Raw genomic sequence first — 57,316 nt, forward strand, 5'->3', positions numbered from 1 at the left:
GCCGTGGCGTGTGCGGCTGACGGCGGAGTACGCGGAGCAGCTCGAGGGCCGCCGCCCCGAGGCCCTCGACGAGCTGGCGGCCGACGTCGCGGCGATCGCGCTCGAGCGACTCCTGGCGCAGGAGCACGAGGCTGCGAGTGCCCAGCGCCGCGTCGCGGTGGTCCGCCTCGACACCCTGGCGGTGGAGCACCACGCCTTCCTCCCCGAGCCCCTCTGCGAGCTCTGCGGCGACCTCCCGGAGGACACCGCCGCGGCTGCCCAGCACGTCCTCGCGCCGCAGCCCAAGACCGCTCCGTTCGGCGCGCGGATCCGCGACGTCGTCGGCGAGGCCGACGTCCTCCGCTCCCTCTACATCGACCCCTTCTGCGGCACGATCGCCGCCACACGGCGCGGGGACGAGGGCGGGCTGGTCATGGCGGCCGCGCCGATGCCGATGCGCCTCGACGGTCTCGTCGAGCCGGGCTACGGACGCGGCCGCGACTACCGGTCCGCCGAGGTCACCGCGGTGCTGGAGGCGCTCGAGCGCTACGGGGGAGTCGCGCCGGGCGGACGCCGGTCGACGGTGCGCGGAAGCTACCGGGAGCTCGCCGCCGAGGCCGCGCACCCCGACGTCTTCGGCCGCCATCCGGACGAGTCCTACGACGATCCGGCGTTCCGATACCGGCAGTTCGACGAGGACGTGCCGATCCAGTGGGTCTGGGCGCACTCCTTCGCCGAGGGCCGCGCGCGCCTGGTCCCCGAGGCCCTCGCCTACTACTTCTCGCAGCGACTGCGCGGGGACGACCCCGTCTCGTACTACGAGGTCTCGAACGGCTGCGCGCTCGGCTCCTCCTGGGAGGAGGCCGCCCTGCACGGTCTGCTGGAGACGGTCGAGCGCGACGCGTTCCTCTGCACCTGGTACACCCGTAGCACGCCCGCCGGCATCGACCTGAGCAGCTGCCGCGACCCGCTCGTCGCGGAGCAGGCGGCGGCGATCACCGCGGCGACCGGCTACGACGTCGCCGCCTTCGACGTCACGACGGACTGGGGCATCCCGGCGGTGTGGCTGCTGGCGACGCGGCAGGGCGGCTCCGGGCCGGCCGCGCTGTGCACCGCCGGGGCGGGCCTGGACCCCGAGCGCGCCCTGCTCGGCGCGATGAACGAGCTCGGCCCGATCCTGGCGGACCTCCTCCGGCGCTACCCGGGCGAGGAGGCGCACGCCGCGGAGATGGTGCGCGACCCCTCCGCCGTGCGCGCGATGCTCGATCACTCGGCCCTGTATGCGCACCCGGACGCCCGCCACCGCCTCGACTTCCTCCGCGGCGGTCCGACGATCCGCGCCGACGACATCGGTGGCGCGGACCGCGTGCGCCCGGACGCCACGGACCTGGCGGTCGATCTCCGCGCCGCGGTGGACCGGATCGGCGAGGTGCTCGTCGTCGACCAGACCACGCCGGAGCACCGCGCGGGCGGATTCGCCTGCGTGAAGGTGCTCGTGCCGGGTGCCGTGCCGATGGCGTTCGGCCACCGCAACCGCAGGATCGACGGGCTTCCCCGGCTCCTCGAGTTGCCGCGGCGGCTCGGCACGCTCGACCGCGATCTGCGCCCGGACGAGCTGAACCCCGATCCGCACCCGTTCCCGTGACGTCCGCATCAGGGAGCGAAGGCGCGTCGACCGACCCGGGTCTCCGCCGGGGCTCGGAGGTCGCCCATCCGCGCCGACCCGAGACCGCAGACCCGCAGCGGCGGGAGCGCATCCTCGACGCGATGCGCGATCTCGTCCTCCGCTGGGGCTACCGCAAGGTCTGCATGCAGGACGTGGCCGACGCCGCGCACGTCGGCAAGGGCACGCTCTACCTGCACTGGAGCAGCAAGGACGAGCTCCTCGACGCCGTCCTCGTCCGCGAGGCGGGCCGGATCGACGCCGAGCTCGGGGCGGCCCTCCTGCGCCGGCCGGAGCTGGTCGCGTTCGGCCTCACCGCGGCGATGCTCTTCCACGGGACCATGGCGGTGCCGCTGCTCGGCGCCTACAACCGCGGAGACAGCACGGTCCTCGGCTCGCGCGGCGCCCGGCCCGGAGCGCCCGACCGGCTCGGGCTCTCGCTCGTCTCCCGGCTCTCCGACCCGGGCTACCTCGGCGTTCTCAGCCGGCACCACCTCGTGCTCGGCGACGCGCGCTCGGAGTCCGGGCGACTGGCCGTCGGAGCGGTCGTCGGCGGCTTCGTCCTGCGGCCGGCGGGGGCCGGCGACGCGGATCGCAACGGCGACTGCGCCCGGCTCCTCGGCACGGTCCTGCAGCGGTCCTTCGGGCAGCCGACCCACGACCGGCACGCCGAGTACGCCGCGGCGGTCGCCGAGACGGTCTCGCCGGAGGGCCGGTGGACCGCTCCTCCGGCGTCGCCGCGGACAGCAGAAGGCTCCCGTCCTGCGTGAAGCGGGACGGGAGCCCGGTGCGGCACGCGGAGGGACGCGTGCTCGCGAGCCGCGTCGAGCGGGCGACCGGCGCGCACTCGGCGCTCAGGCGGCGGGGCCGCCGCAGCAGATGTAGCAGACGCAGTTGGAGTCGGCGAGCTCCTTCATGCCGTGACCGGCGGTGAGGGACTCGACCACCCCGCCCTGATCCGCCACCTCGAACACGGTCATCGGCAGGTCCCGGACGTCCGTCAGGTGCTTCTCGTTCATGGTCTCTTCTCCTTCACTCGGTGCGCGTCGCGCCCGGGACGATCCCCGAGGCGTCTCCCCGACTCTGCGCCGGTCACCGTCGGGCCCACCCCTCCGATGAACGGGTGACCGGGATCCGCGCTCGGTCACCCGACCGCGCGGCGCATCCGTGGTGGCGCTGCCATCCGCCAGATGGCGGGTGAAAGCGCGTCGCTGTCCGGATGACTCCGGGCCGCTGCGTCGGCAGAGTGGCCGGTGGCGTCGATCCCCTCGCGAGGAGTCGCCCCACCCGCACTGCCTGTCGAAGGAGACACGATGCACGTCCACGGACCCACCACGAGATCCCGCCGCCTGACGTCAGCACTTGCCGCGGCCGCGGTGGTGCTGCTGCCGCTGACCGGCTGTCAGAGCGCGACCCCGTCGCCCCCGGCCGGCGAGCGCCCGGCCGAGTGCGACGGCGTCGGGCTCACCCGCGTCGGCTACTCGCCGTACTCCAACTCGGGCGGCTACTTCCCGCTGGTCGAGAAGGGACTGCAGAGCGTCCTCGGCGACTGCGACATCGACGTCGTCACCTCCGACCCCGACGGCGAGTCCGGCGAGCAGGTCTCCGGCATCGAGAACCTCGTCGCGGCCGGCGCCAAGGCGGTGATCGTGTGCCCGACGGACCCGAAGGCGATCTCGCCGGTGGCGCGCCGCCTGGCGGGGCAGGACGTCCTCGTCATCGGCCTCGCGACCGACATCCCCGAGGCGGATGTCGTCTTCAACCTCGACGACCGCGCCTTCGGCGAGCTCGAGGGCGAGAGCGCCGGCGGCTGGCTCGCGGCGAACCGCGCGGACGAGAAGCCCACCGTCGCGATCCTGCACCAGGACTCGGGCGGTGCACCGCTGATCGCCCGGCACGAGGGCGTGATCGCGGGGCTCGACGCGGCGCTCGGGGAGGGGGAGTGGACGCTCGTCAGCGAGGTCGAGGCGTATCAGGAGGACACCGGCAACGCGCAGACCTCGACCGTCCTGCAGGCGCACCCCGATCTCGACCTGATCGTCGGCCTGAACGACTCGAGCGCGCTCGGGGCGCTCTCCGCGGTCAAGGCCTCGGGACGCACCCCCGGCGAGGACGTGGCGATCGTCACGGGCGGCGAGGACGCGCGGATCCTCCAGGGAGTCCTGTCCGGGGAGGTCGTCTCGACGGTGGGACTCTTCCCGGTCCAGCAGGGCGAGATCATCGCCCGGGCGGTCCTCGAGCTCTCCTCGGGCGGCGACGTGGAGCGCGAGCAGATCGTGCCCGTCGAGCTCGTGACGGCGGAGAACGCCCAGGGGATCCTGGACTCCCTCGGATGACGGCACCGCACGGCAGCGCCCCCGTCCTCACCGTCTGCGGAGTGAGCAAGTCCTTCGGCGGGGTCGCGGCCCTCACCGGCGTCGATCTCACGGTGCACGCGGGCCGGATCCTCGGACTGGCCGGCGCCAACGGGGCGGGCAAGTCCACCCTGATCAACATCCTGACCGGCCAGCTGCCACCCGATTCCGGCGAGCTGCGGGTGGACGGGGAGCCCGTCTCGTTCTCCAGCCCTCGGGAGGCGCAGCAGAAGGGCATCGGCGTGGTGCGCCAGGAGCTGGATCTCGTTCCGGATCTCACGATCGCCGAGAACCTCTTCCTCGGCGATGAGCGGGTGTTCCAGCGGGCGCTGCGGCTCGACCGGCGGCGGATGCGCGAGGCCGCTCGCGCGCTGCTGCGCCGGATGGGGCTCGAGAACGACGTCGACACCCCAGTGCGCGACGTGTCGATCGGCGACCGCCAGCTGATCGCGGCCGCCCGCGCGCTGCGCAGCGCCGGATCCGTCCTGCTCCTGGACGAGCCGACGTCCTCGCTCACGCCGTTCGAGGCGGCTCGCCTCTTCCGCGTGATGCGCTCGCTCAGCGACGAGGGCGTCGGCGTCGTCTTCATCTCGCACCGGCTCGACGAGGTCGTCCAGCTCTGCGACAGCATCGTCGTGCTGCGGGACGGGCGCGTCGCCGGCGAGTTCGGCGCCACCGCGGCCGTGCTGCCGCAGGTGGTCGACGCCATGGTGCCTGGGTCCGCCGCTGTCACCCGGGTCGAGCGGGCGGCCGTCTTCGGCGAGCCCGCCTTCGTCGGCAGTGCTCTGGTGGTCAAGGGACGCCCGCCCGTCGACCTCGCGATCCGGCGGGGCGAGGTGCTGGGCGTCTTCGGGCTCGTCGGCGCGGGCAAGTCGTCGATCGGCCGCTCGATCGCCGGGCTGGAGGCCCTGCAGTCCGGCTCGATGCAGCTGGCCGGCCGGCCCTACCGTCCCCGCTCCGCCGCCGCCGGCTTCGCCCGCGGTGTCGCGTACCTCTCCGAGGACCGCCGCAGCGAGGGAATCCTGCCGCACCTCAGCGTGCGGCGGAACATGATCGTCCGGGCGCCGCGGAACGTCGCTCGAGGCGGCGTCTTCGACCGGCGCGCGGTGACCGCCCTCGTCGCCGAGATGACGTCCCGGCTGCGGATCAAGGCCGCGAGCGACGCCCTCGACATCCGCTCGCTCTCCGGGGGCAATCAGCAGAAGGTCCTCGTCGGGCGCCTGCTCGCCGAGGACCTGTCCCTGCTCGTCCTCGACGAGCCCACCCACGGCATCGACGTCCGGGCCAAGGCCGATCTCATCGACACGGTCTGGGATCTCACCGCGCAGGGCGTCGCCGTCCTGCTCATCAGCTCGGAGATCGCCGAGCTGCGCGCCGCCTGCGACCGGATCGTCGTCGTCCGCAACGGCGCCGTCGTCCGGGAGCTCCCGGCGACCACAGCCACCGAAGGAGAACTCATGTCCGCAGCGACCGGAGGCGTGTCATGACCCGCCTCGACACGCCCGTTCCCGGAGTGGCCCGCGCTCCGCGCCGCGGGTTCGACCAGGAGCGCCTCGCCACGATCGTCCTCCCGGTGGCGCTGGCCGTGATGATCGTCGTCTTCGCCGTCAGCTCGACGACGTTCTTCACCGTGGACAACCTCTTCGTCGTGCTGCGGCAGTCGGCGGTGCTCGGCGTCGCGGCGATCGGCGCGACGATCATCCTGATCGCCGGCCGGCTCGACATCAGCCAGGGCGCGCTGATCGCGGCGTCCGGGATCACCTGCGTCTCGCTCCTGCAGGCCGGGCTGCCGCCGCTCGTCGCCGTCCTCGGGGCGATCGCGCTCGGGGCCCTGCTCGGCCTCGTCAACGGCGTCCTGACCGAGAGCCTCCGGATCCCGGGGTTCATCTCGACGCTCGCGGTGGCGCTGGTGGTGCGCGGTGCCGCTCAGGTCTGGACCAGCGGGCAGTCGATCGCGGCGCCGGTCGTCGAGGGCTTCGACCTCCTGCTCTGGGTCGGCACCGGGTCGATCGGCCCGCTCCCGGTCGCAGTGGTGCTCGTGACCGTCCTCTACGTCGTCGCGTGGCTCGTGATGCGCACGACGACCTGGGGACTGCGGTCCTACGCGATCGGCTCGTCCGGGCGGGCCTCGAGGGTCGCGGGGCTGCGGGTGAACCTGCACGCGATGCAGGTCTTCGTGGTCGCCGGGGCGCTCTCGGCGGTGGCCGGCGTGCTCCTCGCGGGGCGGCTCGGCTCCGGATCCGCGAACAACGGCCAGGGCGCCGAGTTCGACATCTTCGCCGCGGTCGTACTCGGCGGGACCTCGCTCTTCGGCGGCCGCGGCAGCATTCCGCGCACGGCGCTCGGCATCGTCTTCCTCTCGACGCTGAGCAACGGCCTCGTGATCCTGAATGTATCGTCCTACTGGCAGGGCATCGCGACGGGGACCGTGCTGGTGCTCGCCCTGGCGATCGACCGGTTGCGAGCACGCGATGACGAGTGAGGCTGTGACGCATGGAGGGTCTTCTCCGGCGGCTGTCCGAGGGCGGCGAGAGCGGTGCGGACGCGCTGCGCGTCGTCAGCTTCTTCGACAAGCTCCAGCAGTTCCGGGCCGGAATCGACGAGCTGGTGCGCTCGACGGCGATGCTGATCGGGACCGAGGCGGGGTTCGCTGGTCCGGGCGGCGGCTGCGGCTTCGACAGCCTCGGACGCGCGAGGCCGCACGATCCGCCGACCGGGGCGATCAGCACGGCGATCGGCGGGGACACGGCGGACGCCGGCCTGGTCTGGGTGGTGCCCGCGAGCAGCGACCCGGACATGGCGCAGCTGATCCTCGAGCGCATGTCCCTGACAGCGGCCACGATCCTCATCCGGCAGGCCGACGCGGCCCGGCTGGGCGACGGCGAGCCGCTGCGGATGCTCATCGAGGCGCTGCCCTCGATCACGGAGCACCGGGAGGAGGCGCTCCGGCGGCTGGGCTTCCGGCCGGACTGGCGCGTGCGCGTCGTCCTCGCCCGGGGCGCGAGCGGACCGCTCTCGGATCCGCGCGGCTGGCGGGAGTGGTGCGGGCCGGAGCACCGCTGCACCGCTCCCGTGCGCTTCGGGACGGCGCACGCGGTGCTGCTGCACGGTCCCGGGACGCGGCCGGGCACGCTCCCCGAGGGCGCCGAGACCGTCGCCGTCGGCGCGACGGCCTCGGCGCTCTCGCCGCGGGACTCCTACCTCTCCGCGCTGCGCACGCTGCGGCTGTGCTCGCCGGTGCTCGGTCCGCGCGCGCTCGCGCACGACGCGCTCGGCTCGTTGCGCTGCCTCGCCCGGGTCTCCCCGGCGGAGGCCGCCGGCTCGGAGCTCGTGCAGCGGATGCAGCTCCTGGTGCGGACGCCCGTCGGTCTGGGCGAGATCCTCGCCCTGGACGCGTACTGCCGCCACGCGAACGTCCGCGCGGCGGCGACGGAGCTCCTGCTGCACCACAGCTCGCTGGGGCACCGGCTGAAGAACGTGGGCGCGAAGCTGGGGATCGACGTGTTCGACGCCGTGCAGCGCAACGACGCGTGGCTCGCGCTGCAGCTGCTGCGCATCGCCGAGGCGGAGCCGGACGAGGCGTGAGCGCCCTGGGCGCGGCAGGCGGTGGCCGCCGTGGACGCTGAGCTCGCCGCCGCCACCGAGCTGATGCTCCGGCCCGATCTGAACGACGTCGAGGGCACCCGGCGACTGATGGGCTCGTCGACGATGCAGCCGTCGTCCGCCGAGGTGGAGTTCGGCGGGTCCGTCGCGATCGAGTCGCGCTCGGTGCGCCTCGACGGACACGACATCGGCCTCCGGCTCTATCGCCCGTCGGCGTCCGTCGGGTCCGCGCTGCTCTTCCTGCACGGCGGCGCCTTCGTCGCGGGGGACACCCTCTCCGAGAATGCCCGCTGCCTGCGCTACGCGGGGGACGCGGGCTGCCTCGTCGTCTCGGTCGACTACCGTCTCGCGCCGGAGCGCGCGTATCCGCACGGCCTCCGCGACTGCCGGGCGGTGCTCCGGTGGATGATCGAGCGAGCGGCCGAGCTCGGGATCGATCCCGCCCGGATCGCGGTCGCCGGCGTCAGCGCCGGCGGCGCACTGGCGGCGGGAGTGAGCATGCTCGCCCTCGACGAGGGGGAGCGGGTGCCGCGGGCGCAGCTGCTGCTGTTCCCCGTGCTGGACGACCGCCTGCACAGCACGTCGATGCGGGAGTTCGACGCCACGCCGGTCTGGGACAACCGCAACGCCGCGGTCATGTAGCGGCTCTACCTCGCCGGTGCGCCGGCCGACGAGTACGCGGCACCGGCGCGACGGGAGTCGCTGATCGGACTGCCCGAGACCTATCTCCTGGCCGCCGAGCTCGATCCCCTGCGCGACGAGGCGCTCCGATTCGGAGCGCGGCTCCTCGAGGACCGGGTCCCCGTCGATCTGCGGCTCTGGGCCGGCACGTACCACGTCTTCGATCAGCTGGTGCCGGACGCCGCCGTGTCGCAGGCCAGCCTCGAGGATCAGGTGCGGTTCCTCCGGCGGACGCTGCGGCCCTGAGCCCGGGCGTCGGCGCGTCGGTCAGCCGGTGTCTTCGCCCGGGCGCGCGGCGTCCACTGCTCGCGCGGCCAGGCGGGCGAACGCCGCGCGGAGCTCGACCGGCTCCACGCCGCTGATCGGTGCGTCGAAGCGGGCGATCGACGCGGCGACGCCGGGCCAGGACCAGGAGCCGACGCGGATCCGGCAGCGGCCGTCCGGCTCGACGGTCAGCGTCCCGTCGCCGAGGTACGGGGCGATCTGCACGGCGTCGGCGTCCAGGATCGCCGAGCCCCGGCACGGCCAGGTGTCCGCTCCGGTCGAGCCCTTGAAGCGAGCGGAGAGGAACGCCGCGGGGTCACCGCCGGGCACCGTCCGCGGAGTGAAGACGGCGCCGTTGTGACTGCGGAGCCGGATCCGGTCGACCCGGTAGGTGCGCCAGTCGTCGCGCTCGGGAGTCCAGCCGATCAGGTACCAGCGGCCGCCGGCGAGGACGAGGTGGTGCGGCTCGGTCGTGCGGGCGGCGGGTTCGGCGTCGGCCGGTCCTGCGGGGGAGTCGTAGTCGAAGCGGAGGGTCAGCGCGTCGCGGATCGCGTCGCCGATCCGCAGCAGCACGCCGGCGTCGGCGCGCGCCTCGGCCGGGCGGGTCGCGGTGCCGGCGCTCGCCGCGAGCCCGTCGATCCGGTGCGCGAGGCGGCTCGGCAGCAGTCGGCGGATCGTCAGGAGCGCCCGCTCGGCCGCCTCGTCCAGGTCCGTGCCGAGGGTGCCGGCGGTCCGCAGCGCCAGGGCGATCACGACGGCCTGCTCGTCGTCGAAGAGCAGCGGCGGCAGCTCCGTGCCGGCGGCCAGGCGGTAGCCGCCGTCGGGGCCGCGCGTGGTCTCGATCACGTAGTCGAGCTCGCGCAGCCGCTCGACGTCGCGCCGGACGGTGCGCTCGCTCACCTCCAGCCGGTCCGCCAGCACTGGAGCGGACCAGTCGCGGCGCGACTGCAGCAGCGACAGGAAGGCGAGCAGCCGCTTCGAGGTGGAGGGCGAGGAGGAGGTGGGCACGGAACGATCATCGCGTGCGAAGCGGACGTTCCCTGGCCGGTACCGACGAGATCGTGTCTTCAAGCCCCGGAGGAACGGGGAGAACCGCGGCCCACCCACCGCGCAGCGAAGGAGTACACCATGACCGCAGCAGTCGTCGCCCACCTCAACTTCACCGGCGAGGCCCGCGCCGCCCTCGAGTACTACGCCGCCGTCTTCGGCGGCCGGGCCGTCGTCCGCACCTACGGCGACTTCGGGATGCCGGCCGGCCTGCCCGACACCGATCGCGTCGTCCACGGCCAGGTCGTCGGCGCGGGCGGCTTCACCGTGATGGCGTACGACGTCCCCTCGAGCGAGGCGGACCTGCAGGCGGGAGCCACGCGCCGCGAGAACGGCACGACGATCACCGACCGTCCCTTCTTCCTGGCCCTGCAGGCCGCGACGCTCGGGGAGGCGACCGGCCACTGGGACGCGCTCATCGACGGAGCGAGCGTCGTCGAGCCGCTCACGGCGTCGGCCTGGTCGGCCGGCTTCGGCATGCTCACCGACCGCTTCGGGGTGGTCTGGGCGATCAGCGTCGTCGAGCAGCAGGGCTGAGCGCGGGGCGGGTGGCCGTGTGGCGCGGCCGCCCCTGCCCTCCGGCGCGGATTCCGGGCGACGGATGGCTTTCCGGAGCGCTCTGGGTACTATGTCCCGACGCGGTGGGAGTCCCCTCCTCCGCGCCCGCGGGTCCCAGGCCCGCCCTCAGCTCCACACCCCAGCCCCACCACCCCCAGCCCACAGACGAACGGGAGACGGATGCGCACGACGCGCCCTTCGACGGACCACTCCGCCGCGGACGAGTCGGCGCGCACGCCGCGACCCCACGTCCGGCACGGACGGCAGAAGCGCCACAGCCTGCCGCGGACCCTCGTCAAGGCCGCTGCGACCGTCTCGGGAGTGGGCATCGTCGCCTCGATCTCGATCGTCGCGATCGCCGCGACGCTGCTCGTGCAGTCCGCCCAGCCGTCCGTCAGCCTGCACCCGATCGCGGCGGGCTCCGAGGTCGCGGCCGGCTCGGTCCCCGAGATCGGCGCCCTCGAGGGCGGCTTCAACGTCCTCGTCGTCGGCAGCGATTCGCGCCAGGGTCAGGGCGACGCCTACGGCGACCCGGACGAGGAGACCAGCGTCCTGAACGACGTCAACATGCTGATGCACGTCTCGGCCGACCACAGCAACGCGACCGTCGTCAGCTTCCCCCGCGACATGTACGTCGACATCCCGTCCTGCGTCAACGCGGTGACGGGGGAGACCATCCCCGCCCGCTACGACACCAAGATCAACGAGGCGATGGGCAAGGACGTCAGCCTCGGCTGCGTCGCCGGCGTCGCGGAGGAACTGCTCGGCGTCCGGGTCGACTACGGCGCGGTCGTGCAGTTCAACGGCGTCATCGAGATGTCGAACGCGATCGGCGGAGTCGACGTCTGCGTCGCGACCGAGATCGCCGACCCGTACACCAACACCTATCTCGAGCCGGGCGTGCACTCGCTCGAGGGCATGGCCGCGCTGCAGTTCCTCCGCAGCCGGCACGGCATCGGCGACGGCAGCGACCTGACCCGGATCAGCAACCAGCAGGTCTTCCTCTCCTCGCTGGTCCGCCAGGTCAAGAGCGCCGACACGCTGCTCAACCCGGTCGCGCTCTACGGACTCGCCAAGGCCGCCCTGGGCAACATGACGCTCTCGGACGAGCTGAACAACGTGAACACCCTCGTGCAGATGGGCCTCGCGCTGAAGGACGTCGACATCGCGAACGTGGTGTTCGCGCAGTACCCGACCGGCTCGGTGTCCGGCGGCGTCGTCCCCGACCGCACCGCGGGCGACGTGCTCGCCACCGCCCTGCAGACGGACCAGCCGATCGCCCTCACCGGCGGCACCGGTGCCGGCGCGACGACCACGGGTGAGCCCGCGTCCCCGGCGGCGACCGAGGCCCCCGCCGCCGGCCCCGCCACGACCGACCCGCTCGCGACCGCGGAGGCCACTCCCGGCGCGACCGCCGCGCCCGGCACGCCCGCGGCCGGCGCACCGGTCGAGCTGCCGGAGGCCATCACCGGCCAACCCGCCGATCAGCAGACCTGCTCGGTCGGGTTCTTCGGCTGACGCCGGAGGCGGATCCGATGACCGACCCCGTCGTCGCGCGCCGGACAGCGGCCCGTCACGGGCGGCTGCGGCCGCACAGCGGCCTCCGGTTCGCCGGGCGGATCCTCGCGGCCTGCGTCGGCGTCGGCGTGCTCAGCACGATCTCGATCGTGGTGATCGCCCTCTCGATGATCGCGGGCAGCGCGCGTCCCTCCGTCGACCTCGGCATCGGCTCGACCGACGCCGGCTCCGCCGTCCCGGAGATCGGCGCGATCGAGGGCGGCGTCAACATCCTGCTCGCGGGCAGCGACAGCGCCGAGGGCTCCGCGGCGGGCGCGTACGGCGACCGCTCCGAGAACCTCAACGACGTCACGATGCTGATGCACATCTCCGAGGACCACTCCACGGTCGAGGTGATCAGCTTCCCCCGCGACATGTACGTGCCGATCCCGTCCTGCACCGACCCGGCGACCGGCACCGTCTCGGACGCGCTGCGCTCCGCCAAGATCAACACGTCGCTCAGCTACGGCGGGCTCGCCTGCACCGTGCAGACCGTGGAGCAGCTCACCGGCCTCGAAATCCCCTACGCAGCGCTGATCCAGTTCGACGGCGTGATCGAGATGTCGAACGCGGTGGGCGGAGTCGACGTCTGCGTCGCCACCCCGATCGAGGACGAGTACACCGGTCTGAACCTCACCGCCGGCACGCACACGCTGGTGGGCGCGGAGGCGCTCGCCTTCCTGCGCACCCGGCACGGCGTCGGCGACGGCAGCGACCTCACCCGCATCTCCAGCCAGCAGGTGTACCTGTCGTCGCTGGTGCGCAAGGTGAAGGACGCCTCGACGCTCTCGAACCCCGTCGCCCTCTACGGCCTCGGCAAGGCGGCCGTCTCGAACATGCAGCTCTCCACGTCGCTCGAGAACGTCAACACCCTCGTGTCGATCGGCCTCGCGGTGAAGGACGTGGACCTCGCCAGCGTCGTCTTCGTCCAGTACCCGACCTACATCGACGGCGATGGCGTCTACCCGAGCGAGGAGGCGTCGGCGACGCTGAACGCCGCCCTCCTGGCCGACCAGCCGATCGCCCTCACCGGCACCACCGGCGGCGGCTCGGAGTCGGCTGACGGGTCGACGCCCGCCGCGACCGGCTCGGCGGCTCCCTCGGATCCGGCCACCTCGGACCCCGCTGCGACCGCGGACCCGGCGACGCCGGCTCCGGGCGAGACCGCCGTCGCCCTCCCGAGCGACGTCACCGGTCAGACCGCCGACCAGCAGACCTGCACCGTCGGCCGCACCCTCGACGAGCAGTAGCGCCGCAGCGCCGGGTGTCACGCCCGGCTCCCGGGTGCGGTTATAGTGGTCGTCGTGCGTTCGCCTGGCGGGCGCTCAGGAGACGTCGCATAGTCCGGTCGAGTGCACCACCCTGCTAAGGTGGAGAACCCTTCATTGGGTTCCGTGGGTTCAAATCCCACCGTCTCCGCACTCCTCGAGAGCCCGCTTCCCCGCGGGCCGATAGCCCTCTGCTCCTCCGGTGCCTGCATCGTCGAGGGTCGTGCAGCCCTCGTCTCAGCGCATCTTTCTCGCTCGACCGGCTAGCCTGGCGGGATGTCCAGTGCGATCCTCGAGGCCCTGTCCGCAGCTCCCGCCCGGCGGGACGTCGCGTCGATCCGCGGGGCCCTCGCGGAGGTCTCGATCGGCGACTCGGTGCGGGTGCTCGTCCGCTCGCCGCGCTACGGGCTCTACGGCATCGAGGGCGTCGTCCGGCAGGCGGTCGGCGGGGAGCTCGTCGTCGCCGACGTCTTCCTCAACACGGGGACCGAGATCCAGAGCATCGCGCTCGCGCCCGAGCCGGACGCGGGAGCCGACGGGGACCGGTCCGTCGACGGGCTCGCCCACGGAGACCCGGTGCGGGTGACCTTCTCGACGCCGACGATCGGCTCCTTCACCGTGACCGGGCCGCTCACCGCCGGCGGCCGCGACCCCTACCTGCTCGTCGGCAGCTGGATCGTCGCCGAGGACGCGAGCGCCGCCCGCCACGTCGACCGGATCGAGCGGCTCAGCGACGTCGCCCTGCACGTCAAGCACGTCCCCGGGCACCGCTCGGCTGCCGTCGAGGAGTAGCGGGCACGCAGCGCGACAGCGCCGGGCGTCAGGTCTGGCAGCGCGGACACCAGTAGGTGACCCGCAGCTGCAGCTCGTCGTCGCCGAGCTCGCCGCGGCGGATCGCGGTGCCGCAGCGCCGGCACGGCTTGCGGTCGCGGCCGTAGACCCAGAGCTGCTGGCCGGGGCGGAGGTTGCCGGTCGTCGTGCGCTCGATGCGCTCGCGGTTCACGGTGATCAGCTTCTTCGCGAGCGCGATCGTGCGCACCAGGTCGCCGCTCTCGCCGACCGGGCGCGTGGGCAGCACGCCGCGGAGGAAGCAGAGCTCGGCCCGGTAGACGTTGCCGAGCCCGGCCATGATCCGCTGGTCGAGCAGCGCCAGGCCGATCGGCCGCTCCGGGTCGGCGGTGAGGCGGCGCAGCGCCTCGTCGGCGTCCCAGTCCGCACCGAGCAGGTCGGGGCCGAGGTAGCCGACGACGTCCTCCTCCGCCGCGCGCGGCACGATCTCGAGCAGGCCGAGTTCGAAGCCGACGGCCTGCCACTCGTCCGTCTCGAGCACGATGCGCGCCTGAAAGGCGGGGCGGTGCCACTTCGGCCGGTCGCCGGTCAGCGAGTAGAGGTGCCAGCTGCCCTCCATCTTGAGGTGCGAGTGGATCACCGCGTCGCCGATGCGCATCAGCAGATGCTTGCCGCGCGGGACGACCGAGTCGATGGTCTCGCCGGTCAGGTCGACCGTCGCGAACTTCGGCACCCGGACGTCGCAGCGGGTCAGCACCTGGCCGTCGAGGGCGTCGGCGAGGTTGTGGGCGGAGCGGTAGACGGTGTCACCCTCGGGCACGGGCGCTCCTCTCGAGGCGGCCGGCGCTCACGCGCGCAGCCTCAGGCCGCGCGGGTTCGCGACGAACCCGGCGGCGGTCAGGGCGTCGCCGAAGGGCGTGCCCAGGGCGAAGACGCCGTCGATCTTCTCGACGGTGAGCTTCTCGACCCCGCGGGAGCGGACCAGCTGCGCGAGCGCTCCGGCCGCGTCCGCGAGGACGGTCTCGTCGGAGGAGAAGGTGAGCGCCGTCTTCCCGCCGCGCTCGAGGTAGACGGCGAGCTCGCCGTCGACGACGGCGACCAGAGCGCCCGCCTTGCGACCGGGCCGGTGGCCCTCGCCCTGCGGCCACGCCAGTGCCGCGCCGAACGGGTTCGCCGGGTCGGTCGCGGCCAGTGCGAAGACGGGCCGGGCGCGCTGCTGGGCCTCGTCCTGCGGCGCGAAGGTGCGCAGCCGGTCGACGCTGCCCGCCGTGCCGAACTGCGCGGCGCCGAGCTTCTCGATGAAGTAGCCGCGGCGGGCGCGGCCCTGCTGCTCGAAGCCGCTGAGCACCTTGTAGGCGAGCGCGAAGCCGCCGAGCACCCCCTCCGCCTGGACGGAGCCGCGGGTGACGATGCCGTAGCGCTCGAGCAGCGTCTCGCCGAGCGCGTGCCCGCGGATCGTCGCGTCCGACTCCGCCAGCGGCACGATCGACCAGCGGCCGCCCGCGGTGGGCGGGCCGACGCGGGTCGCCATCGTGGGCCGGGCGGTCATCCGGCCGCGCGGCGCCCTGGCGCGGGCGGGGGCGCGCGGCTGCCGGTGCGCGCCGCCGGTGGAGCCGACGAGGGTGCGCAGCGGAGCGAGCGTGTCGTTCGTGAGCAGGCCCGCCCAGACCAGCTCCCACAGCGCCTCGACCAGCGTCTTGTCGTCGGTGGAGCCGACCGCGTCGGAGAGCTGCCGGAAGAAGTAGCCGCCGCCGGAGCCGAGCACGCCGACGATCTCCTGCTGCAGCTCTCCGAGCGGCACCGCCTCCGCCGCGGGGACGGGCAGCGTGAGACCGGCGGTGTCGGCGAGGTGCAGGCTCACCCAGCCGTCGTTGCCGGGGAGGGTGCCGGCGCCGGCCCAGAGGACCTCGCCGGTCGCGGTCAGCTCGTCGAGCATGGCGGGCGAGTAGTCGCGCACCCGGGCGGGGAGGATCAGCGACTCCCAGGCCGAGGCGGGGATGGGCGCACCCGCGAGCTGGTCGATGACGGAGGCGACGCCGTCGATGCCGCGCAGCGAGCCGCCGAGGTGCTGCCAGGCCGGCAGGAAGCGGCCGTAGGCGGCGGCGTCGACCGGCTCGACCTCCTTGCGGAGTGCGGCGAGCGAGCGGCTGCGCAGGCGCCGCAGCACCTCGCTGTCGCACCACTCGGAGCCGGTGCCGTTCGGGCGGAACTCGCCCTCGGAGACGCGCCGCTCGCCGGAGAGCCGGCGGAGGGTGTCGTTGACGACCGCGACACCGAGCCCGAGCCGCTCGGCGACCGCGACGGCGGTGAACGGGCCGTGGGTGCGGGCGTAGCGGGCGACGAGGTCGCCGAGCGGGTCGCGCACCGGGTCGATGAAGGCGACGGGGACGCCGATGGGCAGCGGCACGCCGAGGGCGTCGCGCAGGCGCGAGGCGTCCTCCATCGCGGCATAGCGCTGCTCGCCCGCGAGGCCGACCGGCAGGACGCGCTTGGCGCGGACCAGCTCGGCGACGATCGCCTCGAGCGTCTCGCGCGCGATCGGCGCGGCCTTCGCGACGTCGGCCGACGTCACCGACTCGTCGACGAGCCGCTCACCGAGCTCGTCGACCGTCAGCGGACCGAGCAGGCGGAGCAGATCCGCCGCTCCCTCGAGGCCGCGCAGGCGCCGCTCCGGCTCGACCCGCTGCAGCTCGCGCTCGATCTGCGCCAGGACGAGCGGGTCGAGCAGCTCGCGCAGCTCGGCGCGGCCCAGCAGCTCGCCGAGGAGCGTCGCGTCGACCGAGAGCGCGGCGGCGCGGCGCTCGGCGAGCGGGCTGTCGCCCTCGTACATGAAGGCGGCGACGTAGCCGAACAGCATCGAGCGGGCGAACGGGCTCGCCGTCGGCGTCTCGACCTCGAGGATCTGCAGCTCGCGGCCGTCGAGCCGCGCGGCCAGGCGCAGCAGCGCGGGCAGGTCGTAAACGTCCTGGAGGCACTCGCGGACCGTCTCGAGGATGATCGGGAAGGTCGGGTAGGTGCGGGCCACGTCGAGCAGCTGGGCGGCGCGCTGGCGCTGCTGCCAGAGAGGCGAGCGCTTGCCCGGGTTGTAGCGGGGCAGCAGCAGCGCCCGCGCCGCGCACTCGCGGAACCGGGCGGCGAAGAGCGCGGAGCCGCCGACCTCGCTGGTCACCAGCTGCTCGAGCTCGTCGCGGTCGAAGAGGAAGAGCTCGGCACCGGGCGGCTCGGACTCGGTGTCGGGGATCCGGACGACGATGCCGTCGTCGCCCGCCATCGCGGCGCCGTCGACCCCGTGCCGCTCGCGGACCCGCGCGCCGATGGCGAGGGCCCAGGGGGAGTGCACCTGCATCCCGTAGGGCGAGTGCAGCACCAGCCGCCAGTCGCCCAGCTCGTCGCGGAAGCGCTCGAGCACGAGCGTGCGGTCGTCCGGGATGCGGCCGGTGGCCAGCCGCTGCTCGTCGAGGAAGGAGAGCAGGTTGTTGGTCGCGTACTCGTCCAGGCCCGCGGCGGTGCAGCGCTCGCGGGCGGTCTCGACCGCGGCGCCGCCGATCTCGCGGGTGAAGGCGCCGATCGCCTCGCCGAGCTCGGCCGGCCGGCCCTGCGAGTCGCCCTTCCAGAACGGCAGGCGTCCCGGCTCGCCGAAGGCGGGCGTCACGATGACGCGGTCGTAGGTGATCTCCTGGATCCGCCAGCTGGTCGCGCCGAGCGCGAAGACGTCGCCGACGCGCGACTCGTAGACCATCTCCTCGTCGAGCTCGCCGACCCGGTTGCCGGTCGAGCCGGGCTCGCCGACCATGAAGACGCCGAACAGCCCGCGGTCGGGGATCGTCCCGCCGCTGGTCACCGCGAGGCGCTGCGCTCCGGGCCGGCCGGTGAGGGTGTTCTCGTCGCGGTCCCAGACGACGCGGGGCCGCAGCTCCGCGAACTGGTCGGAGGGATAGCGGCCGGAGAGCAGGTCGAGCGTCGCCTCGTAGGCCGAGCGCGGCAGGGCGACGAAGGGGGCGCTGCGGCGGACGGTGTCGAACCACTCTTCGACGTCGAGCGACTCCAGCGCCGTGGCGGCGACCGTCTGCTGCGCGAGGATGTCGAGCGGGTTGGCCGGGACCATGATCGCCTCGATCAGGCCGGCACGCATCCGCTCGGTGGTGACGGCGGAGTGCAGCAGGTCGGCCCGGTGCTTGGGGTAGAACGAGCCGCGGGAGACCTCGCCCACCTGGTGCCCCGCCCGGCCGACGCGCTGGAGCGCGCTCGCCACCGACGGCGGGGTCTCGACCTGCACGACGAGGTCGACGGCACCCATGTCGATGCCGAGCTCGAGGCTCGAGGTGGCGACCACGCAGCGCAGCCGGCCCGACTTGAGGTCGTCCTCGATGATCGCGCGCTGCTCCTTGCTCACCGAGCCGTGGTGCGCGCGGGCGAGGAGCGGCTCGTCCTCGGGAGCGGCCTGACCGGTACCGCTGGTCGCTCCGGCGGCGCCCATCGTCGCGGCGGGGCTCCGGCGGGCGGAGGCGCCGACCGCCTCACCGAGCAGCGCCCCGACCGCGACCGGCTCGCCGGCCTCGCGGGCGCGCTCGGCCTCGGCCTCGCGCCGCTCCGCGTAGATCTCGTTGAGCCGGGCCGTCAGCCGCTCGGCCAGCCGCCGCGAGTTCGCGAAGACGATCGACGAGGTGTGCGCGAGCACCCGGTCGACGATCGACTCCTCCACGTGCGGCCAGATCGAGCCGTTCTGCGGGCCGGTGGCGCCCATCGTCGAGCCGTCCTGCGAGGCGGTGGAGCCGAGCTCGGACATGTCCTCGACGGGGACGACGACGCTGAGGTCCCACTGCTTCTCGGAGACGGGGGCGACGATCGTGACGGGGGAGCGGCCGGCCAGGAAGCGCGCGACCTCCTCGCGCGGACGGACCGTGGCCGAGAGCCCGATGCGCTGCACGGGCTGGGGCAGCAGCGCGTCCAGCCGCTCGAGCGAGACCGCGAGGTGCGCGCCGCGCTTGGTGGAGGCGACCGCGTGCACCTCGTCGACGATGACCGTCTCGACCCCGCGCAGCGACTCCCGCGCGGCCGAGGTGAGCATCAGGTAGAGCGACTCGGGGGTGGTGATCAGGATGTCCGGCGGCGTCTTCTGCAGCACCCGGCGCTCGGCCGCGGGGGTGTCTCCGGAGCGGACGCCGACGGTCACCGTCGACGGCGCGCTGCCGATGCCCTCGGCGTTCAGCCGGAGCGCGGTCTGCGTGACGCCGACGAGCGGCGAGCGGAGGTTGCGCTCGACGTCGACGCCGAGCGCCTTCAGCGGCGAGACGTAGAGCACGCGGGTGCGGTGCTGTGGGTCCTCCGGCGGCGGGCCCTGGACGAGCCGGTCGATCGCCCACAGGAATGCCGACAGCGTCTTGCCCGAGCCGGTCGGAGCGACGACGAGCGCGTGCGCCCCGCTCGAGATCGCCGACCACGCGCCCTCCTGGGCGGCCGTGGGCGCGGGGAAGGCGCCCTCGAACCAGGCTCGCGTGGCGGGGCTGAAGCGATCGAGGACGTGCGGCATGCGTGAATCCTCCCTGCCACCACCGACATTGCCGTGCGCGGGCCCCGCGGGCGAGCCCTTGACGAGCGGCCGCGGCGGCCGGTGATCGTCGGGCGGCACCGGAGTCAGGCGAAGCCCAGCCGCACGAAGGTGCCGATGTCGGCGAGCTCGGCCTGGCTCACGCCGTGGGCCACGCCCTCGTAGACCCTCGCGTCGAGCGCGGTGTGCGCCGGGAACCACTCCGCCGCCGCCGCGACCAGCTCCGGCGGGATCACGGCGTCCCGTGTGCCGCGCCCCCAGAACACCGGCGGACGCTCCTCGGCGAGGGCCTCGTCGGCCGGGTCGCCCTCCGCCAGCGGCACCACGAAGCCCGAGAGGGCCACCGCGAACGCGAACCGCCCGGGGGCTCGCCGCAGCAGCTGCACGGCCAGCGCCGCGCCCTGCGAGAAGCCGAGCAGGCCGACGGGACCGTCGTGCTCGAGCGCGTCGAGCCAGTCGAGGACGCCCTGTGCCGCCTCCTCGACCGCGACCGGGTCGGCCCGGGGCTGATCCGGATCCAGCGGCACCCGCAGCGGCCACCAGGCGTTGGCGCCGCCGTCCAGGGCCAGTGGCGCCCGGAGCGAGGCGAGCACCGGCTCCAGCGGCAGGTAGGCGCCGAGCGAGAACAGGTCGCCCTCGTGCGAGCCGTAGCCGTGCAGGAGCACCAGGAGGGGCCGCCCGGCCCGGTCCTTCGCGGAGGAGGACCACAGCACTGCGTTCGCGTCGATAGCCATCGGACCATCATCGCCGAGCCCGCCGGATGCGAGCCGAAACCGGACTGACATGAACGTCGGGTAAGAATGGCCCTATGAGCGTGCGTACCCCTGATCCCAACTCCGGGTGGCTGTCCGACGATGAACTCGCCGAGATCCGCCGTCGGCTCCCGCTGCTGTACGTCGAGGCGGTGCCCGTGCGCGTCGACGGACTCGGCCAGGTGACCGAGGTCGGGGTGCTGCTCCGGGCGACCGCCTCGGGGCAGATCACGCGCACCATCGTCTCCGGCCGGGTGATGTACGGCGAGACCCTCCGCGACGCGCTCTTCCGCCACCTCGAGAAGGACCTCGGCCCGATGGCGTTCCCACTGCTGCCGGCCAGCCCGCTGCCCTTCCACGTCGCCGAGTACTTCCCCATGCCGGGCATGGGCCCCTTCACCGACGACCGGCAGCACGCCGTCTCGCTCGCCTACGTCGTCCCCGTCACCGGCACCTGCGATCCCCGCCAGGACGCTCTCGAACTGACCTGGATGACCCCCGACGAGGCCTGCTCCGACGCCGTCTCCGCCGAGATGGAGGGCGGGCGCGGCGCCTTGCTGCGCGCCGCGCTCGCATCGGTGGGGAAGCTCCGGTAGCGCGCAGCGTGCCTCCTCGCGCGCCGCGGGGCGGCGCGCCGCGGTCGGCTCTTGCAGGTGGTCGGGCCCCGTAGAGCGTCCGACGTCCGCCTGGCGGAATTCGCTGGCACGCGAATTCCTCTTACGGCTCGAAGCGCGCTCTCGCGCCGAGACTAGGGGCGAGGGGCTTCGCATTCGCTGGCACGAGGCAGCCGCCTCCATTGAGTCGTCCGGTGCGGCGCGGGGCGGCGCGCGACATGCTGGCCGAGTAGCGCGGAGCGCGTCTCGAGCGGCGAAGCCGCTTCGCGTCTCGGTGGTGAGGGAAAGGACACGGCGGCGCCGCGTCATGGTGGTCGAGTAGCCCTGCAGGGGCGTATCGAGACCCGCCGTCGCCAGCATGGGCGGGTCTGCAGACTCGTCTTTTAGCGATGGTGGATCTCGATACGCCCGCTCCGCGGGCTACTCGATCAGCATGGCTTTCCCATACGGACTTGGTGAACTTTCCTAGGAGACCCGCCGTGACCTGGCAGGCATCGTCCGCGGTCCTCTGGTCTCAGAGGTCTCGGTGCGGGTGGGCCGCGCTTGCGCGCGAGCATCCCGTCGAGAGGTGCGCCTCAAGCGGGCGACCCGTACACAACGAAGGCTGAAGAGCATTCTCACGTCCTTTTTCGTGCGGAACGGGCGGTTCAGCCTTAATTGTGCACACCGCTGACGACTGAGAGACGACGAAGGCCGGGACCCCGACCCGCGACTGTGTCGCGGGAGGACATCCCGGCCTTCACTGACTGGCTTCGTGCAGTCGTCGGCACGCGCACGTCGTCAGACGCTGCGCCCCCGGACCAGCCGCCCCTCACGAGGCGGAGCGGCGATTCGCGTGCCAAGCGAATCGCCGTAGCCGGTGGCGAGACGCTCCGTGGAAGGCAACCACCCGCCCTGCCGACTGCGGCGCGCCGCTGCGCGGCGCGCGAATCAGCCTTGAGCGCGTCGCGCAGGGCGGCGCTCGGCGCCGGCCGGCGCGGAGGAGCTGCTGCTGCCGCTGCCCGTGCTGTAGTACGAGCGCGAGCCGCCCGAGGTGGTCGCTGCGGCGGCGGAGCGGCCGCGGCCACCGCGCTGTCCGCCGCGAGCGGCGCCGTCGGAGCTTCCGCCGGTGCCGCGGCGGGGACGGTCGGAGCCGGCGCCGGCGGGAGCCGCCGAGCGCTCACCGCGTCCGCCGCGGGGGGCGGTGCCGCCGTCGGTGCGCGCGGCGCGCTTGCGCTGCGCGTTGGCGCCCTGCGAGCGGCCGCCCTGCGACTGGCCGCGGACGGGCTCGACGACGGCGGTCGGGGTGACGTACGCCGCGACGTCGCCGACGAGCTTCGACACGGCGGCCGAGTCGGCGGTGACGAGCTGCGGGGTGACCTGGATGGCCGCCTTCCGCAGGAGAGTCTTCACGTCGCCGCGCTGGCTGGGCAGCACGACGGTGACGACGTCGCCCTCGCTGCCGGCGCGGGCGGTGCGGCCCGAGCGGTGCAGGTACGCCTTGTGCTCCATCGGCGGGTCGACGTGGATGACCAGCTCGACGTCGTCGACGTGCACGCCGCGGGCGGCGACGTCGGTGGCGACGAGCACCTTCACGGTGCCGGCGCCGAAGGCGGCGAGGTTGCGGTCGCGGGCGACCTGCGAGAGGTTGCCGTGCAGGTCGACGGCGGGGATGCCCTGGCCGGTGAGCTGCTTGGCGAGCTTCTTCGCGTGGTGCTTGGTGCGCATGAAGAGGATGCGGCGGCCGGTGCCGGACGCCAGGGTCTTCACGAGGGCGTTCTTGGCGTCGAGGCCGTCGACCTCGAAGACGTGGTGGGTCATCAGCGCGACGGGCGAGTTCGCCTCGTCGACCGAGTGCAGCACCTCGTTCTGCAGGTACTTCTTCACGAGCTTGTCCACGCCGTTGTCGAGCGTGGCCGAGAACAGCAGGCGCTGTCCGCCGCGGGGGGTCTTGTCGAGGATGCGCGTGACGACGGGCAGGAAGCCCAGGTCGGCCATGTGGTCGGCCTCGTCGAGCACGGTGATCTCGACGGCGTCGAGGTTGACGAAGCCCTGCTTCATCAGGTCCTCGAGGCGGCCGGGGCAGGCCACGACGATGTCGACGCCCTGCTTGAGCGCGGCGACCTGGCGCTGCTGCGAGACGCCGCCGAAGATCGTGGTGGTGACGATGCCGTAGGCGTCGGCGAGGGGCTGCATGGCCGCGGTGATCTGCGTGGCGAGCTCGCGGGTCGGCGCGAGGATCAGGCCGAGCGGGCGACCCGGGCGGCGGCGTCCGCCGGCGAGCGCGCCGCCGAGACGGGCGACCATCGGGATGGCGAACGCGAGGGTCTTGCCGGAGCCGGTCTTGCCGCGGCCGAGCACGTCGCGGCCGTTCAGGGTGTCGGGGAGCGTGTCCACCTGGATCGGGAAGGGCTCGGTGATGCCGTTCGCGGTCAGGGCGGTGACGAGGGGTGCGGGGACGCCGAGTGCGGCGAAGGTGGGGATGGTCGACATGGATGGTGCCTTTCGGGGCATCATGCCGATCTGACAGCGCAGGCGGTGGCCGGGCGCGGGTGATCGGCTGTTCGGGCGAAGGTGACGGTGGTCACATCCGTTCGCCGTACGAAGCGGTGCGCGCGGCCGGGGGCCTCATGCACGTGCGCCAGATGGTCGGGATCCAGAGGGATCCGCAACGGAAAATGGGCGTTCTACGACGCGGGGGAGCGCAGTCGTCGCGCTCGCACCCTCCCACCCTAGTGGGTGCCGATCCATCCCCGCATGGTCGACTGCACGCGGGAGCCGTCGAGGTCGGCCAGCTTCAGGCCGACGAAGTCCCGCGCCCAGTCCGAGGTCTGCACCCGGAAGGGCGGCTCCGGATCGCGCAGGGTCTGCAGGATCACGGCGGCGACCTCCGCCGGCTCCTGGGCGTGGCTGGAGGAGAAGGCGGACGCCGTGCGGTCGAGGTAGGCGCCGAGCGCGCCGGCGTAGGGGCCGGCCTCGGCCATCAGAGCGGAGGAGTCGATGCCGACGTTCTCGACGAAGCTGCTGCGGACCGCGCCCGGCTCGATCAGCGAGACGTGCACGCCAACGGCTGCGGCGACGGGCGCGAGCGCCTCGAAGAAGCCCTCGATCGCGAACTTCGCGGCGCAGTAGTCCTCGTTGAACGGCTGGCCGACGGCGCCGCCGACGCTCGACACCGTCACGATCCGACCGCGCGAGGAGCGCAGCAGCGGCAGCGCGGCGCGGGTCACGGCGACCGTGCCGAAGAAGTTGACCTCCATGACGCGGCGCAGCTCGGCCGGGTCCTCGAGCTCGGTGATGCCGACGTGGCCTGCGCCGGCGTTGTTCACCAGGACGTCGAGCCCGCCGTGCACGGACTGGATCCGCTCGAGGCACGCGGTGACGGAGTCGGAGTCGGTGACGTCGAGCCGCTGCACGTCCAGCTCGACCCCGGCACCGCCGATCGCTTCGCGGAGTCCGTCGGCGTGCTCCACGTCGCGGACCGTCGCGACCACCTGCCAGCCCGAGCGGGCGGCCTCGATCGCTGTCGCGCGGCCGATGCCGGTCGAGGTTCCAGTGACGAGGAGGACGGGTCGGGGCATGCTGATTCCTGCTTTCCGGCGCGGGGGCGCGCCGCCCGGAGGCTATCGGCGGAGCCTCCGAGAACGGTCAGCATCGGCGACGGGATCTCGATACGCCCTCTGCGAGGGCTGCTCGATCAGCATGTCGGCGCCGCGTCAGCCCTTGTAGCGCTCACCCACCGGCACCTCGACCGGCAGCGTGTTGCCGGCCTGCGCGAGCGGGCAGGCCCAGGCCGGGTCGTACGCGCAGGAGGGGTTGTAGGCGAAGTTGAAGTCGAGCACGAGCGTCGACGGCGTCGCTCCGGTGCCGAGGTCGGCGCCCTTCACGGTGTCGAGCAGGTAGCGCCCGCCGCCGTAGGTGCCGCCCGGCGTCCCGGCCAGCGCGTCCTTGACGGGCACGAAGAGCCCGCCGCCGTAGGAGCCGAGCTTCCAGACGTCCAGGGTCCCTGCGGAGGGGACCTCGACGGTCCCGACCAGCTCGAACGGCACGACGCCGTCCGTCCCGGTCTCCACGTCCATCCGCCGCGCCTCCTCGGCCGGCGCGACCTCGAGCTCGAACCGCCAGGCCGCGTCGTACGGCGCGATCGGCAGCGAGCGGAAGTGCGCCCGGTCGGCGGGCAGCAGGGGAGTGGCGGGGTGGCGGTCGAACAGCGCGTTGCGCGCCCGGATCCACGAAGCGTGCGCGGCGAGCAGGTCGACGTTCGAGAGCCTGCGGACCTCGGCGTACATCGCCTGGACGTGGCGGCGCCAGTCGGCGACCTCGATGGCGGAGGCGAGCCGACGCCGCGGCGACACGGCGTCCTCGTCCTCGCTGCCGTCGTCCTCGCCGGAGGGCCAGCGGAAGCGCAGCAGGTCCGCGCGGGACAGCTCGACGGCCTCCTCGGCCGATCCGTCGGGGCTCACGGTGCGTCCTCTCCTCGGGGGCGGGTATCGGCGCCGACGTCGTGCCGCCAGGTCGGGGCCAGGGCGCGGATGCGGATCCCGCGCCACTGCCAGAACGCCCACATCGACGGCCAGAGCGCCGGTGAGGCGAGCCCGGCGCTGAACTCCAGCCGGTCGCGGAAGAGCGTCCGCCCGTCCGGGAGCGGCGCGACGGCCATCCGGTGGTCCCACGCGGTGATCAGCCGCAGCGCGCCGGACAGCGGAGCGCCGTTGTCGCGGAGGATCCGGACGTCGGGCATCGACGGGACGCGGCGGTAGGAGAGGTCGATCTCCTGCGCGCCCATCGGCACGATCCCGAGGGCGTCCATCGCGACGTCGTGCGGCCCGAGGCCCCAGGTCGGCCGGAAGCCGCCCTCGTCGAGGGACGCGGCGGTCAGGAACGGGGACATCACCTCGCGGAACACGGCCGGACTCTGCAGGGCGCGCCAGGCGGAGTCGGGGTCGGTGTCGAGCACGTACTTGAGCATCACCTTCACGGGGACCATCCTCCTCCGGGTTCCGGCGGGCGGGAACCGGGTGCGCGCCGGGCCGCGGGCGTGTAGGCGGCGGCGGAGCGGTCGGTACCGTGGAGGAGTGAACGCCGCGCTCCCCGACTCCGACCGCACCGCCGCCGCCCCGGCCGCCGCCTTCGACCAGGGGTCGTACCAGATCCGCTTCGACTGGGGCGCCCGAGGCCTCCGGGACCTCGCCCCGGCACACATCACCGTGCTGGTCGACGCGCTCCCGGGAGGAGCGGACGACGTGATCGACCCCGACGCGATCGGCGGCCACGTCGTCCGCGCCGGCCTGGCCGACCGCACCGCCGTCGCCCGCTGGATCCTCGAGCGCCAGCACGAGAACGGCGGCCGGACCAGCGTCAACGTCGTCGCCGTCGGCGAGGTCGACGCGGCGGGCGAGCCGCGCTTCGCCGTCGAGGACCAGCTGGCCGCCGGCGCGCTGATCGACGCCCTGATCGGACTCGGCATCGACCACGTCTCGCCCGACGCGGCCGTCGCCTCGGCGTCCTACGAGGGTCTCCGCCGCGCCTGCGTCCACCTGCTGACCGCCTCCGCCACCGGCCGCCTGCTCACGGCGCAGGGCCGCGGGGCGGAGATCTCCGCCGCCGCCCGCGCGGACACCGTCGACACGGTGACGGTCCTGCGCTCCCCGCGCTGACGGACCGCGCCTGAGCGTCTCCGCAAGGGGTGCGGCCGCTCTCGACCGGTAAGGGCGGAGCGGCGTAGCGTTCCCCGGGAGCGGAGGACCGCCTCCGCCGACCGTCTCCGCGACAGGAAAGCTGGCCCGAATGAAAGCCGTCCTCAACGACGTCGTCATCGCCGACGCCCCCGACTCCGATCTCATCTCCATCGAGGGCAACTGGTACTTCCCGCCCACGAGCGTGAACAACGACTACCTGGTGCCGAGCAGCACCCAGTACACCTGCCCGTGGAAGGGCGAGGCCCAGTACTACGACGTGAAGTCCGACGACGGGATGCTCAAGGACCGCGCCTGGTCCTACCCGACGCCGTACCCGACCGCGTTCGACCGCGTCGGCAAGGACTTCTCGGGCTATCTCGCGTTCTGGAAGGACGTGAAGGTCGTCGACTAGTCCTCGCCGCGGTCCGCGCGCTCGGCGCTCCGGCGCCGGTGCGCGCGGACCTTCGCCCGGTTGCCGCAACGCTGCATCGAGCACCAGCGCCGCGAGCCGGCCCGGGAGGTGTCGAGGTAGAGGATGCGGCAGTCCTCCGCGTCGCAGCGGCGCAGCCGCCCCGGAGTGCCGCCGCCGAGCAGGTCGACCGCCTCGCGGGCGAGGGTCGAGAGCGCCTGCCGCGCCGCCGCGTGCGAGCGGCCGGCCTGGCGCGAGCCGCCGGAGAGCGACGGCGGCACGTCCGGCATCGCGGCGAAGAGGTTGACGACGTCGACGTCCGCCGGGTCGCCCGCGGCACCGCGCTCCGCGGCGACGGCCAGCCGGGAGACAGCGCCGCGGAGCATCAGCGCGTCGTCGAGCCGCGCGTCGCGGGCGGTGGCGTCGACGGCGTCGAAGCGCTCGGCGAGCCAGGCCGCCAAGGCCTCGTCGGAGTCGAGACGCTCGCCGGGGATCCCGCGCAGCGGCCCGGTGCAGGCGAAGTCGAGCGCCAGGCTCCCGGAGTCGAACCACCAGCGGAGCCCGCCCGCGTCGACCAGCCACTGCCCGGTGCTCGGCACCCGGCCGCGGACCACGCGGTGCGGTGCGCCCTCGCTCACGCCGAGCGCTCGCTCGCGGCCGGTCGCGCCGGCACCTCGCGGCGCCGCCACTCGATCGCGTTCGCGGGCTCGAAGCGCCGGGCGCACCTCCCGCAGGCCAGCGGCCGGCTCGGGCGGCGGTGCCGGTAGAAGAGGTGCCCGCTCGGGCAGCTGCCGACCCACGGGGCGAGCTCGTCCGCGGTCGGATTGCTGTGCGTGCGGTCACCGGTGTAGCCCAGTGCCGTCGCCGCCCGCCGCCAGGCCGGACCGTGGCCGGCCTTCGGGCCGGCGAGCGCGTGCGCGACCTCGTGCAGCAGCGTCTGGTGCACCTCCTCGTCGCTCCACCGCGCGGCGAGATGCCGCGACACGGTGATGCGCCGGTCCTTCCAGTGGCAGGCGCCGCCGCGGGTGCGGGCGTGATCGAAGGCGAAGCTCCACGAGTCGTCCAGGTGCTCGCGCAGCAGCGCGTCCGCCCAGCGGGCGACCTGGTCGAGCTCAGCCATCGGTCGGATCGGCTCCGGGGCTCAGGCCTCGTCGCCCTCGGCGCGGCGGCGGCCGCGCACGGCGCCGTCCGCCCGGGGGCCGCGGGTCGACTCGTCCTGGAACTCGGAGGCGGCGGCGAAGCCGAGGCGCGCGACCTCGAGCTCCTCCTCCTCCACGCCGACGCGCTCGCCGAGCGCGGTGGCCGCGTCGAAGTCGCGCGCGGCCTGGCTGTACTCGCCGCTCTCGAAGAGCGCGAGCCCGCGGTGCTTGAGTGCGAAGGAGTGCTCGACGTGCCACTCGTGCGTGCGCGCCTCCTCGACGCAGAGCGTGAGCTCCGAGAGCGCCTCGTCGGAGCGGTCGCGCAGCTGCATCAGGCGCGCGCGGCGGACGCGCGCGGTGAGCAGCTCGGCGCGGTCGCCGGAGAACCGGGTGCGGCGGACGGCCTCGGTGGCGATGTCCCAGGCCTCGTCGAGGCGGCCGAGCAGGCGCAGCAGCTCGGCCTTCTCGGTGAGCGCGGCGAGGGAGCGCAGCGCGCCGATCTCCTCCAGGCGGTCCTGGGCGGCGTCGACGTCGATCTCCTCGCGGAGCGTCGCGGGGTCGTGGCGGATGATGATGCTCAGGGCGGTTCTTCCTCGTGGATGCGGATCCGGATCGGCGCACGCGGCGGCGAGAGGACGGAGGGGGCTCTGGCCCCCGTCCACTGTACGGGCAACCGGGCCGGGGCGCCCGGCCCGGGCGCGCGGGGTCGAGGTCGGCCCCGGCGACGTTCCTCGGCCCCGGCGCCGCTCCTCAGCCCCGGCGGACCTGGAAGATGCTGCGCGCCGGCAGCGGCGACGGCGTGGCGGTGTCGTCGGTGACGACCGAGGCGCCCCCGAGGAAGTTCTCCAGCTCGCGCCCCTGCACCAGCTTCGCCGGCGCCGGGTCGGAGGCCAGCCGCCGCGGCAGCCCGTCCACCGGCAGCGGGGAGGGCGAGGCGAGCATCACCACGTTGCCGAAGCGCTTGGCCTTCAGCATCTGGGTGTCGGTCATGATCGCCGTGTGCGCGAAGACCGCCGCGAGCGTGGCGGCCTGAGCCCGGGCGAAGGCCAGCGCCCCGCCGTCGGCCACGTTGACCGCCACGACCCCGGTGGGCGCGAGCAGCGGAGCGATCTCGCGGTAGAACTCGGCGCTCGTGACATGCGCGGGCGTCCGGGCGCCGGAGAAGATGTCGACCACGACGACGTCGACCGTGCCGAGCAGCCCCGGCGGCAGCTTGCCGAGCACCTCGCGGGCGTCGCCCTGGCGGATCCGGATCTGCGCGCCGCGGGGCAGCGGGAGCGCCTCCCGCACCAGGTCGACCAGCGCCGCCTCGATCTCGACGACCTGCTGCCGTGAGCCGGGCCGGGTCGCCGCCACGTAGCGGGGGAGGGTCAGCGCGCCGGCGCCCAGGTGCAGCGCCGTCACCGCCTCGCCCTCGGGCGCGAGCAGGTCGATCGCGTGGCCGATCCGCCGCACGTACTCGAAGGAGAGGTGCGTCGGGTCGGCGAGGTCGACGTGCGACTGCGGCGTCCCGTCGACGACGAGGGTCGCTGCGTCGGGCGAGTGCCGGTCGGGCTCGATCTGCGCGAGGAACCCGCTGGCGAGCACGGCGCGGGGGTGCTCGGAGTCGTCGCCGCGTCGGCGACCGGTGCGTTCGGCCATCCGACCAGTCTGCCTTGCCGCGCAGGACGGGAGGCGGAGCGGGGGAGGCGGGGAGGGCGGGACCCTCGACCCGGCCGTATACCCGAGCCCCGTGCCGGACGCAAGCACCTGCACTTGCGCGGCGTGGCGCGGTACATCTATAGTTGTACTTTGCGCTCCCGAGTGCCGAGTCGTCATATTGCGGTCGACCAGCCATCGGAACCCGGCATCAGATGGTGGATGCCGATGCCACACTCTAGCCCCCGCCCCGAAGGCCGCGTCAAACCGGTCGCTTCGTCGCTGCGGCCGCGTCACCGCGGTCACGGCAGGGGAGCAGGACGTGTCGGCCCGCCCGGCGGGAGCCCACTCCACACATCCCACAGATTGAGACCCGCGAGGGTCTACGGAGGTTCCTTCCTTGGCTGCTGCGCCCAACGCAACCACCACCTCACCCAAGAACGGACGCGGAGCTTCGCGTCTCTCGTTCGCCAAGATCAGCGACACCCTGACGGTTCCGGATCTGCTCGCGCTGCAGACCGAGAGCTTCGACTGGCTCGTCGGCTCGGAGGCGTGGAAGACCCGCGTCGCCGAGGCGAAGGCCGTCGGCCGGGAGGATCTCCCCGCCAACTCCGGACTCGACGAGATCTTCGAGGAGATCTCCCCGATCGAGGACCTCAGCGAGACGATGCAGCTGAGCTTCACGAACCCGTACCTCGAGCCCGAGAAGTACACGATCGAGGAGTGCAAGGAGCGCGGCAAGACCTACGCCGCTCCGCTGTACGTCGAGGCCGAGTTCATGAACCACCTCACGGGTGAGATCAAGACCCAGACGGTCTTCATGGGCGACTTCCCCCTGATGACGGAGAAGGGCACGTTCATCATCAACGGCACCGAGCGTGTCGTCGTGTCCCAGCTCGTCCGCAGCCCGGGCGTCTACTTCGAGCGCCAGCAGGAGAAGACGTCCGACAAGGACATCTACTCCGCCCGCGTCATCCCCAGCCGCGGTGCCTGGCTCGAGTTCGAGATCGACAAGCGCGACCAGGTCGGCGTCCGCATCGACCGCAAGCGCAAGCAGTCGGTCACGGTCTTCCTCAAGGCCCTGGGCCTGACGAGCGAGGAGATCCTCGAGCAGTTCGCCGGCTACGAGTCGATCGAGCTGACCCTCGAGAAGGACAACATCCTCACCAAGGAGGACGCCCTCCGCGACATCTACCGCAAGCTCCGCCCGGGCGAGCAGGTCGCCGCCGAGGCCGCCCGCGCGCTGCTGGACAACTTCTACTTCAACAGCAAGCGCTACGACCTCGCCAAGGTCGGCCGCTACAAGATCAACCGCAAGCTCGGCATCGACAAGGCGCTGTCCGACTCGGTGCTCACGGTCGAGGACATCATCGCGACCATCAAGTACCTGGTCGCGCTGCACGACGGCCGCACCAACCTGCCCGGTGTGCGCGACGGCGCCGCGGTCGACCTCCGCCTCGACGTGGACGACATCGACCACTTCGGCAACCGCCGCATCCGCGCGGTCGGCGAGCTCATCCAGAACCAGGTCCGCACCGGCCTGTCCCGGATGGAGCGCGTGGTCCGCGAGCGCATGACCACGCAGGACATCGAGGCGATCACCCCGCAGACCCTGATCAACGTCCGCCCCGTGGTGGCCGCGATCAAGGAGTTCTTCGGCACCTCGCAGCTGTCGCAGTTCATGGACCAGAACAACCCGCTCGCGGGTCTGACCCACAAGCGCCGCCTGTCGGCACTCGGCCCCGGCGGTCTCTCCCGTGAGCGCGCCGGCGTCGAGGTCCGCGACGTCCACCCGTCGCACTACGGCCGCATGTGCCCGATCGAGACCCCGGAAGGCCCGAACATCGGCCTGATCGGCTCGCTCGCGTCCTTCGCGCGCATCAACTCGTTCGGCTTCATCGAGACCCCGTACCGTAAGGTCGTCGACGGCGTCGTCACCGCGCAGATCGACTACCTCACCGCGTCCGAGGAGGACGAGTACCTGGTCGCCCAGGCGAACGCCCCCCTCACCTCCGACATGCGCTTCGCCGAGGGCAAGGTCCTGGTCCGCCCCAAGGGCGGAGAGGTCGAGCTCGTCGACGCCGAGCGCGTGCACTACATGGACGTCTCCCCGCGCCAGATGGTGTCGGTCGCGACCTCGCTGATCCCGTTCCTCGAGCACGACGACGCGAACCGCGCGCTCATGGGCGCGAACATGCAGCGTCAGGCCGTCCCGCTGCTGCGCAGCGAGTCGCCCGTCGTCGGAACCGGCATGGAGGGCTTCGCGGCCATCGACGCCGGCGACGTCATCACGGCCGACAAGGCCGGCGTGGTCCAGGAGGTCTCCGCCGACTCCGTCACCGTCCAGCTGGACGAGGGCGGCACGCAGACCTACTTCCTGCGCAAGTTCGACCGCTCGAACCAGGGCACCTCGTACAACAACCGCGTGGTCGTCTCCGCCGGTGAGCGCATCGAGGTCGGCGAGATCGTCGCCGACGGTCCCGCGACCGAGAACGGCGAGCTCGCGCTCGGCAAGAACCTGCTCGTCGCGTTCATGCCGTGGGAGGGTCACAACTTCGAGGACGCGATCATCCTCAGCCAGAACCTGGTGAAGGACGACGTCCTCTCCTCGATCCACATCGAGGAGTACGAGGTCGACGCCCGCGACACCAAGCTCGGCAAGGAGGAGATCACCCGCGACCTCCCCAACGTCAGCCCGGAGCTCCTGGCCGACCTGGACGAGCGCGGCATCATCCGCATCGGCGCCGAGGTCCGCCCCGGCGACATCCTCGTCGGCAAGGTCACGCCCAAGGGCGAGACCGAGCTCTCGGCCGAGGAGCGCCTGCTCCGCGCGATCTTCAACGAGAAGAGCCGCGAGGTCCGCGACACGTCGCTGAAGGTGCCCCACGGCGAGCAGGGCACGATCATCGGCGTCAAGGTGTTCGACGCGCAGGACGGCGACGACGAGCTCGGCTCGGGCGTCAACCAGCGCGTGGTCGTCTACATCGCCCAGAAGCGCAAGATCACCGAGGGCGACAAGCTCGCCGGCCGCCACGGCAACAAGGGCGTCATCTCGAAGATCCTGCCGGTCGAGGACATGCCGTTCCTCGCCGACGGCACCCCGGTCGACATCGTGCTCAACCCGCTCGGCGTCCCCGGCCGGATGAACTTCGGCCAGGTCCTCGAGATCCACCTCGGCTGGATCGCGAAGCAGGGCTGGAAGGTCGAGGGCAAGCCCGAGTGGGCCAAGCGCCTGCCCGAGCACGCCCGCGAGGCCGCTCCCGGCACCAAGGTCGCCACCCCGGTGTTCGACGGTGCGGCGGAGGAGGAGCTCGCAGGGCTCCTCGACTCCACCACCCCGACCCGCGACGGCGAGCGCCTGATCGGCTCGTCCGGCAAGACGCAGCTGTTCGACGGCCGCTCGGGAGAGCCCTTCCCGGACCCGGTCTCGGTCGGCTACATGTACATCCTGAAGCTGCACCACCTCGTCGACGACAAGATCCACGCGCGCTCGACGGGCCCGTACTCGATGATCACCCAGCAGCCGCTCGGTGGTAAGGCGCAGTTCGGCGGCCAGCGCTTCGGCGAGATGGAGGTGTGGGCCCTCGAGGCCTACGGTGCCGCCTACGCGCTGCAGGAGCTCCTCACCATCAAGTCGGACGACATCCTCGGCCGCGTGAAGGTGTACGAGGCCATCGTCAAGGGTGAGAACATCCAGGAGCCGGGCATCCCGGAGTCCTTCAAGGTCCTCATCAAGGAGATGCAGTCCCTGTGCCTGAACGTCGAGGTCCTCTCGGCCGACGGCACCGCGGTCAGCCTGCGCGACACGGATGACGAGGTCTACCGCGCCGCGGAGGAGCTCGGCATCAACATCTCCTCCCGGTTCGAGTCGTCCTCCGTCGACGACATCTGATCCCGCGCCAGCATCTGACGACTCCCCGTCTCTGACGAGACACCCTGTTTTCCGACAAGGAGAAAACATTGCTCGACGTAACAACTTTTGACGAGCTGCGCATCGGCCTCGCGACGGCCGATGACATCCGTCGCTGGTCGCACGGTGAAGTGAAGAAGCCCGAGACCATCAACTACCGCACCCTCAAGCCCGAGAAGGACGGTCTGTTCGGCGAGCAGATCTTCGGACCCTCGCGCGACTGGGAGTGCTCCTGCGGCAAGTACAAGCGGGTCCGCTTCAAGGGCATCGTCTGCGAGCGCTGCGGCGTCGAGGTCACCAAGTCCTCGGTCCGCCGCGAGCGGATGGGCCACATCGAGCTCGCCGCCCCCGTCACCCACATCTGGTACTTCAAGGGCGTCCCCTCGCGCCTCGGATACCTGCTGGACATGGCGCCGAAGGACCTCGAGAAGGTCATCTACTTCGCGGCGTACATGATCATCGACGTGGACGACGACGGCCGTCACGCCGACATGCCCGGCCTCGAGAACGAGCTCCGGCTCGAGATCAAGACCCTCTCGGACCAGCGCGACTCCCGCATCGCGGACCGCCTGGCGCGCCTCGAGACCGACCTCGCCGCCCTGGAGGCGGAGGGCGCGAAGAGCGACCAGAAGCGCCGCACCAAGGACGGCGCCGAGAAGGAGATGGGCCAGATCCGCAAGTCCTTCGACGAGGACATCGCGCGACTGGAGAGCGTGTGGGAGCAGTTCCGCACCCTGAAGGTCGGCGACCTCAAGCCCGAGGACGCCGTCTTCAACGAGCTCGTCGACCGCTACGGCGTCTACTTCGAGGCCTACATGGGCGCCGAGGCGATCAAGAAGCGCCTCGAGCAGTTCGACCTCCAGGCCGAGGCCGAGACGCTGCACCTGCAGATCGCCGAGGGCAAGGGTCAGAAGAAGATCCGCGCCATCAAGCGCCTGCGCGTCGTCAACTCGTTCCTCGCCACCGGCAACTCGCCGGCCGCGATGGTCCTCGACGTGGTCCCGGTCATCCCGCCGGAGCTGCGCCCGATGGTCCAGCTCGACGGTGGCCGCTTCGCCACCTCCGACCTGAACGACCTGTACCGCCGCGTCATCAACCGCAACAACCGCCTCCGCCGCCTGCTCGACCTCGGTGCCCCCGAGATCATCGTGAACAACGAGAAGCGCATGCTCCAGGAGGCGGTCGACGCCCTCTTCGACAACGGCCGCCGCGGCCGTCCCGTCACGGGCACCGGCAACCGCGCCCTGAAGTCCCTGAGCGACATGCTCAAGGGAAAGCAGGGTCGCTTCCGCCAGAACCTGCTGGGCAAGCGCGTCGACTACTCGGGCCGCTCGGTCATCATCGTCGGACCGCAGCTCAAGCTGCACCAGTGCGGTCTGCCCAAGCAGATGGCGCTCGAGCTGTTCAAGCCGTTCGTCATCAAGCGCCTGATCGACCTGTCGCACGCGCAGAACATCAAGGCCGCCAAGCGCATGGTCGAGCGCTCGCGTCCGCAGGTCTGGGACGTGCTCGAGGAGATCATCCGCGAGCGCCCCGTCCTGCTCAACCGCGCGCCCACCCTGCACCGACTCGGCATCCAGGCCTTCGAGCCCCAGCTGGTCGAGGGCAAGGCGATCCAGCTGCACCCGCTCGTCTGCGCCGCGTTCAACGCGGACTTCGACGGGGACCAGATGGCCGTCCACCTGCCCCTGTCGGTCGAGGCCCAGGCCGAGGCGCGCATCCTGATGCTCGCCTCGAACAACATCCTCAAGCCCTCCGACGGCCGTCCGGTCACCCTGCCCACGCAGGACATGATCATCGGCCTGCACCACCTGACGACCATCCGCGAGGGTGGCGCCGGTGAGGGCCGCGCGTTCTCCTCCGTCTCGGAGGCGATCCTCGCGAAGGACCAGGGCTCGCTGCACCTGAACTCGAAGGTCCGCATCCGCATGTCGGACGTGTACTTCGCTCAGGGTCAGACCCCCGAGGGTGTCGAGATCGACGACAAGGGCAAGGTCACCGCGCCCGTCCTCCTCGACACGACGCTCGGCCGCGCCCTCTTCAACGAGGCGCTGCCGGTCGACTACCCCTACTTCGAGCAGGTCGCCGACAAGACGACCATCTCCGGGATCGTCAACGACCTCGCGGAGCGCTACCCGAAGGTGGAGGTCGCCGCCTCGCTCGACCGCATCAAGGACGCCGGCTTCTACTGGGCCACCCGGTCCGGTGTGACCGTCGCCCTCTCGGACATCCTCACCCCGCCCTCGAAGCCCGTCATCATCGCGGGCTACGAGAAGAAGGCGGCCAAGGTCGAGTCCGAGTACGACAAGGGTCTGACCACCCAGGCGGAGCGCCGCCAGGAGCTCGTGAAGATCTGGACCGAGGCGACCGACGAGGTCGCCAAGGCGATGCGCGCGAACTTCCCGATCGACAACACGATCAACCGCATGGTCACCTCCGGTGCCCGTGGAAACTGGCTGCAGGTGCGCAACATCGCCGGCATGCGCGGTCTGGTGAACAACCCGAAGGGCGAGATCATCGCCCGACCGATCATCTCCTCGTACCGCGAGGGACTGTCGGTCGCCGAGTACTTCATCGCCACGCACGGTGCCCGCAAGGGCCTGGCCGACACCGCGCTCCGCACCGCGGACTCGGGCTACCTGACGCGTCGACTCGTCGACGTCTCGCAGGACGTCATCATCCGCGAGGACGACTGCGGCACGACCAAGGGCCTCGACCTGCCGATCATGCTCCAGGACGCCACCGGCGCCTGGATCCAGGACTCGAACGTCGAGAACTCCGTCTACGCCCGCTCGCTCGCCACCGCGGCGACGAACGAGGCCGGCGAGGTCGTGGCCGAGGCCGGCGAGGACGTCGGCGACGTCCTCATCGAGAAGCTCGTCGGTGCCGAGGTGCGTCACATCAAGGTGCGCTCGGTCCTGACCTGCGAGTCGGCCGTCGGCGTCTGCGCGGCCTGCTACGGCCGCTCGCTCGCCACCGGCAAGCTCGTCGACATCGGAGAGGCCGTCGGCATCATCGCGGCCCAGTCGATCGGCGAGCCCGGCACGCAGCTCACGATGCGCACCTTCCACACCGGTGGATCGGCCTCGGCCGACGACATCACGCAGGGTCTGCCCCGCGTGCAGGAGCTCTTCGAGGCCCGCACCCCCAAGGGTGCGTCGCCGATCGCGGAGGCCGCCGGTCGCATCACGATCGAGGACACCGACCGGGCCCGCCGGGTCATCCTCCAGCCGGACAACGGCGACGAGGCGGTCATCTACCCGGTGCTCAAGCGCTCGCAGCTCCTCGTCGAGGACGGCCAGTCGGTCGTGCTCGGTCAGCAGCTGCACGTGGGAACGGTCGACCCCAAGGAGGTCCTGCGCGTGCTGGGCGTCCGCGAGGTCCAGAAGCACCTCGTCGGCGGCGTCCAGGGCGTCTACCGCTCGCAGGGCGTCCCGATCCACGACAAGCACATCGAGGTCATCGTCCGGCAGATGCTCCGCAAGGTCACCGTCGTCGACCACGGCGACACCGACCTGCTGCCGGGTGAGCTCGTCGACCGCTCGCGCTACAGCGAGGTCAACCGTGCGGCTCTGACCGAGGGCAAGCGGACCGCGTCCGCCCGCCAGGAGGTCATGGGCATCACCAAGGCCTCGCTCGCGACCGAGTCGTGGCTGTCGGCCGCGTCCTTCCAGGAGACCACCCGCGTCCTGACGCAGGCGGCCATGGAGGGCAAGCGCGACCCGCTGATGGGCCTCAAGGAGAACGTGATCATCGGAAAGCTGATCCCGGCCGGAACGGGTCTGCCCCGCTACCGGAACGTGTCGGTCGAGGCGACGGAGGAGGCGAAGGCCGAGCGGTACCCCAACCGCATCTTCGCCGACGACGCCGCGTTCAGCGACGCGGACCTCTCGTTCGTCGACTTCGACTCGTTCTCGAGCGACGGCTACGAGCCCGGCAACTACAGCTGAGCACGGTCTGAGTGACGAAGGGCCCCGCCGGGAGACCGGCGGGGCCCTTCGTCGTCCGCGGCACCGTGAGGGCAGGACGACGCGGGACGGCGGCCTCGCGCGGCGCGCGGTAAGGGCACCCTGACTGGGGGTCCGTCGATTCCCGACAGCGAGCCCGAACGGGGGCCCCGGGGTGATTGACTTCTGGGACGTTCGTCCGGTCGATCCCCTGAACCCGCTCAGCAGGGGTCGCGGCGGTGAGGAAACGTGCGGATGAGAGTCCTGATCGCCGTGCTGGCCGCCCTTCTCGTGGTGGTCGGTGCCGTCGTCGTACCGTCGGGCACCGCGGCCGCCGCGGCGGCAGCCACCGCCCCTCCGCCGGCGACCTGCGGCATCGCCGAGCTCGCCCCGGTCCTCCCGGGCGACGACGTCGAGTCCACGGCGGCGGCCTCGCTGGTGCCGATCCTGGTGCTGCACGGCTGGCTCGGCACCGCGACGCACGACGAGTCGCGCACGGGCGCCTTCTCGCACCTGGTCGACCTGGTCGCCACCAACGGCGTCGACCAGCCGGTCACCACCTCCCAGCGCTCGCTCATCGGCGCGTTCCAGGACACCGAGGGCGCCGTCGTCTACACCTTCGACTACCGCGATCTGGCGGCCCGCTGGGTGACCGATCCCGGCATCGCCGACGCCCTGGCCTCCTCGATCGCCTGCCTCACGGCGGCGACCGGCCACCGGGCCGTCGTCGTCGCCCACTCGATGGGCGGCCTCGCCGCGCGCCAGGCCCTCAGCCAGAGCGTCGACGGAGTGCCGGTGGAGTCGATGGTGCGCGAGGTCGTCACCTTCGGCACGCCCAACACCGGCTCGGACCTCGCCCTCCGCCTCGGGCAGATCATCGACTCGACCGGCACGGTCAGCCCCGCGGTGGTCGGCGGACTCGAGCCGCAGTCGCGCCTCGGCATCTCGGCGCTGCTCGCCTCGTGCGGCGCGGCGGCCTCGGAGGACGCGGGCAACGCGGGGGAGTGCACGGGCATGCCCATGATCGACGCGCTGTCCTCGCAGGCGGGGATCGCCCTGCGCACCGGCTCCACGCAGCTCGCGGCCCTGCCGCCGTGGCCGGAGAGCGTCCGCGTGGTCTCGCTCGCCGGCGACATCCGCGTGACCATCGCCTCGGTCCTGGGGTCGCGGACGGGCTCGGTGTCGCTCGGCGACATCATCGTCGCGCCGCCGTCGGCCGAGGCGGGCGTCGACGACTACGTCGTGTCGACCTGCTACTACACGCTGCTGTCGATGCCGGACGTCCCGTCGGTGCTCGCGGAGCTGAACCCGATGGCGCGGCTGGGCGATGCGCTGCGCTTCTCGGCGATGGTGGTCGCCATCGACGCCAGCCCCTGCCACCACGCCAAGCTGATGCGCAACGTCGAGCTCGCCGGCCACGCCGAGGCGGAGGTCGCCGGTGCGGTGGCGGACGAGCTCGACATTCCGCGCCTCGGCGCCGTGCGCGCCGGGCAGCACCTCCTGCCGCCGTCGGACGAGCCTCGCCGCCCCTTCCGCCCCTGACCGGCGGGACATGATGTCCGGAGTTTTGACGCGGCCCTGATCGAGCGCCTACGGTCGAGATCGGCCGAAGGGGCGGCCGCCTGGGGGACAGGCAGCGCGGCTCGCGCGGCTCGCACGCCGAGCGCGAGCCGCGCCCGTCCCGCGCGTCCGGCTGCCTCTGTGACCTCCCGAGTAGCCGATGTGCGCGACGACTGTCGGCGATCGTCTACGCTCGGGGGCACCGGGGACGCCGAAGCCGCCCCGCTCACCCGCCTCCGGAGGCACGATGGGCACCGACACCCCGCCCGAGGTCCCGCCGCGACCGGCCCGATTCAGCCGCGAGCAGGTCCGGACCCGGCTCCTCGACGCCGCCCTCGCGGTCGTCCGCGCGGAGGGCCTGCGCGTCGGCGTCTCGCACCTGCCGCTCGAGGACGTCATCCGCTCCGCCGGAGTGCCGCGCAGCACGGTCTACCGGATCTGGCCCACCCGCCAGGCGTTCTACGACGAGCTGGTCGCGGCGATCCCCGAGCGGATCCTCACGGCCCGGCTCGACCCCACCTCGCTCACCGCGGGGGACGCCTACCTGCACCGCCGCCTCGCCGAGCAGCCGACTCCCGAGCAGATGCGCGAGATCCTCGTCGCCTCGCTCACCGTCGCGATCGAGGCCAACTACGACAACGTGTTCGCCTCGCAGCACTGGCGCAACTTCGTCGCCCTGATCGGCGCGGTCGACTCGCACTCGGAGTCGGCCCGCGTCGCGATCCACGAGGCCCTGCACTCGCGCCAGGTGCACTTCATCGAGAACATGGCGAAGTACTACCGGCACACCCTCGCCGAGGCGGGCCTGCGCCTGCGCTCGGGGCGGGAGGAGGAGTACGCCGTGCTCGCCTCCGCCATCTCCTCGTTCGTCGAGGGACTCTGCGTCGCCCGGATCGCCGCGCCCGAGCTGGTGACCGGACCGATCGATCCGGGTCGGCCGGACTCGCCCTCGCTCGTGGTGGCGGGCACGCTGATGCTGATCGACGGGTTCTGCGAGCCCGTGCCGCCCGCGCCCGCGCCCACCCGGTCCGCACCGGCGGCGGACGCCGCGCTCTAGCGGTCGGCGGGAGGCTCGTCCTCGGCGACCGGCTCGAGCATCCCGTCGACGATCGAGCGGATCGTCCAGGCGGTGAGGCTCCACTCGACGGGCTCGTCGTCCAGGCCGGGCGCCGTGACGACGGCGTCGAGCTCGTCGTCGAGCAGTCGCCCGCGGTGCACCAGCCCGTCCGTGACGATCGCGGTGAGGTGCGCGAGCTGGAGCGTGGTGAAGCCGGGCCGGAGCGAGGCGCTGAACTGGTCCAGGACGTCCTGGTAGTAGTCGCGCAGCCGCTGGCTGAGCATGGTCTCGAGCCGGCGGGCGGTGGCGCGCACCGCCTCGCGCGCGGGCCCCTCCTCCATCGAGAAGGTGCACGCCAGCAGCGCGTTGTAGGAGGACCAGTCGACGGAGGCGCGAAGGGTCTCCACGCTGGAGTTCGCACCGATGCGGATCATCTCCCAGGCCACCTGACGGCGGCCCACCGCGGTGCCGAGGTGGGCGGAGGAGCGCTCGTAGACCTCGGTCATCGCCCGCTGGGCGTCGGGATCCGCGCCGTCGGCGAAGCGGTCCGCGACGAAGATCTCGCCGATGAGGTCGGCGACGAACTCCTCCCGCGTGCTCCAGATCCGGTAGACCGAGCTGCGCGGCACGGCGGCCAGGCGGATGTACTCCTCCATCGGCAGATGGGCGAAGCCGACCGTGAGACCGTGGGCCGAGATGACCTCGCGGGCGGCGCGGAGCATCCGGGCCCGCACCTGGTCGGCGGGGATCCGGGTCGAGCGGAGGGCGGTCTCGTCGGAGTCGTTCATCGTCACGGAGACTAGCCCTCCTGGGCGGGGCGCGAGCAAGGAGGGGGTTCCGCGGTCGGCGGAGATGCGCTGATGGTCGTCGGGACGGAATGTCCCGTGCGTGGCTCGGCCGGTCCTCCTTTCGCTACGGTTCGATCCAGGACGGACCCGACCGTCCTCGCAAGGGGTTTCCGTGGCGGAATTCGAGAAGTTCGCTGTGACCGTGGTGAGCGGTCTGTCCATCGAGCGCGCGGCTCTCGCGGCGCTCCTCGTCGACGTCCTCCCGCACCTGAGTGTCGCGGACCCGGACGCCGCCGAGGCGGACACGATCGCGGTCCTGGACCTCGACCGGGTCGCGCCCGAGGTGCTGACCAGCACGCTCGCGGAGGTCAGCGCGCGGCATCGCGGCCTGGTGGTGCTGTCCGCGTCGGACTCGCTCGAGGCCGTCCGCGCCGTGCTCCGCCTCGAGCGCACCGCCTTCGTCTGGAAGGGCGACGAGCCGGGCGAGCTCGTCGCGGCCCTGGTGTCGGTCGCGTCCGGCCGCTCCTGGATCTCGGAAGCGGCCCGGCACCGCTTCCTCGCCGCCGGCGAGCACCGCCGGCCCGTGCTCAGCCGGCAGGAGAGCCGCGTCATGCGCTCCTACGGGTCCGGCACGGCGGTCAAGGACGTCGCCCTCGACATGCGGATCGCCGAGCACACCGTGCGCACCTACATCAAGCGGATCAAGGCCAAGTACCTCGACGCCGGCATCGCGCTGGAGTCACGGGTCGACTTCTACCGCCACCTCGACGGGCACGACGTCGCGATCCGCAACGGCCGCGACCGGGTGCGGCCCGGCCTGCAGGAGACGGGCGGCGGCGTGCGAGGCGAGGTCGCCTCGTGAGGCGAGCAGGATCGCGTTGCCGCTCCCGCGCCCCTCGGCGTAGCTGAGCGGACCGACGGCGGCGACCACCGGCAGCACGCGCTGCACCTCCCGCCGGAGCCGCCGCAGGCGCCGGTGATCGGCGTCGTCGGCGACGTTGACCGCGAGCAGGCCGCCCTCCTCGACCAGCCCGGCGAGACCGCCGAGCACCTCGGCGCGGTAGAAGGGCTCCGGGATCTCGTCGCCGTCGTAGACGTCCAGCACGACGAGGTCGGCCCGCGGCACGGCGAGGGGTCCGGCGGCGTCCGCGGTGACGCTGCGCAGCCGCGTCCCGGTGGGGAGCGGTGCGTGCGCCAGCACGAACTCGACCAGCCCGGCGGCGCGCTCGACGACCGTCTGCTCGGAGCCCGGCCGGGTCGCGGCGACATGGCGCGCCAGAGCCAGCGCCCCGGCGCCGAGGTGGAGGACCGTCACCGGGACGCCCGGCGGCGCGAGCGCGTCGACCGCGGAGCCGAGCCGCGCCAGGTACTCGAGGCCGAGCTGCTCGGGCGCGCGGAGGTCGATCAGGGACTGCTCCGAGCCGTCGATCTCCAGCACCAGCGAGCCCTCGCGGATCGGGTCGGGCTCGAGCGAGACCAGGGCCCCACCGGGGAGACGGGCGGAGGGGGGCACCCGCCCACGCTAGCGGGAGCTCCCGCCTCGCGCCGGACCGCGGCCGCGGCTACGGTTGCAGCCATGGCCGCCCTCATCCTGCTCGACGTCGACGGCGTCCTGAACCCGTCCGTCTCGAGCGACCGCGCGGCGGGCGGCCACCGGCTGATGCTCGAGCCCGAGCGCGAGGACCTGGTGCGCCGCCTCGCCGCCGTCGGCACGATCGTCTGGGCCACCACCTGGCCGCCGAAGCTCACCTCGGTGCTCGCGGACGATCTCGGTCTGCCGGCCGGCACCGAGGCGATCGTCTTCGGCGGCGGACTCCCTCGCGACCCGCGCTTCCCCGAGCAGACCGGCAAGCTGCAGCCCGTCGCCGTCTGGCTCGAGCAGGCACGGGAGAGGGTCGCGATCGACGCCGTCGTCTGGATCGACGACAACCTCCGCGGCGACGCCGTCGACTGGGCGCGCGAGCAGGAGACCCCCTTCCACCTGATCGTGCCCGAGGCGGCCGCCGGTCTGACGGCGGACGAGGTCGCCGGCGCGGAGTCGTTCCTCGCGGATCTCGGTGTCCGGCCGGCGTCACACGGCGACATCCGGGAATAGGGGTCCCCCTCCCGCTGGTTGGGTGGAGGGTGCGGACGCGTGCGATCGATCGCCGTCCGCTCCTCCCCACCCCACCGAACCGTGCGCGGCTCCGGCCGATCCGGTCGTGAGACACCGCGATGCACCGAAGGAAAGACACTGTGACGCTCCTCCCCGCCCGCACCTCGCTGCGCGTCCTGCTCGGCACGACCGCGGCCGCCGCCGCCCTCGTCCTGGCCGGCTGCGCCCCCGCCTCCACCGACGACGTGGTCTCCGGCTCCAGCGACGACAGCACCGCCTCGACCGCCTCCGGGCTGACGCTCGCCGAGGTCGAGGAGTCCGGGAAGCTGACCATCGGCACCGAGGGCACCTACTCCCCGTTCTCCTTCCACGCCGACGGCGGCACGGGCGACCTCACCGGCTACGACGTCGAGGTGATCACCGCGGTCGCCGAGAAGCTCGGCGTCGAGCCGGAGTTCGAGGAGACCCAGTGGGACGCGATGTTCGCGGGTCTGGACGGCGGCCGCTTCGACGTGATCGCCAACCAGGTCTCGATCAACGACGAGCGCAGCGCGAAGTACGACTTCTCCGAGCCGTACTCGGTGAGCCCCGGCGTGGTCGTCGTGCCGGCCGACGACACCGAGATCACCTCGCTCGACTCGCTCTCCGGCAAGACCACCGCGCAGTCGCTCTCGAGCAACTGGTACACGCTCGCGCAGGACAGCGGCGCGACCGTCGAGGGCGTCGAGGGCTGGGCCCAGGCCGTCGCCCTCGTCGAGCAGGGCCGCGTGGACGCGACCCTCAACGACCGCCTCACCTGGCTGGACTGGTCGACGACCTACCCCGACCAGGCCGCTGGCCTCAAGGTCGCCGTGACGACCGACGACAGCTCCTCCAGCGCCTTCACCTTCCCGAAGGGCTCGGACGACCTCGTCGCCGCGGTCGACGGCGCCCTCGACGAGCTGCGGGCCGACGGCACCCTCGCCTCCATCTCCGAGCGCTACTTCGGCGCCGACGTCTCCCAGTAGCCACGCCTCCGGCGGCGGGTCTCGATACGCCCCTTCGGGGCTTCTCGACCAGCAAGAAGGACGCCTGCGGCGCTGGTCGCCGCATCCGGCTGCCGGCTGCACCATGCTGATCGAGTAGCCCGCGCAGCGGGCGTATCGAGATCCTCCGTCACCGAGACGCGAGTCCGCCGACCACCGTCTCGGACACAGTGGGTCTCGATCCGTCCCTCCGGGGCTGCTCGACCAGCATGGGTCGGCCGACACCCCCGCTTCGCAAGGCCGAGCGGCCCCGAGAAATGCGTGCCAGCATTTCTCGGAAGCGGACGCGACCCGCTCTGCCCCACGCATCCACCTCGAAATGCCGACCGCGGTCTTCTCCCGCCTCCGGCGGGAGAAGACAAGATGGAACTGTTCTTCAGGTCGTTCTGGCCGATCCTGTCGGGCGGCATCGTCGGCACGATCCCGCTGGCGCTGTCGAGCTTCGTGCTCGGCCTGGCCCTCGCGCTGGCCGTCGCGCTGATGCGCCTCTCGCGAGTGAAGGTCCTGTCCTGGATCGCCCGGGCCTACATCTCCGTGATCCGCGGCACCCCGCTCCTGGTGCAGCTCTTCGTGATCTTCTACGGCCTGCCCAGCCTGGGCGTCAAGATCGACCCCTGGCCGAGCGCGATCATCGCCTTCGCCCTGAACGTCGGCGGCTACGCGGCAGAGGTCATCCGCGCCGCGATCCTCAGCGTGCCCAAGGGGCAGTGGGAGGCGGCGCACACCATCGGCATGGGCCGCGGACTCGCGCTGCGGCGGATCATCCTGCCGCAGGCCGCGCGCGTCTCGGTGCCGCCGCTCTCCAACACGTTCATCTCGCTGGTCAAGGACACCTCGCTCGCCTCGCTGATCCTGGTGACCGAGCTCTTCCGCCAGGCGCAGAAGATCGCCACCGCCTCGAGCGAGTTCATGCTGCTCTACCTCGAGGCCGCCCTCATCTACTGGCTCATCTGCCTCGTCCTCTCCAGCGGCCAGAGCCTCCTCGAGAAGCGATTGGACCGCTATGTCGCCCGTTGACGCCTCCTCCGGCACCGCAGGCCGCCCCGCCGACGGCGAGCGGCCCGTCCTCCGCGCCACGGGGCTGCGCAAGTCCTTCAGCGGCGTCGAGGTCCTCCGCGGCATCGACCTCGAGATCCGCCGCGGCCAGGTCATCGCGCTGATCGGCCCGTCCGGCTCGGGCAAGACGACGGTGCTGCGCTCGCTGAACAGCCTCGAGGTCCCCGACGGCGGCGTCCTCGAGCTCGCGGACGGCTCGGTGCTCGACTTCGGCGGGCCGGTCGGCAAGCGCGCGCTCACCGCGCTGCGCGACCGCTCGGCGATGGTCTTCCAGCACTTCAATCTCTTCCCGCACCTCACCGTCCTGCAGAACGTCACGGAGGGCCCGCTCCGCGTGCAGCGCCGCCCGGCGTCCGAGGTGGTCCCGGAGGCGGAGGCGCTGCTCGAGCGCGTCGGTCTCGGCGGCCGCGGCGGCGCCTACCCCTTCGAGCTCTCCGGCGGCCAGCAGCAGCGGGTCGGCATCGTCCGCGCCCTCGCGCTCCGGCCCGACCTGCTGCTCTTCGACGAGCCGACGTCGGCGCTCGACCCCGAGCTGGTCGGCGACGTCCTCTCGCTGATGCGCGAGCTGGCGGGCGAGGGCTGGACGATGCTCGTCGTCACGCACGAACTGGAGTTCGCCCGGCAGGTCGCCTCCGAGGTCGTCTTCATGGCCGACGGCGTGGTCGTCGAGCGCGGCGCCCCTGCGCAGATCCTCCGCGAGCCGCAGGAGCCGCGCACCCGGCAGTTCCTGCACCGCCTGCTGCACCCGCTCGAGTAGCGCACCGGCCCGCAGAGGCGTCCACCGGCCCGCGGCGGCGTCCCCCGTCCCGGGGTGGGCGCGGCGGTCGCTCGACCCGCGCGGACCCGTGCCTAAGCTGTCGGAGTGACGGGGAACAGCGAAGCCGAGACCACGCGGATGCCGACGACGGGCGACGGGACCGAGCCGACCCGGGAGTACGTCTGGCCCGAGCCGGAGCCGGGCGGCCGACGTCCCGCGACCGGCGCCACCGCCGTGCAGGAGGCGCAGCCCGCGTCGCCGTCCCCGCTCGGCTCCGTCGAGCCGGAGCCGGAGCCCGCCCGCCGGAAGGGCAACCGCCTCGCCGGCCTGGCCATCGCCCTGCTCACCACCGCGGTCTTCGCCGCCCTGTACCTCGTCGCCCTCACCGCGATCCGCGTGCTGATCGACGCCGTCGCGGGCGACCCCGCGTCCATCGCGCTCGCGCAGGGCCCCACGGCCGTCTTCCTCCTCCCGGTGGCCGCCTTCTTCGTCGGCCTCGCCCTGATCGTCCTTGCCGTCAACCGCGCGGGCTGGTGGGCCTACGTCCTCGGCGGCTTCTTCGTCGCCCTGCTCGCCGGCGCGGCGGCCCTCGTCGGCGCCTGGTCCGCGGTCGGCGGCTTCGCCGTGCCGCAGGACCGCACCGCCGTCGTCGACTTCCTCCGCGACCCCGCGACCCTCCTCGCCGTCGCCGCGGCCGCAGTGCTCGCCCGGGAGGTCAGCGTCTGGGGCGGGAGCCTCATCGCCGGCCGGGCGCGCGGGGTGAAGCGCCGCAACGCCGAGCGCGACGCCGCCGCGCAGTCGTGACGGCCGCCGGCCCGGGGGAGCAGGGCCGCGGCGCCGGGCTCGGCTACGGCATCGCCCTCGCGGCGTTCGCGTCCTTCCTCTACCTCGCCCTCGTGGTCTGCGCGTTCGGCGTGCTCAGCCTGCTGCTGGACCAGGACGTCGTCCCCGAGCGCGACGCCGGCCCGATCCTCGGCCCGGTCGTGGTGGCGGTCTGCGTCCTCGCCGTCCTCGTCTCGATGATCACACTCGCCGCCCGGCCCGGCGTCAGCCGTCTCGTCGGCCCCTCGCTGCTGACGGCGGTCGTCGTCTACGCGCTCTTCCTCCTGGTCGGCGGCGCGATCTACGGCCTGGGCCTGGGGGAGCCGGGCGCCATCCTCCGCTTCGTCGTCGACCACGCCGCGACGCCCTTCGCGATCGCCGCGGGCGTGCTGGCCGGAGCGGTGCAGATCCTCTTCCTCGCGATGCTCGCCCGCCGCGACGCCGGCGGCGGGACCCCGCACTGGGGCTGGGAGGGCGACGAGCGCGAGTGAGGCTCCCGGGCGGCGTTCTCTCCCAGGCGAACGCCGTCCGGTTGACCGCCCCCGTCACTCCCCGTAATATTCTTCGGGTGTGCGCTTTGTCGTGCGCTCGTGTCGTGCCTCCGGGCCGGCGCAGTGCCGCGCTTCGCTCCACCGGGTCCGCGAGGACCCGCGGGTTCGTCCGATCGGGCGGCCCCCACGGCATACCCCTCCTCCTCCAGGTCTCCGCTCGTCGGGGCCGAGAGGGAGTCGGGTCCAGATGAACTCGGCCGTCCCGGAGACGGGCAGGCCGAATGTCGACCATCGATCCGCTGTCACCGTGCAGCATTCAAGGAGCAAATCAGTGCCAACGATTCAGCAGTTGGTCCGAAAGGGACGCACGCCGAAGGTCACCAAGACCAAGGCGCCCGCCCTGAAGGCCAACCCCCAGCAGCGCGGCGTCTGCACGCGCGTCTACACGACCACGCCCAAGAAGCCGAACTCGGCCCTCCGCAAGGTGGCCCGCGTGAAGCTCTCCAACGGCACCGAGGTCACGGCCTACATCCCCGGTGAGGGCCACAACCTCCAGGAGCACTCGATGGTGCTCGTCCGCGGCGGTCGTGTGAAGGACCTCCCCGGTGTCCGCTACAAGATCGTTCGCGGCGCCCTGGACACCCAGGCCGTCAAGAACCGCAAGCAGGCTCGCAGCCGGTACGGCGCGAAGATGGAGAAGAAGTAATGCCTCGTAAGGGACCCGCTCCTAAGCGCCCCGTCGTCGCAGACCCCGTCTACGGCGCCCCGGTCGTCAGCCAGCTCGTGAACAAGATCCTCCTGGACGGCAAGAAGGGCCTCGCCGAGCGCATCGTCTACGGCGCGCTCGAGGGGGTCTCGACCAAGAACGGCCAGGACGCCGTCGTCACGCTCAAGAAGGCGCTCGACAACGTCCGTCCGACCCTCGAGGTCCGCAGCCGCCGCGTCGGCGGCTCGACCTACCAGGTCCCCGTCGAGGTCAAGCCGCACCGCGCCAACACCCTCGCCCTCCGCTGGCTCACCAGCTACGCGAAGGCCCGTCGCGAGAAGACGATGACCGAGCGTCTCATGAACGAGATCCTCGACGCGTCGAACGGTCTGGGCGCCGCTGTCAAGCGTCGCGAGGACACCCACAAGATGGCCGAGTCGAACAAGGCCTTCGCGCACTACCGCTGGTAGCGCACCCCGCGCCCGCCCCCGGCGAGCGCGACCCCCGGTCCCGCGGCGCGCGCCTCAGTGCGCGCGCCGCGGTCCCGGACCCGGCGGCGGATCCTCGGATCCGGCGTGGACGGGCGACCGCCACCATCACGATCCCAGCCGATCGGCCATGAACCCGTTGCGCTGGCTCCATCACCTATCGGAGGAACTCCGTGGCACAAGATGTGCTCACCGACCTGAACAAGGTCCGCAACATCGGCATCATGGCCCACATCGATGCCGGCAAGACCACCACCACCGAGCGCATCCTGTTCTACACGGGTATCACGCACAAGATCGGTGAGGTCCACGACGGCGCCGCCACGATGGACTGGATGGCGCAGGAGCAGGAGCGCGGCATCACGATCACGTCCGCCGCGACGACGTGCTTCTGGAACAAGAACCAGATCAACATCATCGACACCCCCGGTCACGTCGACTTCACGGTCGAGGTCGAGCGCTCGCTGCGCGTCCTCGACGGCGCCGTCGCCGTCTTCGACGGCAAGGAGGGCGTCGAGCCCCAGTCCGAGACCGTCTGGCGTCAGGCCGACAAGTACGACGTCCCGCGCATCTGCTTCGTCAACAAGATGGACAAGCTCGGCGCCGACTTCTACTTCACCGTCGACACGATCATCAACCGCCTCGGCGCCAAGCCGCTGGTCATCCAGCTGCCCATCGGCGCGGAGTCCAGCTTCGAGGGCGTCGTCGACCTCGTCGAGATGCGCGCGCTCACCTGGCGCGGCGACTCGAAGGGTGACGTCGCGCTCGGCGCGAAGTACGAGATCGAGGAGATCCCCGCGGACCTGGCCGACAAGGCCGCCGAGTACCGCGAGAAGCTGCTCGAGACCGTTGCGGAGACCTCCGACGAGCTGCTCGAGAAGTACTTCGGCGGTGAGGAGCTCACGGTCGCCGAGATCAAGGGCGCCATCCGCAAGCTGACCGTCAACTCGGACATCTACCCCGTGCTCTGCGGCTCCGCGTTCAAGAACCGCGGCGTCCAGCCGATGCTCGACGCGGTCGTCGACTACCTCCCCTCCCCGCTCGACGTCCCCGCCATCGAGGCGCACGACGTCCGCGACGAGGAGAAGGTCATCATGCGCCACGCGGACTCGACCGAGCCCTTCTCGGCGCTCGCGTTCAAGGTCGCGGTGCACCCGTTCTTCGGTCGCCTCACCTATGTCCGCGTCTACTCGGGCAAGCTCGACTCCGGCGCCCAGGTCATCAACTCGACCAAGGGCAAGAAGGAGCGCATCGGCAAGATCTTCCAGATGCACTCCAACAAGGAGAACCCGGTCGACTCGGTCACCGCCGGCCACATCTACGCCGTCATCGGCCTCAAGGACACCACCACCGGTGACACCCTGAGCGACCCGACCGCGCAGGTCGTGCTCGAGTCGATGACCTTCCCGGAGCCCGTCATCGAGGTCGCCATCGAGCCCAAGACGAAGGCCGACCAGGAGAAGCTCGGCACCGCGATCCAGAAGCTCGCGGAGGAGGACCCCACCTTCCGCACCGAGCAGAACCAGGAGACCGGTCAGACGGTCATCAAGGGAATGGGCGAGCTGCACCTCGACATCCTGGTGGACCGCATGAAGCGCGAGTTCAACGTCGAGGCCAACGTCGGCAAGCCGCAGGTGGCCTACCGCGAGACGATCCGCCGCACGGTCGAGAAGTACGACTACACCCACAAGAAGCAGACGGGTGGCTCGGGCCAGTTCGCGAAGGTCCAGATCTCCATCGAGCCGATGGAGGTCGAGGCCGACAAGACCTACGAGTTCGTCAACGGCGTCACCGGTGGTCGCGTCCCCCGCGAGTACATCCCCTCGGTCGACGCGGGCATCCGCGACGCCATGCTGGTCGGCGTCCTCGCCGGCTACCCCATGGTGGGCATCAAGGCGACCCTGACCGACGGCGCGGCGCACGACGTCGACTCCTCGGAGATGGCGTTCAAGATCGCCGGCTCCATCGCGTTCAAGGAGGCCTCGCGCAAGGCGCAGCCGGTCCTCCTCGAGCCGCTGATGGCCGTCGAGGTCCGCACGCCCGAGGAGTACATGGGCGACGTCATCGGCGACCTCAACTCGCGTCGCGGGATGATCCAGTCGATGGAGGACGCCGCGGGCGTCAAGGTCATCAAGGCCAACGTCCCGCTGTCCGAGATGTTCGGCTACATCGGCGACCTGCGCTCGAAGACCTCGGGCCGCGCGGTCTACTCGATGACGTTCGAGACCTACGCCGAGGTCCCCAAGGCTGTCGCCGAGGAGATCGTCCAGAAGAACAAGGGCGAGTAGCACTCGTCCCACCCCCGCCGCGGTTCTGCGGAACCGCGGCGGGCCTGGTAGTGTCGTGCGGGTTTGCTGCCGCGTTCTGCGCGCCTCGGATCCTCATCGGATGGCCCGCGCGACCACTGCCGGTAACATACCTACACAAAACCCCCGCAAGTCCTCCTGTCCTCGTGCCGCCCCGTGCGGCGTCGGATGCGGATGCTTGCACCTAAGTCCTGAGGAGGACCCACAGTGGCTAAGGCCAAGTTCGAGCGGACCAAGCCGCACGTCAACATCGGAACCATCGGTCACGTCGACCACGGAAAGACCACCCTCACCGCGGCGATCTCGAAGGTTCTGGCGGACAAGTACCCGTCCGCGACCAACGTCCAGCGTGACTTCGCGTCGATCGACTCCGCTCCCGAGGAGCGCCAGCGCGGCATCACGATCAACATCTCGCACGTCGAGTACGAGACGCCGAAGCGCCACTACGCGCACGTCGACGCCCCCGGTCACGCCGACTACATCAAGAACATGATCACCGGCGCGGCTCAGATGGACGGCGCGATCCTCGTGGTCGCCGCCACCGACGGCCCGATGGCTCAGACCCGTGAGCACGTCCTCCTCGCCAAGCAGGTCGGCGTGCCGTACCTCCTCGTCGCCCTGAACAAGGCCGACATGGTGGACGACGAGGAGATCCTCGAGCTCGTCGAGCTCGAGGTCCGCGAGCTGCTGTCCTCGCAGGGCTTCCCCGGCGACGACGCCCCCGTGGTCCGCGTCTCCGGCCTCAAGGCCCTCGAGGGCGACGAGGCGTGGACCCAGTCCATCCTCGACCTCATGGACGCCGTCGACGCCTCCGTCCCGGACCCGATCCGCGACAAGGACAAGCCGTTCCTCATGCCGATCGAGGACGTCTTCACGATCACCGGTCGTGGAACCGTCGTCACCGGTCGCGCCGAGCGCGGCACCCTCTCGCTGAACTCCGAGGTCGAGATCGTCGGCATCCGCCCGACGCAGAAGACCACGGTCACCGGCATCGAGATGTTCCACAAGCAGCTCGACGAGGCCTGGGCCGGCGAGAACTGCGGTCTGCTCCTCCGCGGCACCAAGCGCGAGGACGTCGAGCGCGGCCAGGTCGTCGTCAAGCCGGGTTCGGTCACGCCGCACACGGACTTCGAGGGCACCGCGTACATCCTGTCCAAGGACGAGGGTGGGCGTCACAACCCGTTCTACGGGAACTACCGCCCCCAGTTCTACTTCCGCACCACCGACGTCACCGGCGTCATCACGCTGCCCGAGGGCACCGAGATGGTCATGCCCGGCGACACCACCGACATGACGGTCGCGCTGATCCAGCCGATCGCCATGGAGGAGGGCCTCGGCTTCGCCATCCGTGAGGGTGGCCGCACCGTGGGTGCCGGAACGGTCACCAAGATCGTCAAGTAGGTTCTCCTACTGATCTCTCGAGAGGGGTCGTCCGCTTCGGCGGGCGGCCCCTCTCGTCGTTCCCGGTGCAGGTCGGCCCCGGTCTCGATCCGCTCGGCGGAGGCTGACTAGCGTGGGAGGCATGCCCTTCGTGAAGACGAACCCGTCCGCTCCCGCGCAGTTCTTCGAGTGGGAGGCGGCGGGACTGCGCTGGCTGGCCGAGGCCGAGGAGGCCGGGGGAGCGCGCTGCGCCGAGGTGCTGCTCGTCGAGCCCGGCCGCATCGAGCTCGAGGAGATCCGCTCCGCCCGCCCGACGCGGGAGGCCGCCCGGCGCTTCGGAGGCGCCCTCGCGCGCACGCACGACGCGGGAGCCGCCGCCTTCGGTGCGCCGCCGGCCGGCTGGTCCGGCCCCGCCTTCATCGGACGCCGCACGATGCCCTGCACTCCGGAGGACTCCTGGGGCCGCTTCTACGCGGAGCAGCGGGTCCGGCCCTTCCTCCGCCCGGCCCTCGAGGCGGGGAACCTGTCCTGCGCGGATGCCCGCACCGTCGAGAGCGCCCTCGACCTCGTCCGGGCCGGAGCCTTCGACGACGACGACGTCCCGGCGCGCCTGCACGGCGACCTCTGGAACGGCAACGTGCTGTGGTCGGACGAGGGCGCGGTGCTGATCGACCCGGCGGCGCACGGCGGCCACCGCGAGACCGACCTCGCGATGCTGGCGCTGTTCGGGCTGCCCCGGCTCGACGACGTCCTCGCCGGCTACGAGGAGGTCCACCCGCTGCGCCCGGGCGCCGCCGATCGCGTGCCGCTGCACCAGCTCCATCCGCTCGCGGTGCACGCTGCCGGCCACGGACCCTCGTACGGCCGGGCCCTCGCCGATGCCGCGGCCCGCGTCCTCGCTCTCTGATCTGCCCGGCGCGTCCCGCACCGTTCGTCCAGGCGGTGTCGCCACACTGAGGCTCGCGCGGCCCCCCGCCCGCACGGATCAAGGAGGAACCATGGTGGACTTCGGCAAGCTCGGACGACAGGCCGGCGAGCTGCTCAACAGCAAGAAGGTCCAGGAGACGCTCCGCAGCGAGAAGGCGGAGGGCGTCTCGGACCAGGTGCTCGAGAAGACCGGCGACATCGCGAGCCGCCTCACCAAGGGCAAGTACGACGACCGCATCGAGGACCTCAAGCGCCAGGCCGACAAGCGCCTCGGCAACGAGTAGCGCAGGGCCGGGGGCGCCCGTCAACCCGCTGACGGTGCCGGAGCCCCCGCCCTATCGTCGGGTCGATGGCCGATCCGCTCACTCAACGACTCCGCCGGACCGACTCGAGCGGTCGCGGCTACAGCCGGGTCCGCTCCGGTACCGGCTTCAGCTACCGCGACCCCAAGGGCGCCACGGTCACGGACCCCGAGTTGCGGGCCCGCTTCGACCACCTCGGCATCCCGCCGGCCTGGCAGGAGGTCTGGATCGCGCCGTACCCCAACGGGCACATCCAGGCCACGGGCGTCGACGGTGCCGGCCGCCGGCAGTACATCTACCACCCGACCTGGCGCGAGCAGAAGGACCGGATCAAGTTCGACCGGGCGCTCCGGCTCGCGGAGGCCCTTCCCGGTGCCCGCCGCCGGGTGACGATCGCCCTGCGCGACGACGGGCCCACCCGCGAGCGCGCGCTGGCGACCGGCTTCCGGATGCTCGACACCGGCTCGCTGCGGGTCGGCAGCGAGCAGTACGCGAAGGAGCACGGCAGCATCGGCCTCACGACGCTGCTCTGCTCGCACGCGACGACGCACGGCGATCGCGTCGCACTGGCCTTCCCCGGCAAGAGCCACCAGGCCTGGACGAGCGAGATCCTCGACCACGACCTGGCCCGGGTGGTCCGGGCACTGAAGCGCCGCGGCCCGAACGCCCGGCTCCTGGCCTGGAAGGACGGCCGCGTCTGGCGCCCGGTCTCCGCGGCCGACATCAACGACTACGTGCGCGAGCGCGCCGGCGACGACTTCACTGCGAAGGACTTCCGCACTCTGCACGGCACGGTCGCCGCGGCGCTGAGCCTCGCGAAGGCGGGCCCGCAGCCCACCCAGCGGCTGCGCACGAGGGCGATCTCGCAGGCGATGAAGGACGCGTCCGAGGTGCTCGGGAACACGCCGACCGTGGCTCGCGCGAGCTACGTCGACCCGCGGGTGCTCGATCACTTTCGGGCGGGCGAGACGATCGATCCGTCCCGCCCCGGGTCGGCCGAGACGACGCTGCGCGCACTGCTCTTCGAGTGAGCGGCCCGCGCCGGCCGGGCCCGCTGAGGCCCGGGATTCCGCGGCCGGACGTCCGCGGCCACCGACCTCCGCGCCGCGACACGCCCGGGTTGCACGGGTGCTGGATCCGTGAGAGACTCTTCTAGTTCAAAATTTCCGCCCGCGCAGCGTGCTGCGAGGGGGTGGAACACTGCCAGGCAGTGCCGAGACGGCGCCCCAGCGGCTCGACCCGAGAGGGCGGCCCCGCGAGTGCGACGTCGAGGCGGCGGGTAGCAGAACGACAACAACCGACAACTCAACGGGCTCTCCGTGCGTCGTGCGTTCTGCACGGCTCTCAGAGCGCCTCGAGCGCGGTGCTTTTGACAGAAGAACACTGGTGCACTTCCTCCGGTTCTCCGGATGTTCCTTCGCGAGCGCGTCCTATGCGACACGAGCCCGGCTCCGGCCGGGGGAGTGGCGTACGACGCAATAACAAGAGAGTGAGAGATCACACATGGCGGGACAGAAGATCCGCATCCGACTGAAGTCGTACGACCACGAGGTCATCGACACGTCGGCGCGCAAGATCGTCGACACGGTGACCCGTGCCGGTGCAACGGTCGTCGGCCCCGTGCCGCTTCCGACCGAGAAGAACGTGGTCTGCGTGATCCGTTCTCCCCACAAGTACAAGGACAGCCGCGAGCACTTCGAGATGCGCACCCACAAGCGCCTCATCGACATCATCGACCCGACGCCCAAGGCCGTCGACTCGCTGATGCGCCTCGACCTCCCGGCCGACGTCAACATCGAGATCAAGCTCTAAGGAGGAGTGCCACCATGTCTGTCACTGTTTCCCCCACGCTGAAGACCAGCAAGGGCCTCCTCGGCACGAAGCTCGGCATGACCCAGGTCTGGGACGAGAACAACAAGCTCGTCCCCGTCACGGTCATCGAGATCAGCCCCAACGTCGTGACCCAGGTCCGCACGGAGGAGAAGGACGGCTACACCGCCGTCCAGCTCGCCGCCGGTGCGATCGACCCGCGCAGGGTGAACAAGCCCGCCGCCGGTCACTTCGACGCCGCGGGCGTCACCCCCCGCCGCCACCTCACCGAGGTCCGCACCTCCGACGCCGCCGACTACTCGGCCGGCCAGGAGCTGACCGTGGACGCCGTCTTCGAAGCCGGCACCAAGGTCGACGTCGTCGGCACCTCCAAGGGCAAGGGCTTCGCCGGTGTCATGAAGCGTCACAACTTCAAGGGCGTCTCGGCTTCGCACGGTTCGCACCGCAACCACCGCAAGCCCGGCTCCATCGGCGCCTCCTCGACCCCCAGCCGTGTCTTCAAGGGCATGCGCATGGCCGGTCGCATGGGTGGCGAGCGCGTCACCGTGCTCAACCTCAAGGTGCACTCCGTCGACGCCGAGAAGGGTCTGCTGCTCGTCAAGGGCGCCGTCCCCGGTGCGCGCGGTCGCCTCGTGTTCGTTCGCAACGCCGTGAAGGGAGCGTAGTTCCATGGCTACCTCTGTCGACATCATCGACGTCCAGGGCAACAAGTCGGGTGCGTTCGAGCTCCCCGCCGAGCTCTTCGACGTCCAGACCAACATCCCCCTGATCCACCAGGTCGTCGTGGCGCAGCTCGCCGCGGCGCGCCAGGGCACCCACTCCACGAAGAACCGTGGCGAGGTCTCGGGAGCCGGCCGCAAGCCGTTCAAGCAGAAGGGAACCGGTCGCGCTCGTCAGGGCTCGATCCGCGCCCCGCACATGACCGGTGGTGGCGTGGTCCACGGACCCACCCCCCGCAGCTACGCGCAGCGCACCCCCAAGAAGATGATCGCCGCGGCTCTGCTCGGTGCTCTCTCGGACCGCGCCCGCGGCTCGCGCGTGCACGTGGTCGAGTCCCTCGCCCTCGGCGAGACCCCGAAGACGAAGGACGTCCTCGTCCTGCTCGACGCCCTCTCGGTGTCGCGCAACGTCCTCGTGGTCCTCGAGCGCGACGACTTCATCGCCGAGCTCTCGCTCCGCAACGTGCCGTTCGTGCACATCCTGCCGTCCGACCAGCTCAACGCGTACGACGTGCTCGTCTCCGACGACATCGTCTTCACGAAGGCCGCACTCGACGCGTTCGTCGCCTCGAAGTCCGGCGCCAAGAAGGAAGAGGTGAACGCATGAGCCAGTCCGCCGCGTTCAACAAGGACCCCCGCGACGTCATCATCTCGCCGGTGGTCTCGGAGAAGTCCTACGGCCTGATCGACGAGGGCAAGTACACCTTCGTCGTCGACCCGCGCTCCAACAAGACCGAGATCAAGCTCGCCATCGAGAAGATCTTCGGTGTCCAGGTCGCGTCGATCAACACGCTGAACCGTCAGGGCAAGACCCGCCGCACGAAGTTCGGGGCCGGCAAGCGCAAGGACACCAAGCGCGCGATCGTCACGCTGAAGTCCGGCTCCATCGACATCTTCACGAGCGTCGGCTGAGCCGAAGAAGCGTAGAGGAAACAGACAATGGCTATTCGTAAGTACAAGCCCACGACCCCCGGTCGCCGCGGCTCCAGCGTTGCCGACTTCGCCGAGATCACCCGATCGACGCCTGAGAAGTCGCTCCTTCGCCCGCTGTCCAAGACCGGTGGCCGCAACAACTCCGGTCGCATCACGACGCGTCACATCGGTGGTGGCCACAAGCGCCAGTACCGTCTGATCGACTTCCGTCGGAACGACAAGGACGGCATCAACGCCAAGGTCGCTCACATCGAGTACGACCCCAACCGCACGGCGCGCATCGCGCTGCTCCACTTCGTGGACGGCACCAAGCGCTACATCCTGGCTCCGAACAAGCTCTCGCAGGGCGACGTCGTGGAGTCGGGCTCGGGCGCCGACATCAAGCCCGGCAACAACCTGCCGCTGCGCAACATCCCGACCGGTACGGTCATCCACGCCATCGAGATCAAGCCGGGTGGCGGCGCCAAGCTCGCCCGCTCGGCCGGCACCTCGGTCCGCCTCGTCGCCAAGGACGGCCCCTACGCGCAGCTCCGCCTGCCGTCGGGCGAGATCCGCAACGTCGACGCGCGCTGCCGCGCCACGATCGGCGAGGTCGGCAACGCCGAGCAGTCGAACATCAACTGGGGCAAGGCCGGCCGCATGCGCTGGAAGGGCGTCCGCCCGACCGTCCGCGGTGTCGCGATGAACCCGGTCGACC

General features: G+C 72.0%; 50 protein-coding genes, 1 tRNA gene and 1 pseudogene (2 of these 52 cut by a window edge). 38 read left to right on the top strand and 14 right to left on the bottom strand.

Annotated elements, in window-relative coordinates; all coding sequences use genetic code 11:
- Both MT350_RS01650 and MT350_RS01655 read left to right on the top strand, forming a co-directional pair.
- Positions 1–1,624, top strand: partial view of a TOMM precursor leader peptide-binding protein gene (locus tag MT350_RS01650; protein WP_243600531.1) — the 3' portion only. The gene continues 260 nt to the left of window position 1, outside the view; only the last 1,624 of its 1,884 coding nucleotides appear in the window; the start codon falls outside the window, past its left edge; its stop codon occupies positions 1,622–1,624.
- Positions 1,625–1,746: 122 nt separating this feature from the next.
- Positions 1,747–2,412, top strand: coding sequence for a TetR/AcrR family transcriptional regulator (locus MT350_RS01655; RefSeq protein WP_243600532.1), 666 nt, complete (start codon positions 1,747–1,749; stop codon positions 2,410–2,412).
- A gap of 84 nt (positions 2,413–2,496) precedes the next feature.
- On the opposite strand, the gene MT350_RS01660 is transcribed toward MT350_RS01655, so the two are convergent.
- Positions 2,497–2,661 (bottom strand): thiomuracin/GE37468 family thiazolyl RiPP peptide, encoded by a 165-nt coding sequence (locus MT350_RS01660; protein WP_123445007.1) that lies wholly within the window; start codon positions 2,659–2,661, stop codon positions 2,497–2,499.
- Between the two features lie 294 nt (positions 2,662–2,955).
- Here MT350_RS01660 and MT350_RS01665 point away from each other — a divergent pair, with 294 nt between their 5' ends.
- From MT350_RS01665 to MT350_RS01685, 5 genes and pseudogenes are all read left to right on the top strand, one after another.
- Positions 2,956–3,978 carry a sugar ABC transporter substrate-binding protein gene (locus MT350_RS01665; RefSeq protein WP_243600533.1) on the top strand — a complete coding sequence of 341 codons (1,023 nt, stop codon included), beginning with the start codon at positions 2,956–2,958 and terminating at the stop codon, positions 3,976–3,978.
- Complete coding sequence (locus tag MT350_RS01670; RefSeq protein WP_243600534.1) at positions 3,975–5,483, top strand: sugar ABC transporter ATP-binding protein; 1,509 nt, start codon at positions 3,975–3,977, stop codon at positions 5,481–5,483. The genes MT350_RS01665 and MT350_RS01670 overlap by 4 nt, the downstream gene beginning before the upstream one ends.
- On the top strand, positions 5,480–6,478 hold the full coding sequence (locus MT350_RS01675; RefSeq protein ID WP_123733488.1) for an ABC transporter permease: 999 nt from the start codon (positions 5,480–5,482) through the stop codon (positions 6,476–6,478). Before MT350_RS01670 ends, MT350_RS01675 begins: the two co-directional genes overlap by 4 nt.
- An 11-nt stretch (positions 6,479–6,489) precedes the next feature.
- Positions 6,490–7,581: a helix-turn-helix domain-containing protein gene (locus tag MT350_RS01680; RefSeq protein WP_243600535.1), complete on the top strand. Its 1,092-nt coding sequence runs from the start codon at positions 6,490–6,492 to the stop codon at positions 7,579–7,581.
- Between the two features lie 123 nt (positions 7,582–7,704).
- Positions 7,705–8,526: pseudogene (locus MT350_RS01685) on the top strand (alpha/beta hydrolase).
- 21 nt (positions 8,527–8,547) lie between these two features.
- Here MT350_RS01685 and MT350_RS01690 read toward each other — a convergent pair.
- Positions 8,548–9,552: a YafY family protein gene (locus MT350_RS01690; protein WP_243615309.1), complete on the bottom strand. Its 1,005-nt coding sequence runs from the start codon at positions 9,550–9,552 to the stop codon at positions 8,548–8,550.
- 120 nt (positions 9,553–9,672) lie between these two features.
- Here MT350_RS01690 and MT350_RS01695 point away from each other — a divergent pair, with 120 nt between their 5' ends.
- The 5 genes from MT350_RS01695 (at position 9,673) to MT350_RS01715 (ending at position 13,766) form a co-directional block, all read left to right on the top strand.
- Complete coding sequence (locus tag MT350_RS01695) at positions 9,673–10,128, top strand: VOC family protein (protein WP_243600537.1); 456 nt, start codon at positions 9,673–9,675, stop codon at positions 10,126–10,128.
- Between the two features lie 201 nt (positions 10,129–10,329).
- A complete protein-coding gene (locus MT350_RS01700; protein ID WP_243600538.1) occupies positions 10,330–11,667 on the top strand; it encodes an LCP family protein in 1,338 nt (445 codons plus the stop codon).
- Between the two features lie 17 nt (positions 11,668–11,684).
- On the top strand, positions 11,685–12,956 hold the full coding sequence (locus tag MT350_RS01705) for an LCP family protein (RefSeq protein WP_243600539.1): 1,272 nt from the start codon (positions 11,685–11,687) through the stop codon (positions 12,954–12,956).
- A 78-nt stretch (positions 12,957–13,034) separates the two neighbouring features.
- Positions 13,035–13,125, top strand: a tRNA-Ser gene (locus MT350_RS01710).
- 125 nt (positions 13,126–13,250) lie between these two features.
- Positions 13,251–13,766: a hypothetical protein gene (locus tag MT350_RS01715; RefSeq protein WP_243600540.1), complete on the top strand. Its 516-nt coding sequence runs from the start codon at positions 13,251–13,253 to the stop codon at positions 13,764–13,766.
- Positions 13,767–13,794: 28 nt separating this feature from the next.
- Here MT350_RS01715 and MT350_RS01720 read toward each other — a convergent pair whose 3' ends face one another.
- The 3 genes from MT350_RS01720 to MT350_RS01730 all read right to left on the bottom strand — a co-directional run bounded on the left by MT350_RS01720 (position 13,795) and on the right by MT350_RS01730 (position 20,045).
- A complete protein-coding gene (locus tag MT350_RS01720; protein WP_123445013.1) occupies positions 13,795–14,583 on the bottom strand; it encodes a DNA-formamidopyrimidine glycosylase family protein in 789 nt (262 codons plus the stop codon).
- A 27-nt stretch (positions 14,584–14,610) separates the two neighbouring features.
- Positions 14,611–19,293: an ATP-dependent helicase gene (locus MT350_RS01725; RefSeq protein ID WP_243615310.1), complete on the bottom strand. Its 4,683-nt coding sequence runs from the start codon at positions 19,291–19,293 to the stop codon at positions 14,611–14,613.
- 104 nt (positions 19,294–19,397) lie between these two features.
- Positions 19,398–20,045, bottom strand: coding sequence for an alpha/beta hydrolase (locus MT350_RS01730; protein ID WP_243600542.1), 648 nt, complete (start codon positions 20,043–20,045; stop codon positions 19,398–19,400).
- A gap of 74 nt (positions 20,046–20,119) precedes the next feature.
- On the opposite strand from MT350_RS01730, the gene MT350_RS01735 reads away from it, so the two are divergent.
- Positions 20,120–20,659 carry an NUDIX hydrolase family protein gene (locus MT350_RS01735; protein WP_123445016.1) on the top strand — a complete coding sequence of 180 codons (540 nt, stop codon included), beginning with the start codon at positions 20,120–20,122 and terminating at the stop codon, positions 20,657–20,659.
- A gap of 948 nt (positions 20,660–21,607) precedes the next feature.
- Here the strand turns inward: MT350_RS01735 and MT350_RS01740 are convergent.
- From MT350_RS01740 to MT350_RS01755, 4 genes are all read right to left on the bottom strand, one after another.
- The gene (locus MT350_RS01740) at positions 21,608–23,149 is read right to left on the bottom strand and encodes a DEAD/DEAH box helicase (protein ID WP_159423419.1); all 1,542 of its coding nucleotides are present in this window, start codon (positions 23,147–23,149) and stop codon (positions 21,608–21,610) included.
- Positions 23,150–23,388: 239 nt separating this feature from the next.
- Positions 23,389–24,237: an SDR family oxidoreductase gene (locus MT350_RS01745; protein WP_243600543.1), complete on the bottom strand. Its 849-nt coding sequence runs from the start codon at positions 24,235–24,237 to the stop codon at positions 23,389–23,391.
- Between the two features lie 135 nt (positions 24,238–24,372).
- On the bottom strand, positions 24,373–24,945 hold the full coding sequence (locus MT350_RS01750) for a DUF1684 domain-containing protein (RefSeq protein ID WP_123445360.1): 573 nt from the start codon (positions 24,943–24,945) through the stop codon (positions 24,373–24,375).
- 170 nt (positions 24,946–25,115) lie between these two features.
- On the bottom strand, positions 25,116–25,643 hold the full coding sequence (locus MT350_RS01755; RefSeq protein ID WP_374204666.1) for a hypothetical protein: 528 nt from the start codon (positions 25,641–25,643) through the stop codon (positions 25,116–25,118).
- Positions 25,644–25,731: 88 nt separating this feature from the next.
- Here MT350_RS01755 and MT350_RS01760 point away from each other — a divergent pair, with 88 nt between their 5' ends.
- Positions 25,732–26,313 carry a 2-phosphosulfolactate phosphatase gene (locus tag MT350_RS01760; RefSeq protein ID WP_243600544.1) on the top strand — a complete coding sequence of 194 codons (582 nt, stop codon included), beginning with the start codon at positions 25,732–25,734 and terminating at the stop codon, positions 26,311–26,313.
- Between the two features lie 130 nt (positions 26,314–26,443).
- A complete protein-coding gene (locus MT350_RS01765; RefSeq protein ID WP_123445021.1) occupies positions 26,444–26,746 on the top strand; it encodes a DUF427 domain-containing protein in 303 nt (100 codons plus the stop codon).
- Here MT350_RS01765 and MT350_RS01770 read toward each other — a convergent pair.
- The 4 genes from MT350_RS01770 to MT350_RS01785 form a co-directional block, all read right to left on the bottom strand.
- A complete protein-coding gene (locus MT350_RS01770; RefSeq protein ID WP_243600545.1) occupies positions 26,743–27,381 on the bottom strand; it encodes a CGNR zinc finger domain-containing protein in 639 nt (212 codons plus the stop codon). The two genes, MT350_RS01765 and MT350_RS01770, sit on opposite strands and share 4 nt — an antisense overlap.
- Positions 27,378–27,863, bottom strand: coding sequence for a SprT-like domain-containing protein (locus tag MT350_RS01775; protein WP_243615311.1), 486 nt, complete (start codon positions 27,861–27,863; stop codon positions 27,378–27,380). Before MT350_RS01775 ends, MT350_RS01770 begins: the two co-directional genes overlap by 4 nt.
- Positions 27,864–27,884: 21 nt before the next feature.
- A complete protein-coding gene (locus MT350_RS01780) occupies positions 27,885–28,544 on the bottom strand; it encodes a hypothetical protein (RefSeq protein ID WP_185019941.1) in 660 nt (219 codons plus the stop codon).
- A gap of 88 nt (positions 28,545–28,632) precedes the next feature.
- Positions 28,633–29,523 carry a spermidine synthase gene (locus MT350_RS01785; protein ID WP_243600547.1) on the bottom strand — a complete coding sequence of 297 codons (891 nt, stop codon included), beginning with the start codon at positions 29,521–29,523 and terminating at the stop codon, positions 28,633–28,635.
- Positions 29,524–29,920: 397 nt separating this feature from the next.
- On the opposite strand from MT350_RS01785, the gene rpoB reads away from it, so the two are divergent.
- From rpoB to MT350_RS01805, 4 genes are all read left to right on the top strand, one after another.
- Positions 29,921–33,412: a DNA-directed RNA polymerase subunit beta gene (rpoB, locus tag MT350_RS01790; protein ID WP_123702077.1), complete on the top strand. Its 3,492-nt coding sequence runs from the start codon at positions 29,921–29,923 to the stop codon at positions 33,410–33,412.
- Positions 33,413–33,480: 68 nt separating this feature from the next.
- Positions 33,481–37,380 carry a DNA-directed RNA polymerase subunit beta' gene (locus tag MT350_RS01795; RefSeq protein ID WP_123445025.1) on the top strand — a complete coding sequence of 1,300 codons (3,900 nt, stop codon included), beginning with the start codon at positions 33,481–33,483 and terminating at the stop codon, positions 37,378–37,380.
- Positions 37,381–37,632: 252 nt separating this feature from the next.
- Positions 37,633–38,919: a triacylglycerol lipase gene (locus MT350_RS01800; RefSeq protein WP_243615312.1), complete on the top strand. Its 1,287-nt coding sequence runs from the start codon at positions 37,633–37,635 to the stop codon at positions 38,917–38,919.
- Positions 38,920–39,184: 265 nt separating this feature from the next.
- A complete protein-coding gene (locus tag MT350_RS01805; protein WP_243615313.1) occupies positions 39,185–39,994 on the top strand; it encodes a TetR/AcrR family transcriptional regulator in 810 nt (269 codons plus the stop codon).
- Here MT350_RS01805 and MT350_RS01810 read toward each other — a convergent pair.
- Positions 39,991–40,782, bottom strand: coding sequence for a hypothetical protein (locus MT350_RS01810; protein WP_243615314.1), 792 nt, complete (start codon positions 40,780–40,782; stop codon positions 39,991–39,993). The two genes, MT350_RS01805 and MT350_RS01810, sit on opposite strands and share 4 nt — an antisense overlap.
- Before the next feature lie 172 nt (positions 40,783–40,954).
- Here MT350_RS01810 and MT350_RS20320 point away from each other — a divergent pair, with 172 nt between their 5' ends.
- From MT350_RS20320 to rplB, 19 genes are all read left to right on the top strand, one after another.
- The gene (locus tag MT350_RS20320) at positions 40,955–41,644 is read left to right on the top strand and encodes a LuxR C-terminal-related transcriptional regulator (protein ID WP_123735020.1); all 690 of its coding nucleotides are present in this window, start codon (positions 40,955–40,957) and stop codon (positions 41,642–41,644) included.
- 714 nt (positions 41,645–42,358) lie between these two features.
- Positions 42,359–42,877: an HAD domain-containing protein gene (locus tag MT350_RS01820; protein WP_243615315.1), complete on the top strand. Its 519-nt coding sequence runs from the start codon at positions 42,359–42,361 to the stop codon at positions 42,875–42,877.
- Positions 42,878–43,017: 140 nt separating this feature from the next.
- Positions 43,018–43,884, top strand: coding sequence for an amino acid ABC transporter substrate-binding protein (locus MT350_RS01825; protein ID WP_372487839.1), 867 nt, complete (start codon positions 43,018–43,020; stop codon positions 43,882–43,884).
- 381 nt (positions 43,885–44,265) lie between these two features.
- The gene (locus MT350_RS01830; protein WP_243600551.1) at positions 44,266–44,919 is read left to right on the top strand and encodes an amino acid ABC transporter permease; all 654 of its coding nucleotides are present in this window, start codon (positions 44,266–44,268) and stop codon (positions 44,917–44,919) included.
- Positions 44,906–45,715 carry an amino acid ABC transporter ATP-binding protein gene (locus MT350_RS01835; RefSeq protein WP_243600552.1) on the top strand — a complete coding sequence of 270 codons (810 nt, stop codon included), beginning with the start codon at positions 44,906–44,908 and terminating at the stop codon, positions 45,713–45,715. The genes MT350_RS01830 and MT350_RS01835 overlap by 14 nt, the downstream gene beginning before the upstream one ends.
- A gap of 105 nt (positions 45,716–45,820) precedes the next feature.
- A complete protein-coding gene (locus MT350_RS01840; RefSeq protein ID WP_243600553.1) occupies positions 45,821–46,519 on the top strand; it encodes a hypothetical protein in 699 nt (232 codons plus the stop codon).
- Positions 46,516–47,028, top strand: a complete 513-nt coding sequence (locus MT350_RS01845) for a DUF6121 family protein (RefSeq protein ID WP_123445035.1) — start codon at positions 46,516–46,518, stop codon at positions 47,026–47,028. The genes MT350_RS01840 and MT350_RS01845 overlap by 4 nt, the downstream gene beginning before the upstream one ends.
- A 331-nt stretch (positions 47,029–47,359) precedes the next feature.
- Entirely contained in the window at positions 47,360–47,734 is a 375-nt protein-coding gene (gene rpsL, locus MT350_RS01850; protein WP_011186743.1) for a 30S ribosomal protein S12, read from the top strand.
- Positions 47,734–48,204 carry a 30S ribosomal protein S7 gene (gene rpsG, locus MT350_RS01855; protein ID WP_056037355.1) on the top strand — a complete coding sequence of 157 codons (471 nt, stop codon included), beginning with the start codon at positions 47,734–47,736 and terminating at the stop codon, positions 48,202–48,204. Before rpsL ends, rpsG begins: the two co-directional genes overlap by 1 nt.
- A gap of 191 nt (positions 48,205–48,395) precedes the next feature.
- On the top strand, positions 48,396–50,510 hold the full coding sequence (gene fusA / locus MT350_RS01860; protein ID WP_123445036.1) for an elongation factor G: 2,115 nt from the start codon (positions 48,396–48,398) through the stop codon (positions 50,508–50,510).
- Between the two features lie 225 nt (positions 50,511–50,735).
- On the top strand, positions 50,736–51,929 hold the full coding sequence (gene tuf / locus MT350_RS01865) for an elongation factor Tu (protein ID WP_123445037.1): 1,194 nt from the start codon (positions 50,736–50,738) through the stop codon (positions 51,927–51,929).
- Positions 51,930–52,032: 103 nt separating this feature from the next.
- Positions 52,033–52,815: a fructosamine kinase family protein gene (locus MT350_RS01870; protein WP_279396272.1), complete on the top strand. Its 783-nt coding sequence runs from the start codon at positions 52,033–52,035 to the stop codon at positions 52,813–52,815.
- 91 nt (positions 52,816–52,906) lie between these two features.
- Positions 52,907–53,119 (top strand): antitoxin, encoded by a 213-nt coding sequence (locus MT350_RS01875; protein ID WP_123735027.1) that lies wholly within the window; start codon positions 52,907–52,909, stop codon positions 53,117–53,119.
- 65 nt (positions 53,120–53,184) lie between these two features.
- Entirely contained in the window at positions 53,185–54,168 is a 984-nt protein-coding gene (locus tag MT350_RS01880; protein WP_123445040.1) for a DNA topoisomerase IB, read from the top strand.
- Positions 54,169–54,640: 472 nt separating this feature from the next.
- A complete protein-coding gene (gene rpsJ, locus MT350_RS01885) occupies positions 54,641–54,949 on the top strand; it encodes a 30S ribosomal protein S10 (RefSeq protein WP_005050520.1) in 309 nt (102 codons plus the stop codon).
- Positions 54,950–54,963: 14 nt separating this feature from the next.
- On the top strand, positions 54,964–55,632 hold the full coding sequence (gene rplC, locus MT350_RS01890) for a 50S ribosomal protein L3 (protein ID WP_243615317.1): 669 nt from the start codon (positions 54,964–54,966) through the stop codon (positions 55,630–55,632).
- Positions 55,633–55,636: 4 nt separating this feature from the next.
- A complete protein-coding gene (gene rplD / locus MT350_RS01895) occupies positions 55,637–56,293 on the top strand; it encodes a 50S ribosomal protein L4 (protein ID WP_123445041.1) in 657 nt (218 codons plus the stop codon).
- Positions 56,290–56,598, top strand: coding sequence for a 50S ribosomal protein L23 (gene rplW, locus MT350_RS01900; RefSeq protein WP_123445042.1), 309 nt, complete (start codon positions 56,290–56,292; stop codon positions 56,596–56,598). Before rplD ends, rplW begins: the two co-directional genes overlap by 4 nt.
- 27 nt (positions 56,599–56,625) lie before the next feature.
- Positions 56,626–57,316: the 5' portion of a 50S ribosomal protein L2 gene (gene rplB / locus MT350_RS01905; protein ID WP_123445043.1), read on the top strand. 149 nt of this gene lie beyond the right edge of the window; the window shows 691 of its 840 coding nt (coding positions 1–691); the start codon lies at positions 56,626–56,628; its stop codon lies off the right edge, out of view.

The sequence above is a fragment of the Rathayibacter sp. VKM Ac-2928 genome, from assembly GCF_022815545.1.
GTDB lineage: Bacteria > Actinomycetota > Actinomycetes > Actinomycetales > Microbacteriaceae > Rathayibacter > Rathayibacter festucae.

Excerpts from the sequence above, each read along its gene's own strand:
- MT350_RS01655 (WP_243600532.1), top strand. The coding sequence starts at position 1,747 with ATGCGCGATCTCGTCCTCCGCTGGGGCTACCGCAAGGTCTGCATGCAG.
- MT350_RS01660 (WP_123445007.1), bottom strand. The coding sequence starts at position 2,661 with ATGAACGAGAAGCACCTGACGGACGTCCGGGACCTGCCGATGACCGTG.
- MT350_RS01665 (WP_243600533.1), top strand. The coding sequence starts at position 2,956 with ATGCACGTCCACGGACCCACCACGAGATCCCGCCGCCTGACGTCAGCA.
- MT350_RS01670 (WP_243600534.1), top strand. The coding sequence starts at position 3,975 with ATGACGGCACCGCACGGCAGCGCCCCCGTCCTCACCGTCTGCGGAGTG.
- MT350_RS01675 (WP_123733488.1), top strand. The coding sequence starts at position 5,480 with ATGACCCGCCTCGACACGCCCGTTCCCGGAGTGGCCCGCGCTCCGCGC.
- MT350_RS01680 (WP_243600535.1), top strand. The coding sequence starts at position 6,490 with ATGGAGGGTCTTCTCCGGCGGCTGTCCGAGGGCGGCGAGAGCGGTGCG.
- MT350_RS01695 (WP_243600537.1), top strand. The coding sequence starts at position 9,673 with ATGACCGCAGCAGTCGTCGCCCACCTCAACTTCACCGGCGAGGCCCGC.
- MT350_RS01700 (WP_243600538.1), top strand. The coding sequence starts at position 10,330 with ATGCGCACGACGCGCCCTTCGACGGACCACTCCGCCGCGGACGAGTCG.
- MT350_RS01705 (WP_243600539.1), top strand. The coding sequence starts at position 11,685 with ATGACCGACCCCGTCGTCGCGCGCCGGACAGCGGCCCGTCACGGGCGG.
- MT350_RS01715 (WP_243600540.1), top strand. The coding sequence starts at position 13,251 with ATGTCCAGTGCGATCCTCGAGGCCCTGTCCGCAGCTCCCGCCCGGCGG.
- MT350_RS01725 (WP_243615310.1), bottom strand. The coding sequence starts at position 19,293 with ATGCCGCACGTCCTCGATCGCTTCAGCCCCGCCACGCGAGCCTGGTTC.
- MT350_RS01730 (WP_243600542.1), bottom strand. The coding sequence starts at position 20,045 with ATGGCTATCGACGCGAACGCAGTGCTGTGGTCCTCCTCCGCGAAGGAC.
- MT350_RS01735 (WP_123445016.1), top strand. The coding sequence starts at position 20,120 with ATGAGCGTGCGTACCCCTGATCCCAACTCCGGGTGGCTGTCCGACGAT.
- MT350_RS01740 (WP_159423419.1), bottom strand. The coding sequence starts at position 23,149 with ATGTCGACCATCCCCACCTTCGCCGCACTCGGCGTCCCCGCACCCCTC.
- MT350_RS01745 (WP_243600543.1), bottom strand. The coding sequence starts at position 24,237 with ATGCCCCGACCCGTCCTCCTCGTCACTGGAACCTCGACCGGCATCGGC.
- MT350_RS01750 (WP_123445360.1), bottom strand. The coding sequence starts at position 24,945 with ATGTACGCCGAGGTCCGCAGGCTCTCGAACGTCGACCTGCTCGCCGCG.
- MT350_RS01755 (WP_374204666.1), bottom strand. The coding sequence starts at position 25,643 with ATGGTCCCCGTGAAGGTGATGCTCAAGTACGTGCTCGACACCGACCCC.
- MT350_RS01765 (WP_123445021.1), top strand. The coding sequence starts at position 26,444 with ATGAAAGCCGTCCTCAACGACGTCGTCATCGCCGACGCCCCCGACTCC.
- MT350_RS01775 (WP_243615311.1), bottom strand. The coding sequence starts at position 27,863 with ATGGCTGAGCTCGACCAGGTCGCCCGCTGGGCGGACGCGCTGCTGCGC.
- MT350_RS01785 (WP_243600547.1), bottom strand. The coding sequence starts at position 29,523 with ATGGCCGAACGCACCGGTCGCCGACGCGGCGACGACTCCGAGCACCCC.
- MT350_RS01800 (WP_243615312.1), top strand. The coding sequence starts at position 37,633 with ATGAGAGTCCTGATCGCCGTGCTGGCCGCCCTTCTCGTGGTGGTCGGT.
- MT350_RS01805 (WP_243615313.1), top strand. The coding sequence starts at position 39,185 with ATGGGCACCGACACCCCGCCCGAGGTCCCGCCGCGACCGGCCCGATTC.
- MT350_RS01810 (WP_243615314.1), bottom strand. The coding sequence starts at position 40,782 with ATGAACGACTCCGACGAGACCGCCCTCCGCTCGACCCGGATCCCCGCC.
- MT350_RS01820 (WP_243615315.1), top strand. The coding sequence starts at position 42,359 with ATGGCCGCCCTCATCCTGCTCGACGTCGACGGCGTCCTGAACCCGTCC.
- MT350_RS01830 (WP_243600551.1), top strand. The coding sequence starts at position 44,266 with ATGGAACTGTTCTTCAGGTCGTTCTGGCCGATCCTGTCGGGCGGCATC.
- MT350_RS01835 (WP_243600552.1), top strand. The coding sequence starts at position 44,906 with ATGTCGCCCGTTGACGCCTCCTCCGGCACCGCAGGCCGCCCCGCCGAC.
- rpsG (WP_056037355.1), top strand. The coding sequence starts at position 47,734 with ATGCCTCGTAAGGGACCCGCTCCTAAGCGCCCCGTCGTCGCAGACCCC.
- MT350_RS01875 (WP_123735027.1), top strand. The coding sequence starts at position 52,907 with ATGGTGGACTTCGGCAAGCTCGGACGACAGGCCGGCGAGCTGCTCAAC.
- MT350_RS01880 (WP_123445040.1), top strand. The coding sequence starts at position 53,185 with ATGGCCGATCCGCTCACTCAACGACTCCGCCGGACCGACTCGAGCGGT.
- rpsJ (WP_005050520.1), top strand. The coding sequence starts at position 54,641 with ATGGCGGGACAGAAGATCCGCATCCGACTGAAGTCGTACGACCACGAG.
- rplC (WP_243615317.1), top strand. The coding sequence starts at position 54,964 with ATGTCTGTCACTGTTTCCCCCACGCTGAAGACCAGCAAGGGCCTCCTC.
- rplD (WP_123445041.1), top strand. The coding sequence starts at position 55,637 with ATGGCTACCTCTGTCGACATCATCGACGTCCAGGGCAACAAGTCGGGT.
- rplW (WP_123445042.1), top strand. The coding sequence starts at position 56,290 with ATGAGCCAGTCCGCCGCGTTCAACAAGGACCCCCGCGACGTCATCATC.